Here is a 53,759-nt window from a genome sequence, read left to right as displayed (position 1 = left end):
TGTTTTGCTTTCCACCGGGGCAGATGCCCGTGGTTTGTTCGACCTTATCAAGCCACCCGCCCAGGCACACACTTCACGCGCAGGCTCGACCAGCCAGCGCGCGGCCCTCGACCTCTATTCCAGCAATCAACAGCAGCCCTCGTTCGCCAGCTGCGCCGATCTGTTCCCCGGTGCCACACCGATCAACACCGCCACCGTGCCCAGCACCATGAAACCCATGGCGTTGTGTTCCGATAGCTTTGCGGTGCTCTACTCGCAAACGAGCAAGACGCCGCTGGTGGTGGTCGAGCGCTTGAACGCCGCGCAGCTCAAGAACGCCAAAGGCGAGGAACGCACCAACCAGTTCTACGCAGACCCGCGCATCCCCAAAGGCGCTCGCGCCGAGTTGAGCGACTACCGCAGCCAGCACCCGGCCGTGGACCGTGGTCATCAGTCCCCGGCGGCCGACGCGCCGAGCGCGAATGCCATGGCGCAATCCTTCGCGCTGTCGAACATGGTGCCGCAAGACCCTACCAACAACCGCAAGATCTGGAGCAAGGTCGAGGCGGATGTGCGCAAGTTTGCCGTGCGTGCCGGCGGCGATGTGTTTGTGTTCACTGGCCCGTTGTTCGACGCGGGCTACAGCACCATCGGCGACAACAAGGTCTGGGTGCCGACGCGCCTGTTCAAGCTGGTGTACGACGCCTCGTCGAAACGTGCCTGGGCCTATGTGCTGCCCAACGCTGAAACGCGCATCCAGAAGCCGATGGACTACGAGACGTTTGTGAAGAGCACTGGCCTCAAGCTGCTGGGCAATCTGCCGGTCACAGGGTCGGTGGGTCGGACTTGATCACCTGCGGCCGATCCAGCTGGCGCTTGATTGTGTAGAGCGCCACGCCCACCGCCAGGATGCCTGACACCGCGCCGACCACCAGCGCCCAGCGCGGGCCCAAGTGGTCGGCGACCCAACCGACGATGGGCGCGCCAATTGGCGTGCCGCCCAAGGCGACGGCGACGCGTAGGGCGATTACCCGGCCACGCATTGCGGGCTCGGTGGTCAGTTGCATCAGGCTGTTGGTGGTGTTGCTGAAGGTCATGGCGCCCACGCCGATGACCACCAGCGCAATCGCGAACGTCCAGTAATTGGGCGCCAGGGCTGCCAGCATGCAGCCAAATCCAAACACTGCCGCACCGGTCAGCAGAGACTTGAACCGGGGTCGCTCGCTGCCCGCGGCAATCAGCGCACCGGCGATGGTGCCGATGGCCAGGGTCGAGGTCAGCAGCCCGTAGCCGCGCGCGTCGGCATGGAACACGGTGACGGCCATGGTCGAGATGAAAATCGGGAAGTTCATGCCGAAGGTGCCGATCAGAAACAGCATCAGCAGGATCGCCTTCAGGTCCGGCCGTGCCCACACGTAACGCATGCCTTCGGTGAGGCTGCCTTTGGTACGCAGCGCGCGCACCTTGGTGTGTTGAGTTGAGACGCGCAGGAAAAACAGCGATGCAAGCACCGCAAAAAAGCTCGAGCCATTGAGCAGGAACGCCCAGCCAGTGCCCACTGACGCGATGGTCACGCCGGCCACAGCCGGGCCGATCATGCGCGCCATGTTGAACGAGGTGGAGTTGAGTGCGATGGCGTTGGACAAGTCCTTCTCGCCCACCAGTTCCGCGACGAAAATCTGCCGCACCGGCGCATCGAATGCCGAGGCGCAGCCGGATAAAAACGCGAACACGTATACATGCCACAGCTGCACGAAGCCGGTGATGGTGAACACACCCAGCGTCAGCGCCAGCAGGCCCATCACCGCCTGAGTGAAGATCAACAGTTTGCGCTGGTCGTAGTGATCGGCAGCAAACCCGGTCCACGGCAGCAACAACAGTTGCGGCCCGAACTGCAGCGCCATCACGATACCCACCGCGGCGGCGTTGTGCGGCGTGAGCTGAGTCAGCACCAGCCAGTCCTGGGCGGTGCGTTGCATCCAGGTGCCGACGTTGGACACCAGCGCGCCGGCGGCCCAGATGCGGTAGTTGGGGCTGCGCAGGGAACGGAACGTGCCGAGGAAACTCATGACGGCTTCAGTTCCCCCGGTTGTCGAGCAACTCGATGATGGCTTGCGCCGTGCCCGATTCGCCCAGCTTGGGGAACACGTGCTGCAGGCTGTAGGCGTGGGCCTCGGGGCTGACGTCAGTCATGGCATCGATGGCCAGGGTCACGTTGAAGCCGAATTCATACGCCTGCCGCGCGGTGGCCTCGACGCCGGTGCCGGTGACAACGCCCGTGATCACCACTTGCGTGACATTGAGCGCCTTCAACTGCGCTTCGAGGTCCGTGTTGGCGAAGGCGCCCCAGCTGCGTTTGGTCACCAGAATGTCGCTGGGCTGCTGGCCGAGTTGCGCAATCAGATCAGCCCAATCGGCTGGCAGCCCAGTGCTGCGACGCGGCCGCTCGGTGCGTCCCGGCGCAAAGCCGCTGACATTCACCAGCACCACCGGCAGCCCGCGTTCGCGAAAGGCGTCGAGCAGTGCACGCGACCGCTCTATCACCTCGCCAATGGGATGAATAAAAGGGTAACCCACGATGCCGTGTTGCAGGTCCACGATGATCAAGGCGGTTGTTGCATCCAGCGAGGTGACAGCCATGCTATTTCCTCAATCGGGTGATTCAAAAGTCGGCGAGGCGCTCCAGCAGTTTCACCGCAGCGGCGAGTTCATGTTGTTCCTGGGGTGACAGCTGTTCCTGCAGCGCGTGCAGCAGCCAATCGTCTTTGGCGGCGCGGCTTTGGGTCAGGTGTTTGCGCAAGGTGGGCGTCAGTTCGATCAGCGTCTGCCGGCCATCGGATGGGTCCGGCTTGCCGCTCACGGCTTGCATTGCCTCAAGCCCGGCCACGGTGATGCGCATCGACTGCGGCCGCACACTTTCAGCGCGGGCGAGGGCGGACACGGTCTTCGGGCCATCGCGGTCCAGGCGCAGCAACACCGACTTTTGCGCGGTGGTGAAATCATCGGGGTGAGTCTGTTCGCGCAGGCGGCGGATCAGCTTGCCCAGTGAGATGCGCAGTTCGGCGGCCAGGGTGGAGCAGGAGTGGGTGCTGGAGATAGGAGAGTATTTGCTCATCTCAGAACGGTAGCATGCCCACAGCAAAGCTGTACAGTTTTGCTGTATTGATTTTAGGCGATGAATAACTACCTGTTCAGTGTTCCTTGAATGGTGGCAAAATGATATTTTTGCGTCTTGAAATATTTACCCAGCCAATAGGAAAAGGAGCCAGTGATGGCCTACAGAGACGATAGCGACCTTGAGTTTCTTTCAAAACTCGACTCGGAGTCGATGAACGATTTGGTCTATTGCCTCGTCCACGATAAAGACGGGAGTGTCAGGCTGACGGAAGAGCTGACGACCAATGACATGTACAAAGCCTGGTTCCCGGATCACCGACGTTATTGGGAATCGGTCGCTGCTGAAATACAGTGCTTTGGCGGTAATACATTCGCAACGATGCTAAGGGGTGGGAAAGGCGTCCTTTATAAAGAGGTGCTCCAAGACGTTTGCGACAAAATGAAGGTTAACTACAACAGTAGTTCTAGTGTCGAGAAAATCGAGCAAAACCTGCTGATGAAAATCCTCACGGATGCGGTTGAAAAAATGACGCCGGCTGAATTGAAAGAGTTGGCAGACGCAGTAGGCGTGAAGAACGTTGGATTACTCACTTCCGAAGCGATGCTTGGCGTATTCCAGGCTGTCTTCAAAGCAGGAGGATTTAAATCCTATCAATTAACGCTGATTATCGTTAACGCGATTCTCAAAGCGTTGATCGGGCGTGGGCTGAGTTTGGCGGGTAACGTTGCCTTGACCCGGACTATGGCCGTGTTGACAGGCCCTATTGGATGGGTTATCACCGGTGCATGGACGGCCATCGATATCGCCAGTCCCGCCTATAGAGTGACCATCCCCGCTGTTATTCAGGTCGCTGCGTTGCGTCAGAAATACCTTTATGAAACGCAAGCGTCACAGGTCGAATTTAGCTAAATGTTCAGGGAGGATTATTGATTACGGTGAGAGGCTAGGGGGCATTTGATTTTTTTCCTCTTTCCTCTTTCCTCTTGCCTGTGGCGCAAGGGTGAGTGATTTAAGTGCATCCTTTATCTCGGTGAGCGCGGGGTATCAGTCCCGTTGGTTATCTGGGTATATGGACAGTCCCGTTCGTATAAAGGACTCGTGTATTCTGGTATAGATTGAGCGAAAGGAAGCGTGAACGATGAGTTCAAAAAACATGATAACTTCGGCAGGCAGTGTGTCGCCCTTTGCAAGCTTTATTGTTGCGCGTTTGGCGGGGCGACTAACAAAAATAGCTGAAATCGAAAACGCGGTGTTGGAGGTTATTAAGCCCGTCAGAGGCTGGGTTGATTCAAAAAAACTGACAATAAAAGCCAATAGCAATTTGCTGAAGGCGAGTGCATTTCATTTGATTGAAAGGCGGCAGGTAAATTGGGCGGGTGGGAATAGGGTCGAAGACGAGCTTAATCATTTTTTTGCTGTTTTCCTTGTCGAGGATTATGTGGCACTTTATGTAAGTGATAGTGACCTTAAGTCCACAGTGCATGAGGCGCTCATGCTCGATGAAATTCCTCCACTCAAGCCCGTGGATGAGGCTGTATTGATTAACGCTTATATTGACGGGAAATCATTGCGTACCCTGTGGTTGGGAGGCATTCATCGGAATGTGTCAGTGAAACCAAACAGCAAGGTGCTCAGCGGAGAGTCCTTGGGGGATGCGATAGATACGTTCGGGGATAATACCTTTATCGCCGGGGCCGTTCGGTCCAATATCGCCGGTGTGAGTTTGAAAAGAAGTGGTGTTTGGTTCGGTCCGAAAAAAAACTGGTCAGACTTTTCAGATGCCGCCTATGGCCTGTTAACTACATTAAATGCCTCCGATCAGCGGAAACCAAAAAGTACTTCTGTTCATGCTGGGCTGGCGAGCAGTGCGCCTGATTTCAGCCAGGTCGGCCGAGCCTATTTGATTGAATGGGCCGATCCAGAAACTATAAAAGGACGAACGAAGGGAAAAAGAATAGTTGAGTTACGCGACACCTATGAAATGAACTTGACATCCACGCAGCCGTTGGCAAAGGATGTGCAAGTTGAAGTCACCGCAACGGCTACAGGTACGTCTCAGGTTTTTGACCTGGCACTCGGTATGAAAAATCGTAAAGTTACTTTCAACGCGTCACCGCGCCAGGTCTCTTCAGAGTTTATCGATTGGATAGCGGGAGTGGAGCACGATGCTGAAGTGATGCGACTGCTTTATGACTGCGGGCACTCAGTGGTGTGCGCCACGTTATGTCTGCCCGCCGTAGTTCATAGAAAGTTCGGGATAGAGTTTTTAGATTTTGCCCCTAATGGGTTTAATTATAATGTAAAAATGGAAAAGCCTCCGGGCGCGCCACCCCCACTCGACAATATTTACGATTTGAGCGATGTCAGCTTGTTCAAATGGGTGGCTAAAGAAGGACTGGGGCTGATGAAGTTGGAGCAGCCAACGCCCGGTTGTTGCTGGTTGTATTGCGATGACAGGTCTAAAGAAGTAGCAGACTTCATTCATGTGTATAAGCCGGCTTCCGGCACGCCTAAAGTATCGATTATCCATGTCAAGGGGGCGAATAATGACTCCCTTACTCGTTTGATCTCACCGGGTGCCTATGAACTTGTCACAGCGCAAGCGATTAAAAATCTGAAAAGGATCTCTGCGGGCTCTATCGTTGAAAGTATCAAGTCTGTTTTGATCGCCTCTACGAATCGCGTTTGGGACGAGGCTTGGCGCGTAGGTCTGAGGAGTAATGGTTCAGCAAAGACAGACTTTGATAACGCTCTTAGTAGTATTAAGCAGGATTGTGATTATCAAGTTGTTATTGTTCAGCCACATGCGCTGAAGAGTAAGTTCAATCCTACGGGCAAGCCCACCATAGGTGAGCTTCAATTGCATACGTTGTTGCTGGGGGCTGAAGCCCTGGCGCACTCGGTATCTGCAGAATTTCGCGTTATCTCTGATAATCGGTAATTTTGGGTTCGCATGCGTACGCTCCGCGGTCTTTGTTCTTTGCGTTTCAGGGCCGCGTAGGATCTGGACAGGTCCAGTGCTGAAGGAAACCCGACGGCACGCTTTGAGCTAATGGCTGGAGCGGGGTCAAATATTGGGTAGCGCTGGGCTTATACTCGTTCACTGGCAATTGCCCACTCTCAAACAACCCGAGATACCCCATGAGCACCTCTGTTTCCCTGACGCCCGCGCGCAAACCCATCGCGCCGCTGCTGGCTTTTATCATCCTGGTGGCGGGCGCCGTGTTCCTGCAAAGCAGTGTCGGCTCACGCCAGGTGCTGTTGCTGGTGGTCGGCGCGGCACTGGGTTTGACCCTGTATCACGCCGCCTTTGGCTTTACCTCGGCCTGGCGCGTGTTCATCAATGATCGGCGTGGCGCCGGCTTGCGAGCGCAGATGGTGATGCTGGCGGTGGCGGTCGTGCTGTTTTTCCCGGCGCTGGGGGCAGGCACGCTGTTTGGTCAGCCGGTGGTCGGGCTGGTGGCGCCGGCCGGCGTGTCGGTGGTGTTTGGCGCGTTTATCTTCGGCATCGGCATGCAGCTGGGCGGCGGTTGTGCCTCGGGCACGTTGTTCACGGTGGGCGGCGGCAATGCGCGCATGTTGGTGACGTTGTTCTTCTTCATTTGCGGGTCGTTGATCGCCACCCACCATGTTGATTGGTGGTTTGCACTGCCGGCGTTTCCGGCGGTGTCCATCGTCAAAAGCTTCGGCGTCGTACCAGCGCTGCTCTTGAGCCTGGCGGTGTTCGCGATCATTGCAGCCGTCACCGTGCGCCTGGAGAAGGGCCGTCATGGCCAACTGGAAGAGGGCGTGACCAGCCAGCACACCGGCCTGCGCCGTTTCCTGCGCGGGCCGTGGCCCTTGGTATGGGGCGCGATTGGTTTGGCGCTGCTCAACTACGCCACCCTGGCGCTGGCCGGGCGGCCGTGGGGCATTACCTCGGCGTTCGCGCTGTGGGGCGCCAAGGTCGCCAGCGGTTTGGGTGTGGACGTGGCCAGCTGGGTGTTCTGGCAGGTGCCGAGCAATGCCAAGGCCCTGGCCGCACCGGTGTGGGAAGACATCACCAGCGTGATGGACATCGGCATCGTCCTCGGTGCGCTGCTGGCGGCTGGCCTGGCCGGGCGTTTTACCCCCAGCTTGAAAATCCCCGCGCGCTCGCTGGTGGCGGCGGTGATCGGTGGCTTGTTGCTGGGTTACGGTTCGCGCCTGGCGTACGGTTGCAATATCGGCGCGTACTTCAGCGGCATCGCCTCAGGCAGCCTGCATGGCTGGGTATGGTTGGTGGCGGCGTTTATTGGTAACGGCGTGGGCGTGCGTTTGCGTCCCTTCTTCTTTGCGGGCGAGCGGCCGCAGGTGGCGTTGAGCGGCTGCTGAGCGAACCAGTGAGGTATGCGGCATGATTCGAGAACTGAGGACCTTCGTCAGCGCCGCGCGGCGCGGCACTTTTGCCGCTGCCGGCCAGCAGGTGGGGCTGACGCAATCGGCCGTGAGCGCGCAGATCAAGCACCTTGAAGACGCGCTGGGGGTGAAGCTGTTCGACCGCACCGGCCGCTCCGCCACGCTCAACTCGGCAGGGCAGCGTGCGGTGCCGCTGGCGGAGGAAATCCTCGATATTTTCTCGCGCATGGGCACGCCCGACAGGGCCAACAACTTCCACGGTTCGTTGCGCATCGGCGCCATTGGCAGTGTGCAGACCGGCATCCTGCCCAAGGCGCTGGTGGCCCTCAAACAGCGTGCGCCGTTTATTGAAGTCAACCTGGTGCCGGGGGTTTCGCTGAACCTGCTCAGCCAGGTCGATGCCGGTGAACTGGACCTGGCGATCATGATTCGCCCGCCGTTCAACCTGCCAAAGGAGCTGAATGTCGAGGTCATCGCCCGCGAGCCTTTTGTGCTGATCACCGCCAAGGACGTACCGGGCGATGGCCCGTTGCAGATCCTGCGCGAGCAGCCGTTTGTGCGATACGACCGGGGCTCGTTCGGTGGCCGCCAGGTCACGCAGTTTCTCAAGGAACAAAAGATCCAGACGCAGCAGGCGCTGGAGCTTGATGAGTTGGACGCCATCGTCAAGATGGTCCGCAGCGGCCTCGGCGTGTCCCTGGTGCCACTGGCCGGCTTGTGGCTGGAACACGGCAGCGACGTGCGGGTTTTGCGATTGGACGAGCTGACTTTCCATCGCGAAATCGTCTTGCTCACCAAGTACACCCAGCGCCAACTGCCGCTCTTCGCGTTATTCAGGGCGTGCATCATGGAAGTGCTCGGTGCGCCGAAGTAGGGCGCGAGCATCGAAAAAATTGAGGCTCAGGACGAAAGATATGCGCTTTATCGCACGGTCTTTCTGGTGAAGAATCGGGTTCTGAATAACAGAACCCGCAGGTAGCCACCGTGAGCCTTTCGCCCTTTCATTTAGCTATTCCCGTCTACGACCTCGCCGCCGCCCGCCACTTCTACGGCGACGTGTTTGGCCTTCGCGAAGGTCGCTCCAGCGCGCAGTGGGTCGATTTCGACTTTTACGGTCACCAGTTGGTCATCCACGAACACCCCAAGACTCAATCCCAGGCATCGGTGCACTCCAACCCTGTCGATGGTCACGACGTACCGGTCCCGCATTTCGGCATCATCCTGCACTGGGATCAATGGGAAGCCCTGGCCGATCGGCTCAGAGCGCGTGAAACCCGGTTTGTGATCGAACCCTACATCCGCTTTCAGGGCCAGGTCGGCGAGCAAGCCACCATGTTCCTGTTTGACCCGTGCGGCAACGCGCTGGAGTTCAAGGCGTTCAAGGACATGAGCCAGTTGTTCGCCAAGTAGTTGCCATCCGCGCGACCGTCGCCACCCGAGCGACGGCGTCAATAAGACGTGAAGCTGCATGCCTGCCGCATGAGAGAAGTGACGTGATGTCTGACGTTGACTGTGATTTTCGGCCTGTGCGTGCCGAACAGCACTGGCAGTTCGAGCCGTGTGGCGACAGCTGCATCGTGGTGGTGTTTGCAACGCTGTTCAGCGCGCAGGCCAACCGCCGTGCCATGGCGTTCAGTGCCACGCTGCATGACCTGTTGGCGCGTGGGCTGCTTGGCGGCGTGACCGATGTGATCCCGGCGATGGTGTCCGTGGGCGTGCATTATGCCCCGCCTATCATCGCCAGGCTGTACCCCGGTTTAGTGCCCTACGACGCAATTGCCCAGGTGTTGGAAAACGCCCTGACTCAACAGCACAACCTGGCGCGCATCACGCCAAAACGCCTGGAAATCCCGGTGTGCTACGAGGGCGACTACGCGCCGGATCTGCTGGACATCGCCAACGCCTGCGCCATCACACCCAGCGAAGTCATCGCCGCACACAGTGGGCAGTGGGTCGATGTATTGATGGTCGGTTTCGCACCGGGCCATCCCTATATCGGCATGCACGAGCCTGCGCTGAAACTGGCGCGCCGCGCCGTACCGCGCACGCAGGTCACGCGCGGCAGCGTGGGCCTGGCCAATTGTCAGAGCGTGATTTACCCCACTGATTTGCCGGGTGGCTGGAACATTGTGGGCCGCACACCGTTGCCGATGTTTTCGCCGGCCAATCAGCCGCCGTGCCTGTTGAGCGGTGGCGATCAGGTGCGCTTCGTGCCCATCACCGCCCGTGAATTTAAACAACTGGCCGGAGCGCAGCGATGACCATCAAAGTGCTCAGGCCCGGTCTGTTTTCCACCTTTCAAGACACCGGCCGCGTGGGCTTCCAGCATTGGGGCGTGCCGGTCAACGGCGCCATGGACCAGGACGCGCATGCGCTGGCCAACCTGTTGGTGGGCAACCCGACCACTGCTGCAACCCTGGAAATCACCCTTCAAGGCCCGGTCTTGTGCTTTCAGGCACAGGCGCTGATCGCCCTGGCCGGGGCTGACCTGGGCGCGCGCCTGGACGGTGTTGCGCTGCAACCGGGGCACGCCGTGCGCGTCAAACCGGGCGCGATGCTTGGCTTCGAGAAGCGTGAGTACGGCGCGCGGGCTTATCTGGCCGTGGCCGGCGGTTATCTGCTCACGCCAGTGATGAACAGCGCCAGCACGTATAGCCGGGGAGGGTTTGGCGGGCTGTCGGGGCGCGCACTGCAAGCCGGCGATGTGATCCCCATTTGCTCATCGTTCGCAAACCCCGTGCGGTTGAATGTTCCTGCGGGCTGGCGGCTTGGCGCGCCGACACGTCCAGCTTCCATTCGGGTGCTGCCGGGGCGCGAATGGGCCGACTTCACCGAAACGGCTCGCCATGACTTCCTGCATGAGCCCTATCAGCTGACCGCTGCCTCGGATCGCATGGGTTATCGATTGGACGGCGCCGCGCTGGACCTGACGCAGCCCCGCCAGCTGCTGTCCGAAAGCGTGGCATTTGGCACCGTGCAAGTGCCCGCCGGCGGTCAGCCGATTGTGCTGATGGCCGACCGGCAAACCACCGGTGGCTACCCGCGCATCGCCCAGGTGGCCAGTGTGGATTTACCCAAGCTGGCGCAACTGATGCCCGGCGATGACGTTCGATTCTCGCTGATTGATTTACCCACGGCTCAAGCGTTGTTCGTGGCGCGTGCACACGCGCTGCAACGACTGGAGGCCACCCACTGAGCAAAAGCCGTCGCTACCGATAATAAAAACAGGAGCGCTAGATGATTAAGCCCACGTTCACATTTCTTACTGTCGAGCATTAAAACCCCTCGCAATCTGACGGGTTTACTTCTGGGTGGAACTGTCCACCTCAATAACTCAAATGACCAACGGTCAGAGTGGAAGGTGTTTATGTCTCGCGTGATCGCTACTCCCATCCCATCGCCGCGTTTGGGCGAGTTCGACAAGACCGCTGACAGCAGCGCCACCAGGATCGCCAAGCGGGCAGCCATCGCTGCCGCGACGGGCACTGCGGTGGAGTATTACGAGTTCGGTGTGTACGGCTTTATGGCGACGATTATCGCGCCGTTGTTTTTTCCCAGTGATAACGCCGCCGCCGCGCTGCTGGCCACGTTGGCGGTGTTTGGCAGTGCGTTCTTGATCCGGCCGTTGGGCGGCATTCTGCTCGGGCGGCTGGCGGACCGCATCGGTCGGCGCAAAGTATTGCTGAGCACCGTCATCGGAATGGGCACCGCGACCGCGATGATCGGGCTGTTGCCGACGGCGGCCCATGTGGGGATTGCTGCGCCGATTCTGCTGGTGCTGATCCGGCTGGCGCAGGGCTTTTTCGCCGGCGGTGAGGTGATCGGCGCTGCGGCCTTTCTGGCCGAGTCTTCACCCAAGGGCCGCCGTGGCTTCTACGGTGCCTTCACGCCGGTGGGTGTTGCGATTGGCGGGTCGATGGCAGCGATCATCTGCGGCATCACCACCGGCCTGGTCGATGCACAGCAGCTGCAGGCCTGGGCCTGGCGTATCCCGTTTTTCCTGGCGATTCCGTTGGTGATCTTCTCGTGCATCATGCGCCACAACGTCGAGGAGACGCCTGAGTTCAAAGCCTTTCTCGCGGTGGAAAAGCCGCCCACTGCGCCGGTCAAGGAGGTGCTTACGCAGAACCTGCCGGCGGTGCTGCGCGTGGTGGTGTTCGCCTTTGCACAGAACGCCGGCTACTACATCGGCCTGGTGTTCATGAACATCTACCTGACCACCTACCTGCATTTCGAGAAGTCCAAGATCTATTGGGTCATCGCCGGCGTCAGCCTGTGCATGGCCGCGCTGATGCCGTTCTGGGGCGGGCTGTCGGATCGCATTGGGCGCAAGAAAGCCCTGGCCATCGGCTTTGTCGGTTATGCGGTGCTGGTGATTCCGATGATGGTGTTGATGAACAACAGCAGCCTGTTCATCGCGGTCCTGGCGTTTTTTGTGGCGACGCTGCCGATGCCGGTGATCCAGTCGGTGGGCTACCCGACCTATGCCGAGCAGTTTCCCACTCGGGTTCGTTACACCGGCATGGCCATCAGCATCAATCTGGGCGCCATCCTGGGCGGCGGGATCACGCCTTACATCGTCACAGCACTGATCGGCTCGACCGGCAATTTGCTGATCCCGGGGTTTTTCATGGCCGGCGCGGCGGTCTGTGCGTTGATTGCCTTGACCACCCTGCGTGAAACCTCGCAAGGTGCTTTGCGTCGCTGACAGTGGATGTCCGAATACGTCCTCAAGTGGTCCGGCACGTGCCTGTTGCTCACCTGCCGCACTGCCTAGTATGGCTTGCATCATTCACTGAACTGCACGCCAACAGGACACCTCATGAGCCGCAAAGCCCTTATTGTTATCGATGCCCAGCATTCGTTCCGCCATTCAAGCTACTGGTCCGAAAATGACCTGCCGGGTTACCTGGAAAAGCAACAGGCCCTCATTGATGGGTGTGTTCAACAGGGCATCCCGGTGATACAAGTCTTCCATGTGGAAGACCAGGGGCATTTTTCGCTGGCCTCGGGCAATGTTCGGGCATTGAGCGAATTGTCGATCAACCCTGACCGGGTCATTCACAAGCGCTTTCACAGCGCGTTCGCCGGCACGCCCTTGGCGGCGTGGCTCACGGAAATGGGAGTGACCACAGTGATCATCAGCGGCATCCGCACCGAACAGTGCTGTGAAACCACCACGCGGCAGGCGTCGGACAGTGGCCTGAGTGTGGATTTTGTCAGCGAAGCGACGTTGACCTTCCCGATGACCCACGCGCGCAGCGGCCGGGTCTATACCGCAGCCGAAATACGCGAGCGTACGGAGCTGGTGCTGGAAGGCCGCTTTGCGCGCATCGTCACGGTCGCCCAGGCATTGGAGGATTGACCCCGTGAGCGTGCCGGTGCTGTTTGTGCTGCTGCCCAACGTGCTGATGCTGGACCTGGCCGGTCCCGCCGAAGTGCTGCGCCTGGCCGCTCAGGTCGAGGACTCGACGGCCGTTGAGTTCGACTTGCAGTACGTCAGCCCGGTTGAAACGCTGCAAACGTCCATCGGCTTGCCCCTGACCGGGTTGGCGCCGCTTCCGCCAACCCTGGCGCCGGGCACGCTGGTGGTATTGGTGGGCTCCACGTCGAAGGTCAGCAAGGCGGGCCAGCAGGCATTTGACTCGGCCAGCCGCGTGCTGACCCAGTGGCTGCAAGCGGTGTTCGCGCCGTCCGGCGAGAAACTGGTCTGCGTCTGCGCGGGCGCCTTGAGCGCCGCCCGCGCCGGGCTGCTGGACGGACGCCAATGCACCACGCACCACGCGCTGTGCGCCGCTTTGCAATCTATGGCGCCCAAGGCTCGAGTACTGGAAAACCGCTTGTACGTCACCGATGGCAACATCAGTTGCAGCGCTGGCGTCACTGCCGGCATCGACCTGATGCTGCATTGGGTTGCCGAGCTGGCCGGGCCGCGACTGGCCTGCGCGGTTGCGCGGGACATGGTGGTGTACATGCGCCGCAGCGGTGCCGATCCACAGCTGTCTGCCTGGATCGCCGGGCGCAATCACCTGCATCCCGCCGTGCATCGGGTGCAGGACGCCGTCGCCGCAGCCCCGTGCGAGCCGTGGACCGTCACGCGTATGGCCAGCCTGGCCTGCACCAGCAGCCGGCACCTGGCGCGACTGTTTCACGAACACGTCGGCATCAGTCCGCTGGATTATCTGCACACCCTGCGTTTAACCGTGGCGCGTGAATTACTGGTTGAGTCGACCCTGGACATCGAAACCGTCGCCGAGCGCGCGGGCTTTGGTTCGGCGCGGCATCTGCGGCGTATCTGGGGCAAATATGAAGCGGGGACGCCTTCAGCTGGGCGTGTCGGTGGCAGTGGTTGACGCTTGATCGGCCTGCGCTTCGAGTTTGGCGCGGTCGGCTTTGCTGATGTATTTATCTTTGCTCTTGGGGGCCAATTTGGCGCTGGCCTTTTTCGCTTTGGCCTTGAAGAGCTGCTGCAGTTTTTTCTGGCGGTTCATGGTGTGCTACTCAGCGGGTAATTGATCGCATGATATCAGCTTGAGGCAGTGCGTCAGGCCCCGGCCTTGTGGAGTCAACATATGCTCAGGTTCATCGTTGGTGTTGCCAGTCTGGTGTTGTTATCGGTGCTACCGGCCGCCCACGCCGGCGACGCCTTCTACATCAATCCCGAATCGAACGCTGCCCAGTGGGTAAAACACAACCCGCAGGCGCCCGACGCGGCAACCATCCGTGTGGCCATTGCTCAGGTGCCGAGTGCCCTGTGGCTGACCGGCAGCAGCCAGGGCAGCGATCAACTCGAGCCGCGTGTGCACCGCTACGTATCCGCCGCCGCCACGGCCCGCGCCACACCGATTCTGGTCGCCTACAACCTGCCGCACCGTGACTGCAGCGGCGGCGCCTCTGCAGGCGGCGCGGCCGATGCGGCAGCGTATCGCGCCTGGATCGATCACCTGATCAACGGCGTTGGCCGCAAACCGGCGATCATCATCCTGGAGCCCGACGCCTTGCCGGACATGCAGTGCCTCAGCCAATCTCAGCGGGACGAGCGCCTGGCGCTGTTCAACTACGCAGTCTCAGGTTTCAAGCAACGCGCGCCCCAGGCGGATGTGTACCTGGACGCCGGTAACGCGCACTGGAAGCCCGCCGCGCAGATGGCCGATGCCCTGCATGCGGCCGGGATAAAAAACGCGCGCGGTTTTGCGCTGAACGTCTCCAATTTCTACACGTTCGATCAATCCCGTGACTACGCCGACCGGATCAACGCCAGGCTCTTTGCCAATCACGCCTACACAAAGGCCGTGGTCGTCGACACCAGCCGCAACGGCAACGGCGCCGTCCGTGGCGACTGGTGCAACCCGCCCGCACGCAAGCTGGGCATGCTGCCGCACGCCGTCACGCCCAACCTGCTGGCGCTGTGGATCAAGCTGCCGGGCAACTCGGACGGCGCCTCTTCGCCCATCGCCGACTGCCATGGTGGCCCGGCGGCCGGCACGTTCAGCGCGCCGTTGGCGCTGCGGTTGATCGAGGGCAAATAAACCCCTCTGCGTGAACCCGGTGCTGTTGGCGAACGCGCAACGGCCCTCGCCACAACGGAACGTCTTGGCATCTGGGTCGCTTTTCAGCGCCGATCTGTGCATTGAATCACCGGGTGTTTTGCCAATAATCAGGCCGGGTATTCAGCGCAAACGGAAGGCATTTGATGAGCACGCATACCCGCACCCAACGCACCACCGTCCCGCAACTGGTCGCGATGAAAGGCCAGCAGAAAATCGTCTCCCTGACGGCGTATTCCAGCGCCATCGCCAAGCTGATCGACCCGTTGATCGACTTCATTCTGGTCGGTGATTCCACGGCCATGGTCGGCTATGGCCGGCCTTCAACCTTGAGCATGCAGCTCGAAGAAATCATCGGCCACACTCGCGCGGTGGTCGATAGCACGCGCCTGGCCTGTGTCATCGCCGACATGCCGTTTGGCAGCTACCAGGAATCCCACGCGCAGGCGTTTCGCAACTGCGCCCAGGTGTTGGCGCGCACCGGTTGCGATGCGGTCAAGCTGGAAGCCAACCAGGCCCTGGCCAGCACGGTTGAGTTTCTGGTGGCGCGCGGCATTCCGGTGATGGCCCATGTGGGGCTGATGCCGCAGTTTGTGAATGTGATGGGCGGCTTCAAGGCGCAAGGGCTCACGATTCAAACCGCTGCGGTGATCGCTGAAGATGCGCGTGCCAACCTGGAGGCGGGCGCTTTCAGCCTGCTGCTGGAAGGCGTGGCCGAAGGTGTGGCCCGGCAGATCACCCAGGACGCGAAAATGCCGACGATCGGCATCGGCGCCTCGCCCGCCTGCGACGGCCAGGTGTTGGTCACCGAAGACGTGCTGGGCCTGGGCGGTGAGCACCTGCCACGTTTCGTCAAACAGTACGCGGATGTCGGCGCGGTGATTCGCGATGCCTGCGAGCGCTTTGCCGATGACGTACGCCACGGGCGATTCCCCGAGGCGCGGCATTGCTACGGGCTTTGACGCATCGCCTGGGCCAGCAGGTTTACGGCCTGGGCGATATCCTTGCCCCAGTCGAGGGTGTAGCTCAGGCGTAGGTGATGCCGCCAGGCGCCTTGCTGACTGAACAGCTCGCCGGGCGCAATGACGATGCGCTCGGCGCGCAGACGCTCGAATACCTTGCGCATGTCGACGGCGGGCGAAGCCTCAAGCCAGAAACTCGCGCCGCCGTGGGGGCGGTGTACCTGCCACTGATCGTGTTCGCTCAGCAGCGCGCCGAGTTGGGTCATGCGCTTGAGCAGCAGCGCCCGCAGCGCTTTCAAATGTGGGTCGATGCGCTTGGACGTGAACAGTTTGGCGATCGCCTTCTGACGGATAGGCGACAGGCGGAACCCGCGCTTGAGAAACTCTCGCTGCAACTGCGGGCCTTGCCCGCGACTCAGTACGTACCCATAGGGCGCTTCCGAGCCGATGATTTTGTCGAAGGTCGAAAACACCAACAGCTTCTGCGGGTCGGCAAAGTCGCGATAGCGCGCCGGTTGCGGCTCGAAATACAACTCGCCGTTGGTGTCGTTTTCGAACAGCCAGATATCCCGCTCTGCCAGCCAGCGGCAAATTTGCTGTTTGTCCAGCGCAGGCATCACGCCCCCCTGGGGAATATTCACCGTCGACGACAGCACTGCCAATCGAATCGGCGCGCGCTGCAATAATCCTTCCAGCGCGGCCAGGTCGAACCGCCCGTGCGCATCCAGGTGCAACTCGATCACCCGGATATTCGCCGCCTGCAGCTGACGCAGGATCGCCCACGAACACGGCGACTCCACCAACGCCACCGTGCCGGCGAGGTCCAGCGCGTTGAGCGCTGCGTCCAATACCGCGTGCAAGTCCGAGCCGATAAACACATGGTCGAGCAGGCTTGGGTGGTCGACACCGACACACCCAGGCGCTCGGCCAGTTGGCGCAGAGACGGCAGTTTGCGTTCGCCGTCTGGCGGGCCGGCGTCGATCAACTCGACCAAGTAGCGGTACACCGCCTGATAGGCGAAAGCGCTGTGTTTAGTTCTATCCATGACCACTCGCGCTACTCGACCAGGTTATACGGGGAATACATCGGGGTTGGGGCCGGTCCAGTATTACTCTAGGCGATGTGATACGGAACTCAACGGCAGCCCCCGATGATCAAGCCGTGCACCCTTAACATTCCTGACGAGCGCTGTGCTTATCGGATTGGCAGAATTGAGCCGAAGCAGGAAATCATGGATGCTGCTGTCGGTTCGTGCACGGGCCGTACGATGCGTTCGGGCCTGATACTTTCATGTCGACCAGGAAAACCACACCATGCAAACCACGCCGCCCGATGGATTACCTGTTTACCGGCTACTGACGGGCAAGGATGACGCTGCGTTTTGTCACCGCGTCTCGGAAGCCCTTGCGCTGGGTTATCAGTTATATGGCTCGCCAGCGGCCACCTTCAACGGCGAGTACGTCGTGGTGGCTCAGGCCATTGTTTGGGGGCCTGGTAAGTAGGCACGTTTGCCCTGTCAGGTCAGCCCCTCGGCGACGTCCTTGGCCAACGCCAAAAACGCCCGCGCCGCCGCCGGCTGATAACCCCCTTTGCGCTGCATCAACACGGCGGTGCGCTGCAACCGCTGCGGCCCCAGCTCAATCGCCACCAACTGCGGGTGCGCCCGTGCAATCGCCGCCGGTAACAGCGTCGACAGTGTGGTCCGGCGCACCACCTCAATCAGCGCGCCAATCACATTGGCTTCCATCACCACGCGTGGGCGAATGCCGTGCGTGCTGCAATAGCGGTCAATCTGCTCGCGGGTGGCGAATTCCTTGCCCAGCAAAATCAGTGATTCGCCATTCAACGCCTCCAGCCCAATAACCCGCTCCTCAGCCCGCGGGTGCTGCTTGCCGACGACCAGCGCAAGGGTTTCGACCAGCAGGGGCGTGGCGTCGATGTCGGGCGCGTGCACCTCATCAAACGCAATCCCTACGTCCAGTTCGTCCGCCAGCAGGAGGTTTTCCATGTGTTCCTGGGCGACCTCACGCACGTTCAGCGTGATGTTTGGATAGCGGCCGTGAAAGGCCTCCACCAGCGGCCCCACCAGGTAGGTGGTGAACGTCGGCGTGACGGCAATCCGCAACGTCCCGCGGCTCAGATCGGCCACGTCATGGATCGCGCGCTTGCCTTGCTGCAGTTCCTGCGCCGCCCGCAGCGCATAGCGCAGGTACACCTCACCGGCGTCGGTCAGGCGCGTCTGGCGGCCGGATCGATCAAACAACTGCGCACCGAGGCTCTCCTCCAACTGCCGCACTTGCTGGGACAGCGCCGGTTGCGAGACATGCAGGGCAGCCGCCGCTTTGGTAAAGCCTTGGTGTTCTGCAACGGCCAAGAAGTATTGGATATGGCGTGCCAGCATGTTTGTACTCATAAGATTATCTAATGTGCTGGATCATATATGAGACTTTTACCTTATTGCACGGGCTCCGTAACCTTTGCTCCATCGCATCGCGATTCAAAGGAGTTACCCATGCAAGACATCATCGACGGTTTCCTGAAATTCCAGCGCAGTGCCTTCCCCGAGCGCGCCGGCCTGTTCAAAGACCTGGCCAACCAGCAGAGCCCACGGGCGCTGTTCATCTCCTGCTCCGACAGCCGCCTGGTGCCCGAGCTGGTCACGCAGCGTGAACCGGGCGAGCTGTTTGTCATCCGCAACGCCGGCAATATCGTGCCGTCTTACGGCCCGGAGCCGGGCGGTGTGTCGGCGTCAGTGGAGTACGCCGTGGCGGCCTTGCAGGTCCGCGACATCGTGATCTGCGGGCATTCCGATTGCGGCGCCATGACCGCCATCGCCACCTGCAAATGCCTGGACCACATGCCCGCCGTGGCCAGCTGGCTGCGCTACGCCGACTCCGGCCGGGTAGTCAACGAGGCTCGCCAGCATGTCGATCAGCCCGCCAAAGTCGCCTCCATGGTCCGCGAAAATGTGATCGCGCAATTGGCCAATATCCAGACGCATCCCTCGGTGCGCCTGGCCCTCGAAGAGAGGCGCGTGACCCTGCATGGCTGGGTCTACGATATCGAAAGCGGCTGCATCCAGGCCTTCGATAGCCGCACCGGCACCTTTGTGCCGCTGGCCGATTACCCTGCCTGATACACCGAGGTGTCTGCATCGCAGCGGTGCGGCGATCCGATATGCCAGCTCGCACAGTTGAGCGTTGGCGCTTTCCCCATCAGCCGTTTTACCCACAGTTTTAACCACGGAGATAACCCCATGATCCAGTCACAAATCAGCCAGAACACTCGCCTTGCCCTGACCGACGTCATCCTGCTGGCCAAGGCCCGCAAAGACCTGTCGTTCGCCCAGATCGCCGAAGGCACTGGCCTGCACGAAGCCTTCGTCACCGCCGCCTTGCTCGGCCAGCATCCGCTGCCGGCCGACGCCGCCAGAACCGTTGCCGACACCCTGGGCCTCGACGCGGACGCCGTGCTGCTGCTGCAAACCATCCCCGTGCGCGGCAGCATCGGCAACGGCGTCCCGACCGACCCGACCATCTACCGCTTCTACGAAATGATTCAGGTCTACGGCACCACGCTCAAGGCACTGGTTCACGAGAAGTTTGGCGACGGCATCATCAGCGCGATCAACTTCAAGCTGGACGTCAAGAAGGTCGAAGACCCGGACGGCGGCTCGCGTGCGGTGATTACCCTGGATGGCAAATACCTGCCGACCAAACCGTTCTGATCAAGCATCACACGGCCCGGCGCTGCGAGGTGACCGGGCCACGGCTGTTGCATAGGTTGGGCCAGTGCACCACGCCTAGGTGTTGAGATAAGGCGCGACGGTGTCTTCAAGCAGCTCCATCAGTTCAGGGTCCATGTAGCGAAAGTCATCCGGAATATCCAGGCAGTAAAGCGGCTTGTGTTCAAGCAACCGCGCGTAGTCTGCCTGCAGGCGATGCAGGTGTTTACGCTCCATGACGAAGATCACATCTGCCCATCGAATATCCGCGGCGCCGATGGTTTTGCGCGCATTCGGGCTGGTGCCCGCCGAGCGCGCATTGAAGCCGGGGCGACGGCGCCAGATGGCCTCTGCGGTAGGGCTACGCCACTGGTTGCGGCTGCACACGAAGAGCAGATTGATTGGGCTATTCATTGCCTGTCCACACGTCTTGGTTAAGGGTGAATGGGCCGTGCCAGAAACCCAGTAATCAGCGCCACCAACTGCTGCTGAATCACCGCCCGTGGCCGCGCGCCTTCGCCATCCCGGCAAATCATGCCATCGCCCGGCGAGCTTTCTTCTATCAATGCCATGCCACCCGGCTTGCAGATCGGCATAAAGCTGAAGTGCGTGGCGTCGCTGATCTCCACGTACTGCGTGGAGGGTGTTGGCATGCGCTTGACCATGTCGGCGGATTCCAATTCGGGCGACATGTCCTCGGTTGGCACGCCCCCGGCGATCACCAGCGCTGGCACCGGCAGTGCGGCCAGGCTGGCGCGGGTGAAGCCTCGCGACAAGCCCAGGTCCAGTGACACAACTGCGGTGATGCGTTTGTCGCTCAAGTCAGCGGCCAACTGGGCCTTGCCGGCGGGCGTGGCGGCGGGGTTAATTTGCTGGTAGCCGATGCAGCCGCCCAACTTCGAGTGTTCGGCGCAGTCGCGGCTGAACAGGTCGGGGTCGAAGCGTGCCCCGGCGATTTCCATCACGGTCCAGCCGCCGAGGGAGTGGCCCACCGCAGCAATCCGGGTAGGCGCGACCGCGCCAAATTGCTGCGGCTGAGCCAAGACCGCGTCGATAGCGCGGCTCAGGTCGGCCGGGCGCTGCCACAGTTGCGCGGCGGCTTGCGGGCTGCGGTCTTTGGTGGTGGTGCCGGGGTGATTGACCGCAGCCACGATATAACCCTGGTGCGCCAAGGCACTGGCCAGCCACACCTGTTTACCCCAATTGCCGCCGTAGCCGTGGGACAGCACCACCAACGGATGCTTGCCGGCAGCCGGTGGCGCGTCGGGCACGGCGAGGGCGCCGATGAACACCGCGTTGTCGGCGATCAGCTCGGGTTGGGCTGTGGTGGCGGCGGGGTACCAGACCACCAGTTCCAGCGGGCGCTGGTGTGTGGCATCGGGCAGCGTGGCGGTCTTGAAACCCACCGGGCTTTCGGCCGCGAAGGCGGGCGTGGATAGGCACAGCAGGAACAGGGCGCGCAGCGCGGTTTTCATTGTTTTTATCGTCCTTGATTTGGGTGGCGCATCATTACCTGAAATGCCCTCGCAATGCATCCCCTGCCGGGTCACCTGCAACGCTTGAAACGCGCTTCTACGGCGCTTCGAAACCCTCGTAATCCAGGGAGATCTCATCGTCTTTCGGGTAGCTGACGTACACCACCACCGCGTCGCTGCTGTCGACCAACGCGTAAGGCCATTTACCGTTGGCCTTGCGCATGTGCTCATACAACGGCAGGAAAAAATCCTTGGTCTGACCGCGTGGGTCGTAGGGCGCTTGTACCTGGAAAATCGGGTAACGACCGCCGTTGCATAGCTGGATGCGTTCGAGCTGAAAGTTGTTCTTCTCCAGTAACGTGCGGGTGGGGTGCTGCCAGGTGGCCAGGTTAACGTCCTCGCAGTCGTGGACGGTGGTGGTGTAGAGCGTGGTGTCTTTCAGGGCGGGGAGGGCGTGGGCCAGGCTGGGTAGAAGCAAGAGCAGAAGGGGGAGGAGGCGCGGCATGGCGAGGTTCCGAGAAAGATGGGGTTTGGTTGGAGTGCTTTTACCAGAGTTATAGGTGTGAAGCGTTTGCTATCTGGTCGAGGTGTTTTGGCTTCACGGGGGCTGTTGGCTTATGGTGGTATGCGCTGCGAGATAGGCTGCTCTCGACCCAAAGCTGCCCTTTACGGAGGGGCAGCAATCGGTCAATAGCGTAAAAATAAGCTGCCCGTTATTCCTATGCATAGGACAGAATGTGACCTTCCCTTATACGCTTAGGCCTTGCACACCATGGACGACTCTCGTTTCACACCGGGGCAGGTGGCGTCGCGTTCTAGTAATGCTCAGGTGGATAAGGATGTGAAGCAGTGGTTAGTGGGCCTTCCAAACGCTCAGAGACTCGATTTTCTAAAGCAATTATGGCCACTGAACTTTCGGTACTCACTCAGACTAATCCAAGCAGCACAGCTATCGCGGCAGGAAAACGAATACATGTTCAGGCACTGGCTGCGTGTTGGCCATCACAATACAGCGCAGGAACTCATCAAGCGGTTTGAGCCGGTTCTTGGGGAAAGAAAATTCTGGCAGATTGCTTCACAAGAGACGCTTTCACCGACTATGCGCGAATTCATGAACTACTACGGTCTTGGACGCCTGAACTCACAACACGAAGGTAATCAACCTTGAGCCTTCTATAAAGTCTGTTTTCGGCGCACCCGGATATTGCCGCCATTGGCGGCCACTGTTCTGCGCTGGGTTGATTCCTCCTCTTGTGCTACGGCAAAAAGCGACCATTAGCAATCGGGGGAAAAGATGAACGAAGAATTTAGCTATGTCTGGCTATTACCGCTGCTTGAGAAACCTTTCGAAATGGCGGTACTCGATTTGCCAGATGCGGTAAGCGCTCTTAGCAAAAAATATACGCTACCTACTGACATTGCGTTGCAGCCGCTGGTGATCACAGCCTTGACGTCACATTCCGAATATTGGTCGGGACTGGCGCTTAAATGGCTGGAGGATGGCTTTCCTGTAGACATTGCGATGACCGCGCTCCTGGCTCACTGCGCCGAGGACAAAACGCTGTCTCAGTCTCACCGTCAGAGAGCACGCAGGCTTGTTGGCCGGTAAAATCATGGGGCTGAATCCTATGTCTGGCCGCAATCGGCCAAAAGCGGACGTCAGAGTCGTGCAAACAAATGTGCTCCCTTTATCGTTCCTGGCAAGTTTTCAGCCGCGAAGAAAAACTATCGAAAGACAGTTTGCTGCCCGTACTTGACTTACGTTTCGTAAGCAATGGCGTAGGTGCTCCCTGAGCGCTTGATATGAGCAAAGCCGAGCGCTCCTAAGTGCATGCCAGCGACCATCAAGTTATCTGAACTGGCCAAATCCAGCAGTCTCGTTCGCGTGGCCGCCGATAGCAGGGGATCTTGGTCGAAGGCAATCGTGACATCGGGGCGCGCAATCTGAATCTGAGGAAAATGAACAATATCGCCCCATATCAGCAAGCTGCGTGCACCGGACTCAAATCGGTAGCCGCAATGCCCGACGGTATGCCCAGGCAATGGCATCGCGCTGATGCCCGGCAAGACATCATCGGTGGCGAACGGGCGCAGATTTTTCCGGTACCGTTCGAACACCCTTCGTGCAAACAGAAAGTTTCCACGCGCACGTTCACTGGCCTTGCCAAGGTGACCATCGTCCTCCCAGAACGCTAGCTCTCGCTGATGCACAACCAACTCAGCATTACCAAAGGCCATGTCTCCCTCTGCGTTTAACAAGCCACCTACGTGGTCGGGGTGCGCGTGAGTCAACAGAACCGTATCTATGTCGGCAGGCTGCACTCCGGCCAGTGCAAGATGCGTCAGCAACTCGCCGCCCCAGTGATTGAATCCACCGGCGCCGGCGTCGATCAGAATCGTTCGGCCACGCCCACGTACCAGATAGCAATTGATATGGATCGACGCAGGCTCCCTGATTCCGGCGGCTAACTGCAGTCGGGCCGCCTCCGAGGGAGCGATGTTGGCGAGAAAATCCAGGTTCGCTCCCAAGTAGCCGTCGCTGATGGCTGTGATCGAAAACTCACCGACTTGCTGGCTGGGGAGCCTCCAGTTAGGTATTTCTGCCTTATTCATGACTGTAGCTGCTCCGTCATGGCGCGATAGACATTAAGCCCCTGCAGATCGTTGGCTTTGGCCTGAGTGCAATCCAGTTTGGCCAGCCAACGGTGTGCAGGAGACTTGTCCAACGCAAAGGCGTGCAGTGCTACAGGTGTAAGGCCTAGTTCAATCAGTACGTGAGGGCCTTGTTCACTGATCAACAGGAACTCGTCCGCGCCCACGGCAACTGCACGGCCTTCTGCGGCATAGAGGTTGCGTTTCCAATCAGTGATGTGAGAATGCCAGCGAGAAAAATTGCCACCTCCCTTTACGCGGTATTCGTCGCTCTGCAATACAGCGAGCGTCTCAACGGAATGCAAGGCCAAGTAGGCCGGGCAATTGCCGCTCAAGGCTTTGAAACGCTGTGAAGAGCTGAAACCGCTCACCGAAATCAGCGCGGGCAGTTTTTCCAGGGTGTAAAACTCATTCCACTCGGCTTCGCTGTCAGGTTCAGCGTAGTTGCATTCGACTGTGTAAATCATAAAGTCACCACATAGATTGATGTTTCATCATGCTAGTGGTGTGGTAATACCTGATAAAACGAATTTTCGGCACCCATCAGTGACTTAACATCAAGTTGGTTATCTTGACTCAAGGAAAGGACCATGCGTCGAAAGCTACCCAGTAACGCTGCGCTGATTGCCTTTGAGACAGCAGCCCGTCATGGCAGCTTTGCCCGCGCCGCCAATGAGTTGGCGTTAACCGAGGGCGCAATCAGTCGGCAAATAGGTCGCTTGGAAGTCTTTCTGGGAGTCACCCTTTTCGAGCGCGTGGGCAACCGCGTGCGACTCTTGCCTAACGGTGAGCGATACGCGGTGCAAGTTCGCGAACTGCTCGATCGTCTAGACAGGGACAGCCAGTATTTGATGGGCCAGCCCGAGAACGGTGCAAGTCTGGATATCGCCGTCAGCCCGACCTTTGCCTTGCGCTGGCTCATCCCTCGTTTATCTGGCTTTAGCCAGCAACACCCGAATATCTGCGTACACCTCTCGGAACGCATGGAGCCGTTCGTACTTGCTGGTAGTGGTGTTGATGCAGCCATCCATTTTGAGCACCCGGCCTGGACAGGCATGCATACGCATCGCTTGTTGAACGAAGTGTTAATTCCGGTTTGTCATCCTGTCCTACTGAAGCAGGGAAAGCAGGCAACGGCGCTGGATTCACTGCCGCGATTACACCGACGACAGAACCCGGATGCGTGGCAGCGCTATGCCCAGGAAACCGGAATTGTCCTAAGTAACCCAGCGATGGGCGCACGCTACGACTTGCATGCGATGTTGATTGAGGCAGCACTGGCTGGCCTGGGTGTGGCACTCGTACCGCGGATGTACGTGGAGGCGGAGTTGGCGCAGGGCCGGCTGGTTGCCCCATGGCCGCAGAAGGAGAATGTCGCCAAGACGTTTTGCCTCGTGTTACCTGAACCCCTTGAGCTGAGTCGCCCGCCCATCCAGGCATTTGCGCATTGGCTGTTGGAGGAGGCGCAGTGAACCGCCCCTGATTTTGTAGATTGAGTGACGGCTTCTGGCCGATTGCTGTCTATCGCGAACGGCTGAAAACGACTCAGAGAAGAATAGGAGAAGAATAGGGTCAGACCACTATTATAAAAGGTGGTCTGACCCCGTTTTTATGACCCCGTTTTTACAAGAAATACTCTGTTGTTTTGGTCGATTCAGATGGAAGGCACATGCTCTACCCGATGAAGAGAACAATAGGGTCAGACCACTATTATAAAACGTGGTCTGACCCCGTTTTTACTCTGTTTTAAACCGCAGGTTTTGAGCTGCTCGGCGGGTGTTTTCACACAGCCTGGTTCATTGGCGGTCAGCCAACGTGTCTCAAAAGGGATCGAGCCGTGCGTCGATGCCAGCCTGCTTGGCCAGCGCGATCAGGTTTTCGACGCAGTCTTGCTCAATGATGCAACCCACATAATCGGCGCCGCCTGTATCCACATGCAGAAAGCGCTTCCCGAACCCGGTCAGCCATTGATCGAAATCGATCAGCACTTGCATCAGTGATGGCGTCTCTTCCAGCTTGTAGGCATAAACCTGGTCAATACCGCTGGCTTCAACCAGTTTCGGTGCCAGGTACTTGAAATCATCGACGCCGTGCACGTCCACGGCCATGAGAACCAGATTATTGAGTAACTGGCCTTTCTCAGCGTCCAAAAGACCACTGACCAACGCGGTGGCCGGGTCTTCACCCAGGTTGTAATAGCGCGACACCCTTCTCACGAGACGCGCACGTTCCTTGTCAGGCAGCCGCGCCAACAGGGCCTGGGTGAACGTTTTCAGTTGCGCACCGAATGGATAAAGCTCACGCATAATCGCGGCATCGCTCAACCGTGGTTCATCGGGTGGGGGTTGTGTGAAGCGATCGCCGAACAATCGACTGAACAAGCCCATCGCCGTCTATTCTCCTTGCTGGGGGAAGCCTCTGGCGCGAAGCTTACCCCAGCGGTTCGATGACGGCGAATAGGGTCAGGGCTGATATCTACCAGTCTATAAAAATCGGGGTCAACCCCATCAAGACGTGCGCCGGCCTTCCAGACTGGAAAACACATACATACCCACCAGCATCGCCACTACGAAGATGAGAATTTGCCAGTGCCCGGTAAACAGAATGGCGACCGCTGGCCCAGGGCAGATACCCGCCATTCCCCAGCCAATACCGAACACCACGCTGCCCCCTATCAAGCGCACGTCCAACTCCCGGTTAACAGGTAACTGCATGGGCGCCGCGAGTAAGGACAGCTTGTTCTTGCGTGCCCAACTCATAGGGATAACCGCCACGGCGATGGCCCCGACCATCACCAAGGCGAGTGACGGGTCCCAGGCCCCGGCCACATCGAGAAACGCCAACACCTTGGCGGGGTTGGCCATGCCACCCAAGAGCAGGCCCAGGCCGAAGATCAGCCCGGCGAGAAATGCGGTCAACTTGAGCATCAGCTTCAAACCCCCAGCACATGGCGGATGAGGTACACCGTTGCAAAGCCGGCGGTCATAAAGCACACGGTCGCCACCAGGGAGCGAGGTGACAATCGAGAGATCCCACACACGCCGTGACCACTGGTACAGCCGGAGCCGTACCGGGTTCCCAAGCCGACGAGCAGGCCTGCCATCACCAAGGCCGGCCACTGTGCCGTGATCTCGATCTGTGGCAACACGCTAAACAGCCCCCACAGTAATGGCGCAATCACCAGGCCAAGAAGAAACAACGCTTTCTCGCTCCAGCCCTCACTGCCAAACCGCATCACGCTTCCCAGCAAGCCGCTGATACCTGCGACTCGGCCATTGGCGAGAACAAACACGCTGACGGACAGCCCGATCAAGGCGCCTGCGCCTAGTGAAGTCCAAGGCGTGAAGTTGATCCAATCAATGCTCATTTTGCATTTCCTGCACAGGAGGGTGGGTGAGGGCTGTTGATCAGCGAAGCATCATAACCATCCGTGCGGGTCTGGGTCTGCGCAAATCAGGTTTTGCTGCCGCCCCCATGAAATGGGTGAAGCGCTGCTCCCAGTCCCTCCGTGAACATAATGGGCATTGCCCTGTGCGCCGCCACCGGCATGGACGCACTGACCCACGCCGTCGAAGCCTAAGTGTCGACCGCGGCCACGCCGATGCTGGAGAGAACGCCCCGCCTTTGGTTGAAGTGCGGGGTATGTTGGTTTTGCTCACAGATAGGGTTGAAGTGGTTCACTGGCTTGGCCGGAAGTGGTGTGTCATAGCGGCTACTGTCGCCCAAAAGCAGCCCTTCGACGCAACTACAAAACCAGCTGCGGTTTACTCACAACGCAGAGGCGGCCAACCCCAGCTTCAACAGTTCCTTGCGTAGCAGCGCGGGCTCAAGCACCGCCATTGCGGCCTGCCATTCAATCGACAGCAAATGGCTCAACTTCTGTTGGCTGACCAAGGGCTCAGCCAGAAAGTAGCTTTTGCACTCGCGGATGCTGATGACGTTCAACAGCCAGTCTTCACCCTGCGCCGCCAGCCAGTCACCGATCGTTGCACGATGCGTTCGGATGAGCGCACTGGCATCCCATACCGCCAGCTGCGCGAAAACCTGCGGCAGGTTGCTCTCGGCTTTCAGCCGCTTCACATCAACCGCCAACGCGCCAATCAGGTCTGATTCGACAGTAGCCTGACACTCGGAGAAATACCGCTCGGGCCAGTCGGCCTCCAGCTTTGCCCGCCCTGCGAGGACTTCATACGCCCGGATATCCGCTTGGGTGGTCAACTGCCCGGTGAAATTCAGGGTATTGTCCAAAATGGCCGTGGCCAGCAGCGCAGCACTTTTTTCGCTGATCAGCGGCAACAGCTCTGCCGCTTCCCAGCGCTGAAAAATCAGCGTTGCCGCTGCGCCGATCGGCAGGATGTCTGCCGCCGGTCCGAGCTTCTGCGCCCAATAGTTTTCAAAGCCTGGGTGATGGTCAATGACCTCCACCACCTGTTCAAGCACCACCAGCGGGTCGAAATGGTGGTAGTCGGAGACATCCACCAACACGTACTCATCACCCGCTCCCGGCCGATAATCGTCCAGAGATGATTGCCATCCGAGCACGGTCCTGCAGATGCTGACATTGAGCGGGGCGCTACTGACGGCCCGAGCATCAACGCCCTGGTGATTCAACAGCTCGGCGTACGCAATGCAGCAGGCATACGCGTCGATGTCCAGGTACGCCGAGCCTGAGGTCACCACCCTCATAACACGTGGGTCACAGTGTGAGCTGCCGGGACAGTCGAAGACAGCTTCAGCGCTTGGGCGATACCCTCCAGAATCCGCTCATAGGCGAATTGACACTGTGCTTCGTCGATGGAAATGCGCACCGTGGCCCCGGCGATCCGGTCGGGATATCCCAGTTGTGTAACCGTGTTGGACAGGCTCAGTTTCTTGTCCGAGCATGCCGACCCACCGGTGATGTAGATCGACTGCGTGTTCAAGGCCCACTGCAGTTTTTTTGTATTGACTCCTGGCAATGCTACAAAACTCACACAAGGCACACGCGGTGCTTGCTGACCGATCACGACCACTTCGCCCAGCATCGCTTGCAGCGTACGCTCAAACGTTTCCCGGCTCTGTTGTACCGCGACTTTGCAGGTGCCGTAGGTGTGCTGTTTCTCCTGCAACGCGGTTTCAATCGAAAGAATGCCCGGATAGTTCTGAGTACCCCCGCGCAACCCACCTTCCTGGCCGCCGCCAACAATCAATGGCGACAACCCGTAGCGACTTCTGGCGTACAGAAAACCGGCACCGGGCAACGCCCCGAACTTGTGTCCTGACGCAATGGCGAAATCAACGCCGGATGCGTGCAGGTCCACAGGGATTTTGCCGATGGCCTGGGTCATGTCCGAAAACAGCCAACCACCTCCAGCCTTCACTCGTCGGGCGATGTCTTCGATCGGTTGAATCACGCCGGTTTCGTTATGCACGGCCATAACGCAAACCAATGTCGGGCGACCTGCATGGGCACGCAGCAGCTGCTCCAATTGGTCGGTGTCGAGCAGTCCGTTCATTTGATGCCCGATCGCTATGGCTTGCAGGCCTTCCAGACCGTAGCGGTTTATGTTCTGCAGGGTGCAGGCGTGTTCGATCGCTGAGTACAACACCAAGGGTTGCTCATGCTTGTAGCGTTCGAAAAAACCATGAAACACCTGGGCACAGCCCTCACTGGAGCCGCTGTTGAAAATCAGGCAGTCGGCGTCCACGTTCAAAAGGCTGGCGATGCTGCCACGCGCCCGTTCGACGCGTTCGAGCAACGCAACGCCCAAGGCATGATTGGCATTGGGGTTGGCGCATTGGCGGGTCGAAAACAACGCCTGAAGCATGTTGCTCACACCCATTGAAACCGGAGCCGACCCACAGACGTCGGCATAAACTGCATCCACAGCAATATCCATATCAAACACTTCCAGGTTTTCTTTTTTATGTCATTCAGGATGCTGCTCGCAGGTGCGAACAGAGACTCACAGGTCAAATAAGCACGCGCAGCATGAGTTGGAGCGAGCACAGCAATACGAAGGCATTCAGCGCCTGTTTCAGATGCCGCGAGTCCAGCCGATGAGAAAGCATGGCGCCGAGCAAACCCCCCACCAATATCCCCAGTACCAACTCACCGGTGTAGCCGAGAAAATCCATGGTTGAACCCACTCTGCCGAACAACGCCCCACTTGCGCCGATGATACCGATCAGCGCCGAGGTCGAAATGGCCTGCTTTATCTGCAGACCAAACAAGCTGATCAGCACAGGCAGGTAGATGAACCCGCCACCCTGTCCAACCAGGCCGCACAATACGCCCAGCACCAGCCCTATCAGTGGCAGCGACAGCGATTGATGGTTGCACAACAGGGCCACCGGTTCACGGAACAGGTACGTGACCAACAACGACATCAACCCCAGCAGGCCGAAGACGAACAGGATGAAGTTTTCGCTGAAGGCATCAGCATTCAGCGAGGCAAAAAAGTTGGCGACAGCCATCGGTACGGCAAAGCTTCTGATCACTCGCCAATCGGGCTGAAGCTTGATGCGGTGCAGCGCGAACGACACGAGGGACGAAAAGAAGCCCTGTGCGGAAGACAGCCCCGTCACGACTTCAATCGGCAGTTTCTGACCGGACAACATCGGGTAAATCAGCACCAACAGGGGCGTCACGATGATGCCCCCGCCGATACCGAACAAACCTGACATGAAACCCGCCATCACGCCCACACCGACCATCATCGGGTAGATTGTCATGGCTACCATCTCAGCAGACCTTGATCTTGCCGGTCCCTTCCTTCGTTCGACCGATAACAATCAGATCAGGGCAAAGCGCTTGCCACGCTCGACGGTTCGTTTCAAACCCTTCGACACTCACCGTGAACAGCAAACCGCCATTCGTTTGCGGGTCATGCAACAGAAACTTTCTAGCCAAGGGAAGATCAGCCAGGTACTCCACGTTCTGCGCGTACTTTTTAAGGTTAGAAAAAATACCGCTGTCAGCCGACGTCACCGCTACCGCCAATGACTCTGTACCGTCATAAAAAGCCAGACCGCTGGTATCCAGGTCAACATCCAGTTGCCCGAGCCCGACCATCTCACTGATATGGCCGATCAGGCCGAACCCGGTGATATCAGTCAAACTGCTGACTTCAGGACTTTCGCTCAGCGTGCGGCCAAACGCGTTGTCGCCGGTGATCTGGGCAAGCGTCGACGCGGCAATATCCGCTTGCTCAATCACGCCGGTCTTCAGGGCATTGGCGAGGATGCCGACACCAATCGGACGCGTCATGACCAGCAAATCACCGGCCTTGGCCGTGTTGTTTTTCTTCAAACGGTGCTTTTCCACCTCACCAATGATCGAGAAGCCGTACAAGGGCTGGCTGTTCTTGATCGTGTGGCCACCGACGATGCTGACGTTGAACTTGTTCATCACCGACTGGGCGCCAAGGATCATCTGCGTTACTTGCTCGGCCGACACCAGTTCCGGGTCGAACGCCATGATCGAGTTGGCAATCAGTGGACTTCCGCCTGAAGCAAAGATATCGCTCACAGCATTGCTGGCTGCCAATTGGCCGAAGACATAAGGGTCGTTGACTATCGGGGAGAAAAAGTCGGTGGTGAATAAAAGGTATTTTTCACCTGCGTCATAGACGGCGCAATCGTCAGAAGACTCAAAGCCCAATACCACGTTGTCATCCGACACCGTATTGGCTGCTGCAGTTTGCGACAGAATTTTCGTTAACACGCTGGATGGGATCTTGCACCCGCACCCACCACTCTCAGATTTATCCATAATCTGACAAAACATCGACATCGGCTTTCCTTAAAATCCATTTTCCATAATTAAAACAGCGGTTTAGCGTTCTAGAACTGGCTGTTGTGTCCTATTTCCGCCGACAAAAATCGCATGGTTTCATTGCAGAAATATGACGCAATGGCGGCATTTTGAAGTCATGCGGATGTCAGCGCGCAGTGGCGTATGAACCATTGCCTCACGGCTGCGCAGCGCCGTGCGGCCATTTTGCTGGCCGGGAATTTTATGAGTGAGGCGAGCGCGACCCGACGTTCACCCTTGCTATTGCCCAGCGCAGCCCCATAACTATCCCGGTACTCATTCAGCACAAGGGCAGACCATGACCAACCAAACCGAAACCGCGATCCTTGCCGGCGGCTGCTTCTGGGGCATGCAGGACCTGTTGCGGCGCTACCCCGGCGTCCTCAGCACGCGAGTCGGCTACACCGGCGGCGATGTGCCGAACGCCACTTATCGCAACCACGGCAATCATGCTGAAGCGATTGAGATCGTGTTTGACCCTGCGGTGATCACGTACCGGCAGATTCTCGAGTTCTTTTTCCAGATCCACGACCCCAGCACGCCTAACCGCCAGGGCAATGACCTTGGTCCCAGCTATCGTTCAGCGATTTATTACCTGAGCGAACAGCAACGCGACATCGCCGAAGACACCGCTGCCGACGTGGATGCCTCCAAGTTGTGGCCAGGCCGTGTGGTAACTGAGATAGAACCCGCAGGGCCGTTTTGGGAAGCGGAGCCAGAGCATCAGGATTATCTGGAGCGCATACCCAATGGCTATACCTGCCACTTCATCCGGCCGAACTGGAAGTTGCCCAAGCGCGCCTGAGCTTGAGGTGCGCTTAAAAAAACAAGGTAGACCACGCTTCGGGAAACCGTATAAACGTGGTCTTACTCCTGCGCCTATATAGAGTGCAACGTCATGCCCATCACACGCGGTCAAAACGCCCCCGTCAGGTTAGTCCTCGCTCAACCCAGCGACGTGGACGATTTGGTTGCCATTCGAATCGAGGCGATGCGCGACAGCCTGGAGCGTGTCGGGCGGTTTGATCCGGTGCGGGCGCGTGAGCGCTTTGTCAGCGGCTTCGAAGCCCACAACACCCGTTACATCGAGGTCGCTGGAGATCGGGTCGGCTTTGTCGTGGTCAAGCACGACCCCGATCAACTCGTGCTCGACCACCTATACGTGAGGCCGAGTGCGCAAGGGGCAGGGGTAGGTGCTGCGGTGCTTACTCTGATTTTCAAAGAAGCGGATGCGGCTGCACTGCCGATCAAAGTGGGTGCTCTCAAAGAAAGCGCCTCGAACCGGTTTTATACCCGCCATGGTTTCCAATTCGTCGAAAGCAGTGAATTCGACAATTATTACGTCCGTCAGCACCTTACGGCGCGCGGCGTAACTGGCCCGTAGTGTGTATGGATGGCACGAGGGGCTGTGCATCGCAAAATCGTCATCGAGGCCGGCTTACGCTAACCCCTTGATATCCGAACAAGGAACGCTTCGATGATTCGTCACGCCTCACCCGCAGACGCCAGGGCGATTGCCCAGGTGCACATCAGCAGTTGGCAGGACGCCTATCGCGAGCTGATGCCCGCCGACTACTTGGGTGCGTTGAGCTCGACGTTGGCCCGGCGCGAGTCATTTTGGATGGCCTCGATTGAGTCGGGCGAATCAAAAGTCTGGGTGGCGCAGGTGAACAAGCAGGTAGTCGGCTGGGTGTCCGTCGGCGCCAGCCGTGATGAGGATGCTGCTACGCAGAACGTAGGTGAAGTGATGGCCATCTACGTTGTCGCTGAGCACTGGCACACGGGCGTCGGGCTGGCGTTGTGGAACGCGGGCTTACAGTATTTGGCTGAGCAAGGGTTTGAACAGGTAACGCTGTGGGTGTTGGCCCGTAATGAAAGGGCTGTCCGGTTTTATCGCCGGGTAGGCTGTGTTGAGGAGGCGGGCAGTGAGCGCACGCTTGAAAGGGGCGGTGTGCAGCTGGTCGAGGTGAGGTATCGGTTGCCGTGTATTCGGTTGTGTTAGACAGAACAGGCGGCAGGCCACGCCTTTAACGGTGGCCTGTTCCCCACTACCCATCAGTCAAGCGCAGAACCCCTGTGGGAGCGGGCTTGCCCGCGAAAGCGGCGGGTCAGTCGACATCAATATTTGCCGGCCCGACATGTTCGCGAGTAAGCCCGGTTGTTTATTCGGGTCATGCAGTTGAAAGCTCAGCTACCCGCTACAGCAGCCTCACGCTCCATCAGCCTGTCCATCAACAAAACCCCCAACTCACTCAACTGGTGAATCGCCAGCGCCACGTCGCGCTGTTTCCCGGTCAGGTCCTCCGACAGGTCAAGCAGCAAGGCGGTTACTGAGGAGAAGGTTTCATAGCTGTTGGTGATCAGGGTTTCGTTGCTGGCGTCGGCGGCAACGCTGAACAGGCCTGTCGGTGGTAAAGGTGGGTCAGTTTCTGGATTGAGATAGCGATTAATCGCGCGATGCGCCGCCTGGTTCAGCTTCTGGTCCGGCTCGCTCGGAGGGTTGGGTGTGACTTTGAACATATCTTGGAATTTCCCACTTTAGGGCCGTCACCTCTGAGCTACTAAACAAAGGGGTGGCAGCTGTGCGCAGGTTAGTAGACCGGGGAATTCCAAGAAAGCCGGCGCGCCCGAGGACGCCCTGCACACAGCCACCATCGAGCACGGACTAGACCGTCCGACAGATGAAGCTTGTGCGCTGACTGGAATAACCCCGAGCTACTAAACCCGATCACTGAGTATTCAGCGACCGAGCAACCTTAGAGACGCCCACCCAAGCGCACAAGCCGGCGGATTCTGACGCAAGCGTAGGCAACGGAGCAAGGCGCTGTCGCCTCGGACTTTGCTGTTTCAGGGCTTGGTGTAGGACATGTACTCATTCTGCAAAACAATATGGTCGGCCACGTACTTCGCGTCGTGCCAAACCCCGTAGATAAACGACGACGCGCGGTTCACCAGATTGGGCAGGCCGAGGAAGTAAATCCCGCTCTGCGCCGAGATCCCGCGCTTGTGAAACGGCTCGCCTTTTTCGTCAAACGCATCGACCTTCAACCAGCTGAAATCAAACTTGAAGCCCGTCGCCCAGAGGATGGTGGTTACGCCGGCCTCGGCCAGGTCCAGGCTGAGGGTCGGGTTAACCAGGCATTCCGGGTCGGGCAGCAATTTCCAGGCGTCGGGCTCCAATGGGAACGGCAACCCGTTGGCCTCGATGTAGGCGTCAGCGTCGCGCAGTACATCAAAGTAGGCGCGGTCACCTTCGGCCACGTTGTCGGCCAGGCCCGGTTCGAAAGTCATGACGCCCTCGTTCCACGCGCGCGTGACGCCGACCAGGTGGATGCCCTGGTGCGCGAGGCGGCGGAAGTCTACGGTCTTACCGCCTTCATAGCCGCTGACGGCAAAGGCCACGTGCTTTTTCTTCGGCTGAATTTTGACTTCGTCCCACAGGCCCAGCGCGCCGAGCCACCAGCAGTAGTCGCGGCCGCGGTAGGCGCGGGGCGGGCGGTAGTGTTCGCCCACCGAGAGGTACACGGTTTTGCCGGCCTTTTGCAGCTCTTCGGCGATTTGTGAGCCGGAGGCGCCGGCGCCGACCACCAGCACGGCGCCTTCGGGCAATTGCGCAGGGTTTTTGTAGGTGGAGGAGTGCAGTTGGTGCACGGGCGCGGTGGCCGGGACGATGGTGGGGATCGATGGGCGCTGGAACGGGCCGGTGGCGGCCACCACATTGGCGGCTTCGATGATGCCCGCGGAGGTGGTGACTTTGAAGCCGGGGCGGCCCACGTGGCGTTCCACGCGCTGGACTTCCACGCCGGTGCGCACGGGGGCCTGTAACTTCTCGACGTAGGCTTCGAAGTAGTCGGCCATGCGCTCTTTCGGCGGGAAGGCTTCGGGGGAAATGCCCTCGAATTTCAGCCCGGGAAAGCGGTCGTGCCAGGCCGGGCCGTTGGCGACCAGCGAGTCCCAGCGCTCCGAGCGCCAGCGTTCGGCGATGCGGCTACGCTCCAGCACGAGGTGCGGCACACCCATCAGGGAAAGGTGCTCGCTCATGGCGACGCCGGCCTGGCCTGCGCCCACTACCAGGGTGTTGATTGTTTCCACTGACATGTGCGTTTCCTAAAAGTGAACGACCTCGGTCGGTTTGGGCGACGCGCAAGCATCGACAGCCTCAGTGTGATCACGCAGTGGAAGGAGCGAAATTATGCTTTTTGAAGGCAGAGGTTAGGAAAATCCAAACCCCATGGGGCAATCGCCAGCAGCGTCATTCTCGATGCATCACTGATGCACCCTGAATACACGCTTTTTCAGCCTGATTTTTTTGACGAGTGGCTGCGTCAGCCAGTTTGCGATGCAGGTGCACGGGTAATCAGGTGCACTGCGGTGATCCCTTCGCCGCCTCGCTAAAGCTCGACAGCGCCCACAGTTGATCTGCGGTGAGGCGGCTCATTGGGTTATCAACAACGTGGCCACCGCCGTAAGCGCCAGCTCATAACCCAACGCCCCAAGCCCTGCGATGACGCCGGTAGCCGCCTTGGACACGTAGGAGTGATGCCGAAAGCTCTCGCGCTTCCAGATGTTGCTCATGTGCGCTTCGATGATCGGGCCGTCGAAGGCCAGCAGCGCGTCGAGGATCGGTACCGAACTGTAGGTGAGCCCGGCGGCGTTGATCACGATGGCGTCGGCGTTCAGTCGCGCTTCCTGTATCCAGTCCACCAGCACGCCTTCGTGGTTGCTCTGGCGAAAGTCCAGGGTCAGGCCCAGCTCAGCGGCGTGGCGTTGGCAGCGCGCTTGGATGCTGGCGAAACTTTCGCTGCCGTAGGTGCCGTTTTTATCCAGCCCGTACAGGTTGGCGTTAGGGCCATTGAGGAAAAACACGCGGTGGTGCATGGCTTGCGCTCCAGGTTATTGCGCGACGGTCAGCACGACTTTGCCGACATTGGCGTTGGCCTCCAGCAGGCGATGGGCCTCGGCGGCGTGCAGCAGTGGCAGCTGCGTGTGGATCTGCGGGCGCACCAGGCCGGAGGCGAGCCAGGGTAAAAAACGCGAGCGGATGCACACCGCCAAACGGGCTTTTTCGGCGTGGCTTTTGGGGCGCAGAGTGGAAGAGGTGAGGCTGAGGTTTTTGCGCATCAAGACCTGTAAATCCAACTCGATCTTCGCGCCTTGCAGAAATGACAGACTCACATGCCGCCCGCCCATCGCCATGGCGGCGAGGTTGCGCGCGACATAAGGGCCGCCGACGTTATCCAGCACCACGTCCACGCCGCGCCCTTCGGTGCAGTCGTTCACTACCTCGACGAAATCTTCAACGTGGCGATCCACCGCGCGCCACACGCCAAGCGCTTGCAGCATCGCGACTTTCTGCGCGCCGCCGGCGGTGGCAATCACCCGCGCTCCGGCGGCGTGCGCGCACTGCACGGCAAAGCTGCCGACGCCACTGGCGGCGCCGTGGATCAGCACGCTGTCGCCGCTGCGCAGGCGGCCCAGTTCAAACAGGTTGTGCCACACGGTGAACGCCGCTTCCGGCACGCCAGCGGCATCCTGAAGTGATAACCCCACCGGCACCGGCAGGCAGTGCGCCGCCTGTGCCACGCAGTACTCGGCGTAGCCGCCGCCGTTGAGCAGCGCCATCACGCGGTCGCCAGGGGCAAACTCGTCTACGCCAGGGCCTGTCGCGACCACAATGCCCGCCGCTTCCAGGCCGAGCACGTCGGTGACGCCAGGTGGAATCGGTGCGCCGCTGCGTTGCATCAGGTCCGGGCGATTGACGCCTGCGGCGGCCGCGCGAATCAACACTTCGCCGGCTTCGGGTGTCGGCATCGGGCGTTCTACGCAGTGCAGCACCTCAGGCCCGCCCGGCTCACGGGCAATCACCGCCTTCATACGGTCCAGTCATCCGGCACAACGGCGATCACGTCGATTTCCATCAGCCATTCCGGCTGGCCCAGGCCGGAAATCACCAGCCCGGTGGAGATCGGGAACACGCCTTTGAGCCACTTGCCCACCTCTTGATACACCGGCTCGCGGTAACGCGGGTCGATCAGGTACGTGGTGGTTTTCACGATGTGCGACAGGTCGGAGCCGGCCTCCTCAAGCAGTTGCTTGACGTTTTTCATCGCCTGCTCGGCTTGCGCGCGCGGGTCGCCAAGGCCGACCAGGTTGCCGTCGAAATCGGTGCCGATCTGGCCGCGCACATAGATGGTGTTGCCGGCGCGCACAGCCTGGCACAAGTCGTTGTCCAGCGCCTGGTTGGGGTAGGTCTGTTTGGTGTTGAACATGCGGATGCGGGTGTGGGTCGGCATGGCGGGCAACTCATCGGAAGCGGGATACAACAAGCTTCACATCGCCCCCGAACTCGCGAAACCAGCATTTGTGCGCGGTAGTGCTTAGGAAAAACCGAAGCCCGTGCAGGTCATCGGTTCGCGCCTGACCCGGCACGAACCCTGCAACACCCCGCGTACAGTCATTGTTGAGGGGCAGGCGTAATGCTCAGTCGTATTACTCAGCGTCAACTGGAGTATTTCGTGGCGTCAGGAGAGGCGGGCAGCATCAGTGCTGCGGCTGAGCGCATTCATGTGTCGTCGCCGTCGATCTCGGCCGCCATCACCCATATGGAAGCGGAGCTGGGCATCCAGCTGTTTATCCGCCATCACGCCCAGGGCATTTCGCTCACGGCGGTGGGGCGCCAGGTGATGCAGGAAGCCAAGCTGATTCTGGAGCAGATGACCAACCTCTACACCATCGCCTCGGAGTCGTTGAACACTGTGCGCGGGCCTTTGCGGGTGGGTTGCCTGGAGTCGCTGGCGCCGATGATCACCCCCGAACTGGTGTTTGGTTTTGGCCGCGCCTTCCCTGGCGTGCGGCTGACCCAGGCCGAAGGCAACCACGAGGAATTGCTGGAAAAACTGCGCAGCGGCGAGCTGGATATCGCCCTGACCTACGACCTGGTGACCAGCCCCGACATCGACTTCCAAGCCCTGGCGCACCTGCCGCCGTATGTGATGGTCGGCGAGTATCACCCGCTGGCGAGCTTGCCGGCGGTGAGCATGCAAGACCTTGAAGCGTATCCGGTGGTGCTGCTCGACACGCCCTGGAGCCGCGACTATTTCCTCAGCCTGTTCATGCAGGCGGGCACCACGCCCAACATCATCATGCGCTCCACCAACCTCGAAACGGTGCGCGCGATGGTCGGCAATGGCATTGGCTATTCCTTCGCGAATGCGCGGCCCAAATCCAATGTGTCCCAGGATGGCAAACGCGTGATTCGCCTGCGCCTGGCCGGCTCGCACCGGCCGATGCGGCTGGGCTACGCCACGGCGAGCAACACCCAGCTGTCGCGTGTGGTGTCGGCGTTTGCCGAGCGCTGCCGGATGTTTGTGTCCGACCAGTACATCCCCGGTATGGCGCCGCCGAGCTTTTTTGACCCGCATGCGGTGCGGGTCTTGAGTGGTGTGAGCTGAGATTGCACCAAAAGGTGGCGCGGGCTGCGCCACTTGCTCGGCGGTGCACCCTTTTGGCCTGACCCTGCGACCTCAAGGACAAAATCAATCAAATGTGGGAGCTGGCTTGCCTGCGAAAGCGGTCTGTCTGTGCCTGATGTGCCAGCTGATGCACCGCAATCGCAGGCAAGCCAGCTCCCACAGTGGAGTTTTGGTGTTTTTGGGTTGCATAGGTTCTGCCTACCCAGTGGGCCGGGTTTTACGAATTGACCCTGCACCCCCGTCCCCACGACTCTCATCCCATCGATGCAGATCAATTTCTTTTCAGCAAGGCACCGCGACGATGACATTCGACTGGCACTACATGTTTGGTTTGCTCGCCGATCCCGAGTTCTGGCGGGCGACGTGGACGGTAATCAAGCTCAGCACCCTGACCTGGGTCCTGAGTATTGCCCTGGGCTTTCTGCTGGCGCTGGCCAAACAATCCAAACATGGGCTGCTCAGCGTCCCGGCCCGAGGCTATATCTGGTTGTTCCGCAGCCTGCCGCTGCTGGTGCTGCTGATCTTTATCTACAACCTGCCCCAGGCGCTGCCCGGCACCTCGGCCGTGCTGGCCGACCCGTTCTGGTCCGGCCTGCTGGCGTTGGTGATCTGCGAGACGGCGTACGTGGCCGAAATCCACCGTGGTGGTTTGCTCTCGATTCCCAAAGGGCAGGGCGAAGCGGCGCGGGCGTTGGGCTTGAAGTTCTTTGGCACCCAGTGGCGCGTGGTGATCCCCCAGGCGTTGCGCGTGGCGTTGCCGTCGCTGGCCAACGAGTACATCTCCATCGTCAAGCTCACCTCGCTGGTGTCGGTGATCTCGCTGACCGAGATTTTGATGGTCGGCCAGCGCCTGTATTCGCAGAACTTCCTGGTGATCGAAACCATGGCGGCGGTGGCGTTTTTCTACGTGTTTATCGTCACCGTGTTCGACTTCCTGCTCAAACGCCTGGAGCGCTTTCTCGACGTCAACCAGCGCAACGTGTCTCGCGTGCCGGATGCGGCGGTGCTGGCATTGGCCACCCAACAACGCACGGCGCCGGAGCGCCCGGCCAACACCGGCGTCGCCGCGCTGCAAGCCGCCCGCTTGCATAAGGCTTACAACGACATTGAAGTGCTGGGCTCGGTCAACCTGCAGGTGCAGCCGGGTGAGGTGGTGTCGGTGATCGGGCCGTCCGGGTCGGGTAAAACCACGCTGATCCGCCTGCTCAACGGCCTGGAGCAACTGGACAACGGCGAGATTCATATCAACGGCCTGCCGTTCATTCACTTGCACAAAGTCGGCGCGTATAAACCTCAATTTATTGAGCACGCCGAGCACCGCCTGAACATCGGCATGGTGTTCCAGAGCTTCAACCTGTTCCCGCACTTGAGCGTGCTCGACAACCTGCTGATGGCGCCGAAGTACCATCGCCTGGGGCGCACCGATGAACTCAAGCAACAGGCCTACGCGCTGCTGCACAAGGTCGGCATGCTCGACCACGCCTGGAAGTACCCGCACCAGCTGTCCGGCGGCCAGCAGCAACGTGTGGCCATCGCCCGCGCCTTGATGATGCGCCCACAGATCATGCTGTTCGACGAGCCCACCTCGGCGCTCGACCCCGAGAAAGTCAACGAAGTGCTGCAGGTCATCGAAGCCCTGGCCGGGGAGGGCATCACCATGGTGATCGTCACCCACGAGATGAACTTCGCCTTCAAGGTTTCCGACCGCATCGTGTTCATGGAAAAGGGCCGCGTGGTCTGCGACGACACGCCCCAGGCCCTGCGCAGCGGCCACAACCCACGCGTGGAGGCGTTCCTCATGGACGTCTCGCTGGCGTGATCTCTTTAATGTTCAGGACTCACTAAAAATGATCGAGCAAGCTCAAATCGAACAATTCCAGCGCGACGGCTTCCTGGTGGTGGAGGGCGTGTTGTCGCTGGACGAAGTGGCCGCGTTGCAACACGACTTCGACCAGTGGGTGGAGGAGAGCCGCAGCCACGACCAGGGCTGGGGTGCCACCGTGGATGGCCGCGCGCGCTTCGACCTGGAAGGCGATCATCGCGCCGATCACCCGTCGTTGCGCCGGGTGAGTTCGCCCACCGAGATTTCCCCGGCGTATGAGCGCGTGGCATTGCACTCGCGGATGGCGGCGATTTCCGCGCAGTTGGTGGGCGCTGGCGGCGCGCGTTTTCACCACAGCAAGATCAACTCCAAACTGCCGCACACCGCGACGCAGGTGAAGTGGCACCAGGACTTTCTGTTCACGCCGCACAGCAACGACGACATCGTCACTGCCTTGCTGATGGTCAGCGAAGTGACCCCGCAAAACGGTCCACTGAATGTGATCCCCGGCAGCCACAAAGGCCCGTTGTGGTCGCACTGGCAGAACCAGCGTTTTACTGGCTCGGTGGACGATGCCGTGGTTCAAGAACATTGCCAGCAACCGGTCGCCTGCTACGGCCCGGCCGGTTCCGTGTGCTTTATGCACACGCGCCTTCTACATGCTTCCAGCCCTAACGAGACCGAACTGCCGCGCACCCTGTTCATCAGCGTCTACGCCGCTGAAGACGCGCTGCCATTCGGCGAAAACCCGCTGCCCAGTGCACACGCCGGCCTGCTGGTGGCCGGTGAAGAAAGTGGCTTGGTGCGTTCCACCGACAACCACCTGCGCTTGCCGCAGAAACCCCGTGGCGCATCGTTCTTTGTGCAACAGGCCGGCCAAGACTTCGCGACTGCCTAACCCCCTAAAACCCTTGCAGGTAATGACCATGACAGCGTCTCAAAAAAGTCTTCGCCCTCTTGCCGTGTGCCTGTTGGGCGCCGCGGTTGCACTGACCTCGTTGGCGGCTTCGGCGTTCCAGCAGGAAGGCAAGATCATCGCCGGTTCCGACGTGACCTTCTTCCCGTACGAGTACATGGATAACAACACGCCGGCAGGCTTTGATATCGAGTTCATGGACGGCCTGGGCAAGGTCATGGGGCGCAAGGTCGAAACCCTCGACACGCGCTTCCCCAACCTGATCACCGGCCTGCAGGCCGGGCGGTTCGATGTGACCAACTCGTCGATGTACATCACGGCGGAGCGGGTCAAAGTCATCGACATGATCCCTTACCTGAAAAGCGGCGAGTCGATCCTGACCCTCAAGGACAGTGCGTTTCAACCCAAGAAGCCGGAAGAGTTCTGCGGCCACAAGATCGGCTCCATGGGCGCCACGTCTTGGCTGGCGCAGATGCACAAACTGTCGGACGAGTACTGCGTGGCCAAGGGCTTGAAACCGATTGCGATCAGTGAATACAGCACCGACCCGCAAACCACCCAGGCGTTGCTGGCCCACGCCGTTGAAGCGCAGATCACCGATGCCGCCGTGGCGCGGGGTGTGGTCGACAAGCTCGGCAGCCGCGTGGTGATTTCGTCCGACACGCTGATCTACCCGGTCCTCAACGGCTTCGGCGTGAAAAAGGGCAACGACGAGGTGAAAAAAGCCCTGCTCGACGGGCTGCAAAAGTACCGCGCGACTCCGGAATACGCGGCCTTGCTCAAGAAGTACAACTTTGAAGCGCCGACCGATGCCGACATCGCAGCGTTGATGCCCAAGTAAGCCTATTGCGCGGCCGCAGCCTTGCGGTCGCGCCTTGCGGAGACAGATTCATGGCGTTATCCCTTGAAGAACAGGCGCGCATCGACCTGGCGGCAACCTTCCGCATCATTGCCCACTTGGGCATGCACGAGGCGGTGGCCAACCATTTCAGCGCGGCGGTATCGGCCGACGGCAAACAGTTTTTGCTTAACCCGAAGTGGAAGCATTTTTCGCGCATTCGCGCCAGCGACCTGTTGCTGTTGAACGCCGACGACCCGGCCTGCGCCGACCACCCGCATGTGGACGCCACCGCCTGGTCGATCCACGGGCAGATCCACCGACTGCTGCCGCAAACCCGCGCCGTGCTGCACTTGCACCCGGTCTACACCACGGCGGTGGCGTGCCTGGCCAAACCGCACATTCCGGCGATTGACCAGAACACCGCGCGCTATTTCAACCGCGTGGCTGTGGACGAGCTGTACGGCGGCATGGCTGACACCGAAGCCGAAGGCGCGCGCCTGGCCGCGCTGCTCGACGGCAAGAGCCGCCTGCTGATGGGCAACCATGGCGTGATGGTCACGGCCGCGTCCATTGGTGAGGCCTTTGACGATATCTGGACCCTGGAGCGTGCCTGCCAGATCCTGGTGACGGCGTGGTCCACCGGGCAGCCGTTGCGGGTGTTGTCGGATGACGTGGCGGAGAAAACCGCACGCGGCTGGGAAGGTATCGCGGACTTTTCGCGTCAGCACTTTGAAGAAATGAAGCAGTTGATGATCGACGCCGACCCTTCGGTGCTCGACTGAGGGCTTTTTATGACGTTTTCCGTTGTCGCTCGCTGTGCCGAAACCGGCCAGTTGGGCATTGCGATCAGCTCTTCAAGCATTGCCGTTGGCGCCCGTTGCCCATGGCTGCGACCCGGCGTGGGCGCGGTGGCGTCGCAGAACATCACCTTGCCGAGCTTGGGGCCGCATATCCTGGATAGGCTAGGGCAGGGTCTGGCGCCGAGTGAGGCGCTGGAAACGGTGCTGGCCGGCCAGGATCACAGCCAGTATCGCCAGGTAACGGTGATCGATAACCAAGGCCGCACGGCGCATTTCAGTGGCGCGCAGACCCTTGGCATTCATGCGGCGTTGAGTGGTGAGCAATGCGTGGCGGCGGGGAATATGCTCGCCCATCCCGGCGTGATCGAGGCCATGGTGCGGGCGTTCGAAAACGCCTCCGGGCACCTGGCCGACCGATTGCTTGCCGCGATGCAGGCGGGCCAGGCCAAAGGCGGTGAAGCCGGCCCGGTGCATTCAGCCGCCCTCGTGGTGGTCGATGACCTGCTGTGGCCCATCGTCAATTTGCGCGTGGACTGGGCCGATGACGACCCGATCGGCGCCCTCGACCAATTGTGGCAGGCCTATCGCAGCCAACTGCAGGACTACATTGATCGCGCCATCAACCCACACCAGGCACCGGGCTATGCGGTACCGGGAGATGACCGATGAGCAACAGCCGCGACCTGCTGGCGCAACTGGTGCGTTTCGACACCACCAGCCGTGAATCCAACCTGGCCTTGATCGACTTTGTGCGCACGTATTTACAAGGCCACGGCGTGGCCTGCGAGTTGGTGTTCAACGCGCAAAAGAGCAAGGCCAACCTGCTGGCAACCCTTGGCCCGGCCGGCGTGCCGGGGATTGTGTTGTCCGGGCACACCGATGTGGTGCCGGTGGACGGTCAGCGCTGGACGGTGGCGCCGTTCGACCTGACGGAAAAAGACGGCAAGTTGTACGGGCGTGGCACGTCGGACATGAAGGGCTACATCGCCTGTGTGTTGGCCTGCGTGCCGGCACTGGTGCAGGCGCCGCTGCGCATGCCGGTGCATATCGCGCTGTCCTATGACGAAGAGGTCGGCTGCCTGGGTGTGCGCTCGCTGATCGAAAGGTTTCACGCGCAACCGGTCAAGCCGCTGCTGTGCGTGATTGGCGAGCCCACCGAGCTCAAGCCGGTGCTGGGCCACAAGGGCAAGCTGGGCATGCGCTGCCAAATCCATGGCGCGGCGTGCCATTCGGCCTATGCGCCGTCCGGCGTAAACGCCATCGAATACGCTGCGCGGTTGATCAGTGAGCTGGTGCGACTCGGTGAAACGCTCAAGGCTGAGCAGCACCTTGATGCGCGATTTGACCCGCCATTTTCCACCGTGCAAACCGGCGTGATAAGCGGCGGGAAGGCGTTGAACATCGTGCCGCAGGATTGCAGTTTTGACTTTGAAGTGCGCTCGTTGCCGACCCAGAACCCCTGGCAGGTTGCGGACCAGTTACGCGGCTACGCCGAACACACGCTGCTGCCGGCAATGCAGGCAGTGAGCGCGCAGTGTGCGATCAGCTTCAGCGAGTTATCCAGCTACCCGGGCCTGGCGACGTCGCTGCAGAGCCAGGCGGCTGAGTGGGTTGCGCAATTCTGCGGCTCGCGCGACTACGGCACTGTGGCTTTCGGGACTGAGGGCGGGCTGTTTGACCAGGCAGGCATCCCGACCGTGGTGTGCGGGCCGGGCAGTATGGAGCAGGGCCACAAGCCGGATGAGTTCATCAGCCTGGAACAACTGGCGGCGTGTGACCGGATGCTGGCGCGGGTGGTGGCGTTTGTGAGCCGGTAAGCCCACCCCTATCCAATGGGGGAGCGGGCTTGCCCGCGATGCAGGCGCCCCCGTTCTTGCCGTTAAACCGAGGTGATGCCATCGCAGGCAAGCCAGCTCCCACACAAGCCAGCTCCCACATTTGCTCTGTGTTGTTTGATCAGGCTTTGGCCACCCCCACGCGCCACTGCGCCGGCGGCAGCAAGCCATTCACCAGGTAATTGCCCACAATCCGCGACTTGTACACGCGCGGGTTATGGTTCGCCAGCGTGCGCGCATTGCGCCACAGCCGGTCCAGCGCTTTGTTGCTGGCCGTGGCGCTGGCGCCCAGCGCGTCAAACAGTGCGGTGGTCGCCGCAAGTGTTGCGTCCACTACCGGGTTGACTGCCAGGCACACTTCCAGCTCCGCCAATGCCACGTGTGGGTCATCGTCGTGCAGCACTTGCTTGTGGGCGATCACAGACTGCGCTGTCTGCTCCAGGCGCTGCGCCGCTTGCTGGGTGATGGCGTGCGCGGCGTAGGCCTGGCTGGCGACTTCGCCGATGACTTGCAGCAACTGCACGTCTTGCGCTGCGGTGTCGGCGTTGCCAGTGGTGAAGGTCCTGGCGCGCTGGCTGAGTTCTTGTGCACCGCTCAGCGCCGCACGGCGAGCAATGCCGGCGAGGGTGCTGAGGTGGTAGATCTGGTAGAACGACTGGCCGTAGCCGAAGCGTTGGTGGGTAGGGCGCAGGTCGTCCTCCACCGGGGCATTCTCGAAAATACAGGTGCCGCTGGCGGTGAGGCGTTGGCCGAAACCATTCCAGTCATCGACGATGTGCACGCCGGGGGCCTTGAGGTCGACGACGACGGAATACACCGTGCCGTCCTCACCCGTGGCGACGGTGTTGATCAGGTCGCTGTAGAGCGCGCCGGTGGTGTAGAACTTTCTGCCGCTGATGCGCAGGGTGCCGTCGGCATCGCGGTGCAGACGGGTTTCGAAGTCGCCGCGGGTCTGGTTGCCGACTTCGGTGCTGCCGGGAGAGAGCAGCGCGCCCTGGCCGAGCCGGTCCAGCCATTTGGCGCGCCAGTCGAGGTCTTTGGCACAGAGGACGTCTTCGCAGAAACCAAAATGCCCGCGCAGGGCCTGGGTGATGTTGGAGTCGGCGGCGGACAGTTCGGTGAGCAACGCAAGCAGTTCGGCAAAGGTCGCGCCCTGGCCACCGTGGCTCACGGGCAAGCGCCAGCGGGGCAGCCCCAGTTCGTTGAGTTGGCGGATAACAATCGCCAGGCTGGCGCGTATCTGATCGGCCTCTGCGGCTTGCGCAAGGATCTGCGCAAAAAGTGGGCGAAACGGTGCAGCCAGTTGTTCGTAACGGGAGGAGGGCGCAGCGCCCCAGATATTCAACGCAGAAATCGACATGCAATGGACCTTGCAGAAAGTGGCTCAGGTGCTGGGGTCCAGTGGTCTGGTGCCGTCACCCTAACCCACGGTTCGCAAAGTTTTTAATACGAAAAATAGCTATCAAGCTGTGCGGCGGTTCTATCGATAGTGCGCAACAGTATTAAACCCCGTGCTTTTATTGCGTTAGCTTCTACTGGCGCCGTACTTGGCGACCTTCCAATCCCTTTTCTCATCACCAGACTGCACGCCCACAGATGGTTGAGTCAGCCCTCACGTGTGTGGAGTGCGTTCATGATCAATCGTCGACACTTGCTTGCCCTGCTCGGCCTGGCCGTTCTTACGCTGCACGGTCCCTCCGTCGAGGCGGCAGAGCCCCTGACGCTCACCGTGGGCGATCAGTTTTTCTCCAACCGCATTGTTCTGGAGCTGTCAGGCGAGTTGAAGGACTTGCCCTACAAGATCGACTTCAAGCGCTTCAATACCGGCTCCCCTGTGGCCTCGGCGGTTGCCAGCGGCGCGCTGGACGTGGGGATTGTCGGTGACACGCCGGTGATCAGCCTGGCGGCCAATGGCGCGCCGGTGAAAGTGGTCGCCAGCACCCAGACCAGTCTTGACGGCGTCGGCATCGTGGCGCGCAAAGGCATCCAGTCGGTGGCCGATCTGAAAGGCAAAACCATCGCAATCTGGAACGGTTCGTGGAGCCAGCAACTGGCCTACAAAGCCCTCGACGAAGCCGGCGTGCCGCGCAACAGCGTGAACTTCAAATACCTGCTGCCGGCCGAGGCCAGTCTGGCGTTGACCCAGGGCGACATCGATGCGTTCGGCACTTGGGAGCCCTACGTGTCGCTGCAGGAGAAAGAGGGCAGCAGCCTGATCCGCAACGCCAAGGGCTTGATGAGCGCGCCGACCTACATCGTTGCGTATGAGCCGGCGCTGGCGCAGAAAGGCGCGATCATCAAAGACTTTGTCGCACGCCTTACCCGCGCTCGTGTGTGGAGCAACAGCCATGTCGACGAGTACGCCGAGGCCTGGTCGAAAGCCAACCAGTCTGCGCCGCAGATCGCCAAGGTGTGGTTCAAGCGTGACGCAATCAAGGTGCTGCCGATTTCGCCGACGATAGTCAGCGAGGCGCAGGCCACGGCGGATTTCCTGGTGGATGCGCAGATGCTGAAGCAGCGGTATGACGTGACGCCGCTGTTCGATCGGGCGCTTTAAACGTAAAGGACATAAGCGCTAACAGTATCGACAGTCTGATTATGCGTGGGCTGAGCTAGGTTTTTTGTTCCGGATCGCGCCGGAACAAAAAATTAACTAGCATCGGCAAGGAGTAGCCAGTAGGCTACATGTGAATCTGTGACTAACTTGATCGGCAGGACGCCGGAGTTCGATACATGGCTCGACGGTATGAAGGATATCTGGGGGAAAACGGCTGTTCTGACGCGCTTGGACCGCGCCGAAGACAACAATTTTGGCGACTGCGAGCCAGTCGGCGAAGGCCTGAGTGAAATGCGTGTTTTCGTCGGGCCTGGTTACAGGATTTATTTTGTAAGGACGGGGATCACCGCTTACCTGATGTTATGGGGCAGCGATAAAACCGATCAGAAGCGGGGAATCAAACGGGCAAAAGAGATACTCGATGCCCTGAGAGGTCAATGAAATGAGTGAATCGAAATTCAAACCCGAGGACATGCCGATCCTCGATCTTGATACCTCCGGCACCCAGGTTTATGAGGCGTCGCGCTTTCTCGACAGCCCGCAAGTTATCAGTGCTTATCTGGCGCAAAGCATGAAGTCGCAAGACCCGCAGGTGTTTATGAAGGCGCTTGCCGAGGTTGCCAAAGCCCAGGGCGTGAACAAGGTGGCTGAGGCGGCCGGGGTCAACCGCGAGAGTTTGTATAAAACCCTGAAGGGCGGCTCGAAGACCCGCTATGAGACGATCCACAAGCTGATGCTGGCGTTAGGCGTTGAGCTGACTGTGCAGCCGATTGCGCTCAATCAGGCGACAGGCGCTAAGCCAGTGGTCGCCGGTAAGCCCTGACGGCTTAAAGGCGCCCACATTGACCGACTTTGCGCTGAGGCTCAGCGCACCAGGCACGGCTGCTTGTTGTTGAAGCGCCAGCCCGGAATCAAGAACTGCATCGCCACGCTGTCATCTCGCGCCCCAAGGCCCATGCCTTTGTACAGCTCGTGGGCCTTGGCCACTGCATCCATGTCGATCTCCACGCCCAAGCCAGGCTGGGTGGGCACTTTGACGTAGCCGCCTTCGATTTTCAGTGGCGCCTTGGTCAGGTGCTGGCCGTCCTGCCAGATCCAGTGGGTGTCGATGGCGGTGATGTCTCCCGGTGCGGCGGCGGCCACTTGGGTAAACATCGCCAGGGAAATATCGAAGTGGTTGTTGGAATGCGAACCCCAGGTCAGGCCCCATTCATTGCACATCTGCGCCACACGCACCGAGCCTTGCATCGTCCAGAAGTGCGGGTCGGCCAGCGGGATGTCGACTGATTGCAGCTGGATCGCGTGGCCCATTTCGCGCCAGTCGGTGGCGATCATGTTGGTCGCGGTTTTAAGCCCGGTGGCACGGCGGAATTCAGCCATGACTTCGCGACCCGAGTAGCCGTTTTCTGCGCCGCAGGGGTCCTCGGCGTAGGCGAGCACGTGGTGTTGGTCGCGGCACAGGCGGATGGCTTCTTTGAGTGACCACGCGCCGTTGGGGTCAAGGGTGATGCGCGCATCGGGAAAGCGTTCGGCCAGGGCGGTGACGGCTTCGATTTCTTCATCGCCACTCAGGACGCCGCCTTTGAGCTTGAAGTCGTTGAAGCCGTATTTGGCCTTGGCGGCTTCGGCCAGGCGCACCACGGACTCGGCGGTCATGGCTTGCTCATGACGCAGGCGGAACCAATCATCCTCGGCGTCCGCCTCGTTGCGGTAGGCCAGAGAGGTGGTCGTGCGGTCGCCGACATAAAACAGGTAGCCGAGCATTTTTACCGCATCACGTTGCTGTCCTTCACCCAGCAGCGCCGCCACCGGCACTTCCAGGAACTGGCCCAACAGGTCGAGCAGCGCTGCTTCCATGGCGGTGACGGCGTGAATGGTGATGCGCAGGTCAAAGGTCTGCAGGCCGCGGCCGGCGGCGTCGCGAGCGGCAAAGGTGCTGCGCATCTGGTTGAGGATGCGTTGGTATTGGCCAATTGGCTGGCCGACCACCAGGCTACGCGCATCTTCAAGGGTTTCACGGATGCGCTCGCCACCGGGCACCTCGCCGACGCCCGTGTTGCCGGCGCTGTCCTTGAGAATCACGATATTGCGGGTAAAGAATGGCCCGTGAGCGCCGCTCAGATTGAGCAGCATGCTGTCGTGGCCTGCCACCGGGATGACTTGCAAATGGGTGACTACGGGAGTGTTCATGGCAATGTCCTAAGTAAGCTCAAAGAGGTTTGCTGATGGCGGCGCCGGTTGGCGCAGCGCTGGCAGAGGTCAGTACGGGCGAGGGCGACGTCTTGGCGAAAAACACCAGGATCGCGGCAAGCACTGAGGTGCCGGCCAGGCCGTAGAGGCCGCCCTGGATCGAGCCGGTGGTTTGTTCCAGAAAACCAAACGTGGTCGGGGCCACGAAGCCGCCCAGGTTGCCGATGGAGTTGATCAACGCGATCACGGCCGCGGCGATGCGCACATCCAGATAGCCTTGGGGAATCGGCCAGAACAGCGACGAGGCGGACTTGAACCCGATCGCCGCGAAGCAGATCGCCACAAAGGCAAAGATTGGCCCGCCAGTGGTGGACATGAACATGCCCGCAGCGGCAATCAACAGCGCGGCGGCCACCCAGGCTTGCTGGAACTTGAACTTGCCCGACAGCGAGGCGAAGGCGTACATGGCGATGATCGAGATCAGCCACGGGATCGAGTTGAAGAACCCGACCTGTATGTCGCTCAGGTCACCCATTTTCTTGATGATGCTCGGCAGCCAGAAGGTCGCCGCGTAGATCGTCAGCTGGATACAGAAGTACAGGGCGCAGAACAGCAGAATCTGGCGGTCCTTAAGCAGTTTGCCAATGGTCGGTTTGACCGTGGTCAGCGCTTCCCGCTCACGTTGTTCCTGGTCGATGGCGCCGACCAGCGTGTCCTGCTCTTCGCGGGTCAGCCATTTGGCGTCGTGGGGTTTGGAGTCCAGCCAGAACCACACGAAGAACCCCAGCGCCACGGACGCCAGGCCTTCGATGGCGAACATCCATTGCCAGCCGTGAAAGCCGAAGCCTTCGATTTGCAACAGTGCGCCCGACAAGGGGCCGGAAATCAGCGAGGCGACCGCCGAACCGCTGAGGAAGATTGCGATGGCTTTGCCGCGCTCCACGCCCGGCAACCAACGAGTGAAGTAGTAGATCACCCCAGGGAAAAACCCGGCTTCGGCCACGCCCAGCAGAAAGCGCAGGATGTAGAACTGTGTTTCGTTCTGGATGAACGCCATCAGCGTGGCAACGATGCCCCAGGTGAACATGATGCGCGTCAGCCAGATCCGCGCACCGACCTTTTGCAGCAGCATGTTGGAGGGCACTTCAAACAGCGCGTAGCCAATAAAGAACAACCCGGCGCCCAGGCCATAGGCAGCCGCGCCGATGCCCAGGTCATGCTCCATGTGCGTGCGCACGAAGCCGATATTGACCCGGTCGATGTAGTTGAGGATGAACATGATCACGAACAGTGGGAGCACATGGCCCTTCACTTTGCTCACGGCGCGCGTGAGTACTGAGTCGCTGGGTGAAGCGGCAGATACATGGTTTGAATTGGTCACAATTCAAAACTCCCCTGATTTATTTTTATGCGGGTTTGTGTGTCTTGTTGATAGACATCATACAAGTGCATTTCTTTTTTTCGCAATGCGGCGTGGGGTGTATTTGTTCTTATAAGCGCGGCGATGTAATAGGTGTTTTGGTTATTTGCCCAGCTTTTGTTGGGGTTTTATGCCGTTTCGCGTGTGTCGGGAAGGCGTGAGCGTGCCCCGCTAAGCGACCCTGACGCCTGTTGGGCTATGCACTAAAAAGTTTGGTTGTCATACAAGCTTGGCATTTTTTGAATCAACTCAGCGTCGCCGCCAGGCGGGGTGTTAAGCTCCGTCCAGCCCAACCCCGTGGACCCTAGCGATGCCCATTGAAAACGGAACACTGGTCCGTAGACGTTCCAATAACCTGGCCCAAGGCGTGGTTGATGCGCTGACCCAGCGCATCCTGCTCGGCCAGCTCAAGCCCGGTGAAAAACTGCCGTCCGAATCCACCATCGTGCTTGAGCATGGGGTGAGTCGCACGGTGGTGCGCGAAGCCATTTCCAAGTTGCAGGCCTCAGGCCTGGTAGAGACCCGCCACGGCATCGGCACCTTCGTACTGGAGCAACAGGCGCAACAGGGCTTGCGCCTGCATGTGGACACCGTCGCCAGCGTGCGCAATATGCTTGAGCTGCGCCTGGGCCTGGAGGTGCAAGCGGTGGCGCTGGCCGCTGTGCGCAGAAGTGACGAGCAACTCGTGCGCATGCGCGAAGCGCTGGATGACTACCAGGCTTCGCTGGCGAACAACGACAGCTGTGTGGAGGAGGACAAGCGCTTTCACCAACTGATCGCCGAGGCCACCGGCAATACCTTCTTCACTGAAATCATGCTGCACCTGGGCAATGCGATGATCCCGCGCACCCAGGTCAAGGGCGCCGAGCGCGGCGGCGCCGATTTTGCCAAGCTCGGTCAGTTGGCAAACCTGGAGCACGAAGCGATCTTCAATGCGATCAAGCGCCAGGACCCGGACGCCGCGCGCGCGGCCATGGTGCTGCACCTGACCAACAGCCGGGATCGGTTTTCGGGTGTGTAATGTCGTGCTGATAAGGAACAACCGTTGAACGAACACACATTGTCCATGCGCCTGGAGCGCGTGGCGGCAAACGTGCCGGCGGGTGCGCGCCTGGCCGATATCGGCTCGGACCACGGCTACCTGCCGGTAGCCTTGATGCGTCGCGGCGTGATCGCGGCGGCGGTGGCGGGGGAAGTGGCGGCCACGCCCTTTCACGCGGCCGAACGTACGGTACGCGACAACGCTCTGCAGCAGCACATCAGCGTGCGGCTGGCTGATGGCTTGGCGGCCATTGAACCGGCGGACGCAATCACCGCGATCACCCTGTGCGGCATGGGTGGCGAAACCATCCGCGACATCCTCGACAGCGGCAGGGCGCACCTGAGCGGTCAGGAACGCCTGATCCTGCAACCCAATGGCGGCGAACAACCCCTGCGCCAATGGCTGATGGACAACGGCTACCAGATCCTGCGCGAGGAGCTGCTGCGCGAGAACCGGTTTTACTACGAAATCATCGTCGCCGAACGCGCTGAGCCGCTGATCTACACGGCGCAACAGCTGTACTTCGGCCCGCTGCAAATGCAAGCGCGCAGCCCGGAGTTCCTGGGCAAGTGGCAGCGCATGTTGCGTCAGAAGCACAAGACCCTGGCCAGCTTCGAGCAGGCCCGGCAGACGGTGCCCCAGCACAAGGTGCAGGAGATTGAACAGCAGGCGCGCTGGATCACCCAGCTGCTGGCTTGAACTGGCAACAGTGAACAGGGTCACACATCCCAGACCGGCGCTTTACCCAGTCTCTTGCGCCGCCCATGATGGACGGCTCGCACCCATGGAGGACGCTGCGCATGTTCGGCTCTCTGCTCGACAAACTGTTCAATCGCCCGCTGACCCAAGATGCATTCGCCGAGAAAGTCATCAAGGCGGCTCGCGAAGCGGGTTTCAGCGAGCCTCTGGAGTACGTGCCCAAAGAGTTCCGCCTCAAACATGGCGACGGTAGCTACTTCAACCTGCATAACGCGTTCAATGACTATCAGAACGCCGAAAAAGCGCACAAATCTGACGTATTGAAAGGGTATGTATCGACATTGCTCGGCTACAAAAAGCCAGCCCCGCCCACCTTTGAAGGCGTCAGGCTGCTGTTGCGGCCGGTGATTCGTAACCTGGCGATGCTCGAAGAAGTGCGCCTTTATCACGTACGCAACAAGGGCTGGGATGCGCCTTACACCGCCGTTCACAAAGCGCTGGGCACCGACTGCGTGACCCTGCTGGCGGTGGACTAC

The 53,759-nt window shown here is 60.0% G+C and carries 60 protein-coding genes and 1 pseudogene (2 of these 61 only partly in view); 35 read left to right on the top strand and 26 right to left on the bottom strand.

The window, feature by feature from the left end; genetic code table 11:
* Nucleotides 1-829, top strand: the 3' portion of a protein-coding gene (locus tag ABWL43_RS20080) for a DNA/RNA non-specific endonuclease (RefSeq protein ID WP_404483900.1). It extends 38 nt beyond the left edge of the window; 829 of the gene's 867 nt are visible here — the last part of the coding sequence; its start codon lies off the left edge, out of view; its stop codon occupies nucleotides 827-829.
* Here ABWL43_RS20080 and ABWL43_RS20075 read toward each other — a convergent pair.
* From ABWL43_RS20075 to ABWL43_RS20065, 3 genes are read right to left on the bottom strand one after another with little or no spacing between them, the layout of a single operon-like run.
* Nucleotides 804-2,048: an MFS transporter gene (locus ABWL43_RS20075; protein WP_145158715.1), complete on the bottom strand. Its 1,245-nt coding sequence runs from the start codon at nucleotides 2,046-2,048 to the stop codon at nucleotides 804-806. The genes ABWL43_RS20080 and ABWL43_RS20075 overlap by 26 nt on opposite strands.
* 7 nt (nucleotides 2,049-2,055) lie before the next feature.
* Nucleotides 2,056-2,619: an isochorismatase family protein gene (locus ABWL43_RS20070; protein ID WP_404483897.1), complete on the bottom strand. Its 564-nt coding sequence runs from the start codon at nucleotides 2,617-2,619 to the stop codon at nucleotides 2,056-2,058.
* A gap of 22 nt (nucleotides 2,620-2,641) precedes the next feature.
* Complete coding sequence (locus tag ABWL43_RS20065; protein ID WP_404483894.1) at nucleotides 2,642-3,094, bottom strand: MarR family winged helix-turn-helix transcriptional regulator; 453 nt, start codon at nucleotides 3,092-3,094, stop codon at nucleotides 2,642-2,644.
* Nucleotides 3,095-3,250: 156 nt separating this feature from the next.
* Between ABWL43_RS20065 and ABWL43_RS20060 the strand changes: the two genes are divergently transcribed.
* The 10 genes from ABWL43_RS20060 (at nucleotide 3,251) to ABWL43_RS20015 (ending at nucleotide 13,827) form a co-directional block, all read left to right on the top strand.
* Nucleotides 3,251-4,006 carry a DUF3944 domain-containing protein gene (locus tag ABWL43_RS20060; protein WP_404483891.1) on the top strand — a complete coding sequence of 252 codons (756 nt, stop codon included), beginning with the start codon at nucleotides 3,251-3,253 and terminating at the stop codon, nucleotides 4,004-4,006.
* 229 nt (nucleotides 4,007-4,235) lie between these two features.
* Complete coding sequence (locus ABWL43_RS20055; RefSeq protein WP_404483889.1) at nucleotides 4,236-6,038, top strand: hypothetical protein; 1,803 nt, start codon at nucleotides 4,236-4,238, stop codon at nucleotides 6,036-6,038.
* Nucleotides 6,039-6,238: 200 nt separating this feature from the next.
* Nucleotides 6,239-7,450 (top strand): YeeE/YedE family protein, encoded by a 1,212-nt coding sequence (locus ABWL43_RS20050; RefSeq protein WP_404483886.1) that lies wholly within the window; start codon nucleotides 6,239-6,241, stop codon nucleotides 7,448-7,450.
* Nucleotides 7,451-7,472: 22 nt separating this feature from the next.
* Nucleotides 7,473-8,348: a LysR family transcriptional regulator gene (locus tag ABWL43_RS20045; RefSeq protein WP_404483883.1), complete on the top strand. Its 876-nt coding sequence runs from the start codon at nucleotides 7,473-7,475 to the stop codon at nucleotides 8,346-8,348.
* Between the two features lie 110 nt (nucleotides 8,349-8,458).
* Complete coding sequence (locus tag ABWL43_RS20040; protein WP_262207892.1) at nucleotides 8,459-8,884, top strand: VOC family protein; 426 nt, start codon at nucleotides 8,459-8,461, stop codon at nucleotides 8,882-8,884.
* A gap of 86 nt (nucleotides 8,885-8,970) precedes the next feature.
* Nucleotides 8,971-9,735, top strand: coding sequence for an allophanate hydrolase subunit 1 (locus ABWL43_RS20035; RefSeq protein ID WP_404483880.1), 765 nt, complete (start codon nucleotides 8,971-8,973; stop codon nucleotides 9,733-9,735).
* A complete protein-coding gene (locus ABWL43_RS20030) occupies nucleotides 9,732-10,670 on the top strand; it encodes a biotin-dependent carboxyltransferase family protein (protein WP_404483877.1) in 939 nt (312 codons plus the stop codon). Before ABWL43_RS20035 ends, ABWL43_RS20030 begins: the two co-directional genes overlap by 4 nt.
* Nucleotides 10,671-10,841: 171 nt before the next feature.
* Nucleotides 10,842-12,182 carry an MFS transporter gene (locus ABWL43_RS20025; RefSeq protein WP_404483874.1) on the top strand — a complete coding sequence of 447 codons (1,341 nt, stop codon included), beginning with the start codon at nucleotides 10,842-10,844 and terminating at the stop codon, nucleotides 12,180-12,182.
* A gap of 114 nt (nucleotides 12,183-12,296) precedes the next feature.
* Nucleotides 12,297-12,839 (top strand): cysteine hydrolase family protein, encoded by a 543-nt coding sequence (locus ABWL43_RS20020; protein WP_262207886.1) that lies wholly within the window; start codon nucleotides 12,297-12,299, stop codon nucleotides 12,837-12,839.
* A gap of 4 nt (nucleotides 12,840-12,843) precedes the next feature.
* Nucleotides 12,844-13,827, top strand: coding sequence for a GlxA family transcriptional regulator (locus ABWL43_RS20015; protein WP_404483871.1), 984 nt, complete (start codon nucleotides 12,844-12,846; stop codon nucleotides 13,825-13,827).
* Here the strand turns inward: ABWL43_RS20015 and ABWL43_RS20010 are convergent.
* The gene (locus ABWL43_RS20010) at nucleotides 13,798-13,965 is read right to left on the bottom strand and encodes a DUF2986 domain-containing protein (RefSeq protein ID WP_145158695.1); all 168 of its coding nucleotides are present in this window, start codon (nucleotides 13,963-13,965) and stop codon (nucleotides 13,798-13,800) included. The two genes, ABWL43_RS20015 and ABWL43_RS20010, sit on opposite strands and share 30 nt — an antisense overlap.
* An 81-nt stretch (nucleotides 13,966-14,046) precedes the next feature.
* Between ABWL43_RS20010 and ABWL43_RS20005 the strand changes: the two genes are divergently transcribed.
* Complete coding sequence (locus ABWL43_RS20005; RefSeq protein WP_404483868.1) at nucleotides 14,047-15,003, top strand: glycoside hydrolase family 6 protein; 957 nt, start codon at nucleotides 14,047-14,049, stop codon at nucleotides 15,001-15,003.
* Nucleotides 15,004-15,167: 164 nt separating this feature from the next.
* Nucleotides 15,168-15,983, top strand: a complete 816-nt coding sequence (gene panB / locus ABWL43_RS20000) for a 3-methyl-2-oxobutanoate hydroxymethyltransferase (protein WP_404483865.1) — start codon at nucleotides 15,168-15,170, stop codon at nucleotides 15,981-15,983.
* On the opposite strand, the pseudogene ABWL43_RS19995 reads toward panB, so the two are convergent.
* A pseudogene (locus ABWL43_RS19995) lies at nucleotides 15,971-17,028 on the bottom strand (PLP-dependent aminotransferase family protein). The gene panB and the pseudogene ABWL43_RS19995 overlap by 13 nt on opposite strands.
* A 268-nt stretch (nucleotides 17,029-17,296) precedes the next feature.
* Between ABWL43_RS19995 and ABWL43_RS19990 the strand changes: the two are divergent.
* The gene (locus tag ABWL43_RS19990) at nucleotides 17,297-17,485 is read left to right on the top strand and encodes a DUF1737 domain-containing protein (protein WP_242195389.1); all 189 of its coding nucleotides are present in this window, start codon (nucleotides 17,297-17,299) and stop codon (nucleotides 17,483-17,485) included.
* Nucleotides 17,486-17,499: 14 nt separating this feature from the next.
* On the opposite strand, the gene cynR is transcribed toward ABWL43_RS19990, so the two are convergent.
* Entirely contained in the window at nucleotides 17,500-18,384 is an 885-nt protein-coding gene (gene cynR, locus ABWL43_RS19985; RefSeq protein WP_145158685.1) for a transcriptional regulator CynR, read from the bottom strand.
* A 111-nt stretch (nucleotides 18,385-18,495) separates the two neighbouring features.
* Here cynR and ABWL43_RS19980 point away from each other — a divergent pair, with 111 nt between their 5' ends.
* Complete coding sequence (locus tag ABWL43_RS19980; RefSeq protein WP_404483861.1) at nucleotides 18,496-19,119, top strand: carbonic anhydrase; 624 nt, start codon at nucleotides 18,496-18,498, stop codon at nucleotides 19,117-19,119.
* Nucleotides 19,120-19,239: 120 nt separating this feature from the next.
* Nucleotides 19,240-19,710 (top strand): cyanase, encoded by a 471-nt coding sequence (cynS, locus tag ABWL43_RS19975; protein WP_404483859.1) that lies wholly within the window; start codon nucleotides 19,240-19,242, stop codon nucleotides 19,708-19,710.
* A 75-nt stretch (nucleotides 19,711-19,785) separates the two neighbouring features.
* Here the strand turns inward: cynS and ABWL43_RS19970 are convergent, their stop codons facing one another.
* From ABWL43_RS19970 to ABWL43_RS19960, 3 genes are all read right to left on the bottom strand, one after another.
* Nucleotides 19,786-20,121, bottom strand: a complete 336-nt coding sequence (locus tag ABWL43_RS19970; RefSeq protein ID WP_145158679.1) for a low molecular weight protein tyrosine phosphatase family protein — start codon at nucleotides 20,119-20,121, stop codon at nucleotides 19,786-19,788.
* Nucleotides 20,122-20,141: 20 nt separating this feature from the next.
* Nucleotides 20,142-21,182 carry an alpha/beta hydrolase family protein gene (locus ABWL43_RS19965; RefSeq protein ID WP_404483856.1) on the bottom strand — a complete coding sequence of 347 codons (1,041 nt, stop codon included), beginning with the start codon at nucleotides 21,180-21,182 and terminating at the stop codon, nucleotides 20,142-20,144.
* 97 nt (nucleotides 21,183-21,279) lie between these two features.
* The gene (locus ABWL43_RS19960) at nucleotides 21,280-21,687 is read right to left on the bottom strand and encodes a hypothetical protein (protein ID WP_404483853.1); all 408 of its coding nucleotides are present in this window, start codon (nucleotides 21,685-21,687) and stop codon (nucleotides 21,280-21,282) included.
* Between the two features lie 267 nt (nucleotides 21,688-21,954).
* Between ABWL43_RS19960 and ABWL43_RS19955 the strand changes: the two genes are divergently transcribed.
* Together ABWL43_RS19955 and ABWL43_RS19950 are read left to right on the top strand one after the other, a co-directional pair.
* Nucleotides 21,955-22,350, top strand: a complete 396-nt coding sequence (locus ABWL43_RS19955) for a hypothetical protein (protein ID WP_145158673.1) — start codon at nucleotides 21,955-21,957, stop codon at nucleotides 22,348-22,350.
* A gap of 126 nt (nucleotides 22,351-22,476) precedes the next feature.
* A complete protein-coding gene (locus tag ABWL43_RS19950) occupies nucleotides 22,477-22,791 on the top strand; it encodes a hypothetical protein (protein WP_145158671.1) in 315 nt (104 codons plus the stop codon).
* 149 nt (nucleotides 22,792-22,940) lie between these two features.
* Here the strand turns inward: ABWL43_RS19950 and ABWL43_RS19945 are convergent, their stop codons facing one another.
* The gene (locus ABWL43_RS19945) at nucleotides 22,941-23,795 is read right to left on the bottom strand and encodes an MBL fold metallo-hydrolase (RefSeq protein ID WP_016704671.1); all 855 of its coding nucleotides are present in this window, start codon (nucleotides 23,793-23,795) and stop codon (nucleotides 22,941-22,943) included.
* A complete protein-coding gene (locus ABWL43_RS19940) occupies nucleotides 23,792-24,301 on the bottom strand; it encodes a sugar ABC transporter (RefSeq protein ID WP_145158667.1) in 510 nt (169 codons plus the stop codon). The genes ABWL43_RS19945 and ABWL43_RS19940 overlap by 4 nt, the downstream gene beginning before the upstream one ends.
* 123 nt (nucleotides 24,302-24,424) lie before the next feature.
* On the opposite strand from ABWL43_RS19940, the gene ABWL43_RS19935 reads away from it, so the two are divergent.
* Complete coding sequence (locus tag ABWL43_RS19935) at nucleotides 24,425-25,306, top strand: LysR substrate-binding domain-containing protein (protein WP_145158665.1); 882 nt, start codon at nucleotides 24,425-24,427, stop codon at nucleotides 25,304-25,306.
* Between the two features lie 348 nt (nucleotides 25,307-25,654).
* On the opposite strand, the gene ABWL43_RS19930 is transcribed toward ABWL43_RS19935, so the two are convergent.
* The 7 genes from ABWL43_RS19930 to selD all read right to left on the bottom strand — a co-directional run bounded on the left by ABWL43_RS19930 (nucleotide 25,655) and on the right by selD (nucleotide 31,608).
* Nucleotides 25,655-26,221: a hypothetical protein gene (locus tag ABWL43_RS19930; RefSeq protein ID WP_404483849.1), complete on the bottom strand. Its 567-nt coding sequence runs from the start codon at nucleotides 26,219-26,221 to the stop codon at nucleotides 25,655-25,657.
* Nucleotides 26,222-26,341: 120 nt separating this feature from the next.
* Nucleotides 26,342-26,761, bottom strand: a complete 420-nt coding sequence (locus ABWL43_RS19925; protein WP_369301162.1) for a DUF6691 family protein — start codon at nucleotides 26,759-26,761, stop codon at nucleotides 26,342-26,344.
* A 5-nt stretch (nucleotides 26,762-26,766) separates the two neighbouring features.
* Nucleotides 26,767-27,201 (bottom strand): YeeE/YedE family protein, encoded by a 435-nt coding sequence (locus tag ABWL43_RS19920; protein ID WP_404483846.1) that lies wholly within the window; start codon nucleotides 27,199-27,201, stop codon nucleotides 26,767-26,769.
* Nucleotides 27,202-27,602: 401 nt separating this feature from the next.
* On the bottom strand, nucleotides 27,603-28,520 hold the full coding sequence (locus ABWL43_RS19915) for a bifunctional oligoribonuclease/PAP phosphatase NrnA (protein WP_404483843.1): 918 nt from the start codon (nucleotides 28,518-28,520) through the stop codon (nucleotides 27,603-27,605).
* Entirely contained in the window at nucleotides 28,517-29,713 is a 1,197-nt protein-coding gene (locus tag ABWL43_RS19910; protein WP_404483841.1) for a cysteine desulfurase family protein, read from the bottom strand. The genes ABWL43_RS19915 and ABWL43_RS19910 overlap by 4 nt, the downstream gene beginning before the upstream one ends.
* A 73-nt stretch (nucleotides 29,714-29,786) precedes the next feature.
* Nucleotides 29,787-30,530, bottom strand: a complete 744-nt coding sequence (locus ABWL43_RS19905; protein WP_404488469.1) for a sulfite exporter TauE/SafE family protein — start codon at nucleotides 30,528-30,530, stop codon at nucleotides 29,787-29,789.
* Nucleotides 30,531-30,558: 28 nt separating this feature from the next.
* Nucleotides 30,559-31,608, bottom strand: a complete 1,050-nt coding sequence (selD, locus tag ABWL43_RS19900) for a selenide, water dikinase SelD (protein ID WP_404483838.1) — start codon at nucleotides 31,606-31,608, stop codon at nucleotides 30,559-30,561.
* Nucleotides 31,609-31,927: 319 nt separating this feature from the next.
* On the opposite strand from selD, the gene msrA reads away from it, so the two are divergent.
* The 3 genes from msrA to ABWL43_RS19885 all read left to right on the top strand — a co-directional run bounded on the left by msrA (nucleotide 31,928) and on the right by ABWL43_RS19885 (nucleotide 33,631).
* Entirely contained in the window at nucleotides 31,928-32,434 is a 507-nt protein-coding gene (gene msrA, locus ABWL43_RS19895) for a peptide-methionine (S)-S-oxide reductase MsrA (RefSeq protein WP_145158649.1), read from the top strand.
* 93 nt (nucleotides 32,435-32,527) lie between these two features.
* On the top strand, nucleotides 32,528-33,013 hold the full coding sequence (locus ABWL43_RS19890; RefSeq protein WP_404483835.1) for a GNAT family N-acetyltransferase: 486 nt from the start codon (nucleotides 32,528-32,530) through the stop codon (nucleotides 33,011-33,013).
* A gap of 93 nt (nucleotides 33,014-33,106) precedes the next feature.
* Nucleotides 33,107-33,631, top strand: a complete 525-nt coding sequence (locus ABWL43_RS19885) for a GNAT family N-acetyltransferase (protein WP_404483833.1) — start codon at nucleotides 33,107-33,109, stop codon at nucleotides 33,629-33,631.
* 185 nt (nucleotides 33,632-33,816) lie between these two features.
* Here the strand turns inward: ABWL43_RS19885 and ABWL43_RS19880 are convergent, their stop codons facing one another.
* From ABWL43_RS19880 to ABWL43_RS19860, 5 genes are all read right to left on the bottom strand, one after another.
* Nucleotides 33,817-34,149 carry a DUF6124 family protein gene (locus ABWL43_RS19880; protein WP_404483830.1) on the bottom strand — a complete coding sequence of 111 codons (333 nt, stop codon included), beginning with the start codon at nucleotides 34,147-34,149 and terminating at the stop codon, nucleotides 33,817-33,819.
* Nucleotides 34,150-34,476: 327 nt separating this feature from the next.
* The gene (locus ABWL43_RS19875) at nucleotides 34,477-35,727 is read right to left on the bottom strand and encodes an NAD(P)/FAD-dependent oxidoreductase (protein ID WP_145158635.1); all 1,251 of its coding nucleotides are present in this window, start codon (nucleotides 35,725-35,727) and stop codon (nucleotides 34,477-34,479) included.
* Nucleotides 35,728-36,063: 336 nt separating this feature from the next.
* Nucleotides 36,064-36,507 carry a type II 3-dehydroquinate dehydratase gene (locus ABWL43_RS19870; RefSeq protein ID WP_145158633.1) on the bottom strand — a complete coding sequence of 148 codons (444 nt, stop codon included), beginning with the start codon at nucleotides 36,505-36,507 and terminating at the stop codon, nucleotides 36,064-36,066.
* A 15-nt stretch (nucleotides 36,508-36,522) separates the two neighbouring features.
* Nucleotides 36,523-37,503 carry an NAD(P)H-quinone oxidoreductase gene (locus ABWL43_RS19865; RefSeq protein ID WP_404483827.1) on the bottom strand — a complete coding sequence of 327 codons (981 nt, stop codon included), beginning with the start codon at nucleotides 37,501-37,503 and terminating at the stop codon, nucleotides 36,523-36,525.
* Complete coding sequence (locus ABWL43_RS19860) at nucleotides 37,500-37,922, bottom strand: RidA family protein (protein WP_010567220.1); 423 nt, start codon at nucleotides 37,920-37,922, stop codon at nucleotides 37,500-37,502. Before ABWL43_RS19860 ends, ABWL43_RS19865 begins: the two co-directional genes overlap by 4 nt.
* Nucleotides 37,923-38,105: 183 nt before the next feature.
* On the opposite strand from ABWL43_RS19860, the gene ABWL43_RS19855 reads away from it, so the two are divergent.
* The 7 genes from ABWL43_RS19855 to argE all read left to right on the top strand — a co-directional run bounded on the left by ABWL43_RS19855 (nucleotide 38,106) and on the right by argE (nucleotide 45,297).
* Entirely contained in the window at nucleotides 38,106-39,080 is a 975-nt protein-coding gene (locus ABWL43_RS19855; RefSeq protein WP_145158627.1) for a LysR family transcriptional regulator, read from the top strand.
* Nucleotides 39,081-39,402: 322 nt separating this feature from the next.
* Nucleotides 39,403-40,920: an amino acid ABC transporter permease/ATP-binding protein gene (locus ABWL43_RS19850; RefSeq protein ID WP_404483825.1), complete on the top strand. Its 1,518-nt coding sequence runs from the start codon at nucleotides 39,403-39,405 to the stop codon at nucleotides 40,918-40,920.
* Between the two features lie 28 nt (nucleotides 40,921-40,948).
* Nucleotides 40,949-41,821 (top strand): phytanoyl-CoA dioxygenase family protein, encoded by an 873-nt coding sequence (locus ABWL43_RS19845; protein WP_404483824.1) that lies wholly within the window; start codon nucleotides 40,949-40,951, stop codon nucleotides 41,819-41,821.
* A gap of 28 nt (nucleotides 41,822-41,849) precedes the next feature.
* On the top strand, nucleotides 41,850-42,680 hold the full coding sequence (locus ABWL43_RS19840) for an ABC transporter substrate-binding protein (RefSeq protein WP_145158621.1): 831 nt from the start codon (nucleotides 41,850-41,852) through the stop codon (nucleotides 42,678-42,680).
* Nucleotides 42,681-42,730: 50 nt separating this feature from the next.
* A complete protein-coding gene (locus ABWL43_RS19835) occupies nucleotides 42,731-43,462 on the top strand; it encodes a class II aldolase and adducin N-terminal domain-containing protein (protein WP_145158619.1) in 732 nt (243 codons plus the stop codon).
* Between the two features lie 9 nt (nucleotides 43,463-43,471).
* Nucleotides 43,472-44,149 carry a DUF1028 domain-containing protein gene (locus ABWL43_RS19830; RefSeq protein ID WP_404483821.1) on the top strand — a complete coding sequence of 226 codons (678 nt, stop codon included), beginning with the start codon at nucleotides 43,472-43,474 and terminating at the stop codon, nucleotides 44,147-44,149.
* Entirely contained in the window at nucleotides 44,146-45,297 is a 1,152-nt protein-coding gene (gene argE / locus ABWL43_RS19825; protein WP_404483819.1) for an acetylornithine deacetylase, read from the top strand. Before ABWL43_RS19830 ends, argE begins: the two co-directional genes overlap by 4 nt.
* A 139-nt stretch (nucleotides 45,298-45,436) precedes the next feature.
* Here the strand turns inward: argE and ABWL43_RS19820 are convergent, their stop codons facing one another.
* Nucleotides 45,437-46,675: an acyl-CoA dehydrogenase family protein gene (locus tag ABWL43_RS19820; RefSeq protein WP_404483817.1), complete on the bottom strand. Its 1,239-nt coding sequence runs from the start codon at nucleotides 46,673-46,675 to the stop codon at nucleotides 45,437-45,439.
* 273 nt (nucleotides 46,676-46,948) lie between these two features.
* Here ABWL43_RS19820 and ABWL43_RS19815 point away from each other — a divergent pair, with 273 nt between their 5' ends.
* From ABWL43_RS19815 to ABWL43_RS19805, 3 genes are all read left to right on the top strand, one after another.
* The gene (locus tag ABWL43_RS19815; protein WP_262207828.1) at nucleotides 46,949-47,872 is read left to right on the top strand and encodes an ABC transporter substrate-binding protein; all 924 of its coding nucleotides are present in this window, start codon (nucleotides 46,949-46,951) and stop codon (nucleotides 47,870-47,872) included.
* A gap of 138 nt (nucleotides 47,873-48,010) precedes the next feature.
* Complete coding sequence (locus ABWL43_RS19810) at nucleotides 48,011-48,313, top strand: type II toxin-antitoxin system RelE/ParE family toxin (RefSeq protein ID WP_242195319.1); 303 nt, start codon at nucleotides 48,011-48,013, stop codon at nucleotides 48,311-48,313.
* Between the two features lies 1 nt (nucleotide 48,314).
* A complete protein-coding gene (locus tag ABWL43_RS19805; protein ID WP_404483816.1) occupies nucleotides 48,315-48,695 on the top strand; it encodes an addiction module antidote protein in 381 nt (126 codons plus the stop codon).
* 41 nt (nucleotides 48,696-48,736) lie between these two features.
* Here the strand turns inward: ABWL43_RS19805 and gudD are convergent, their stop codons facing one another.
* Both gudD and ABWL43_RS19795 read right to left on the bottom strand, forming a co-directional pair.
* Nucleotides 48,737-50,062 (bottom strand): glucarate dehydratase, encoded by a 1,326-nt coding sequence (gudD, locus tag ABWL43_RS19800; protein WP_404483813.1) that lies wholly within the window; start codon nucleotides 50,060-50,062, stop codon nucleotides 48,737-48,739.
* A 19-nt stretch (nucleotides 50,063-50,081) separates the two neighbouring features.
* Nucleotides 50,082-51,443 carry an MFS transporter gene (locus ABWL43_RS19795; protein WP_242195309.1) on the bottom strand — a complete coding sequence of 454 codons (1,362 nt, stop codon included), beginning with the start codon at nucleotides 51,441-51,443 and terminating at the stop codon, nucleotides 50,082-50,084.
* 349 nt (nucleotides 51,444-51,792) lie between these two features.
* Here ABWL43_RS19795 and ABWL43_RS19790 point away from each other — a divergent pair, with 349 nt between their 5' ends.
* From ABWL43_RS19790 to ABWL43_RS19780, 3 genes are all read left to right on the top strand, one after another.
* Entirely contained in the window at nucleotides 51,793-52,503 is a 711-nt protein-coding gene (locus ABWL43_RS19790) for a FadR/GntR family transcriptional regulator (RefSeq protein WP_242195306.1), read from the top strand.
* Nucleotides 52,504-52,527: 24 nt separating this feature from the next.
* Nucleotides 52,528-53,223: a tRNA (adenine(22)-N(1))-methyltransferase gene (locus ABWL43_RS19785; protein ID WP_404483810.1), complete on the top strand. Its 696-nt coding sequence runs from the start codon at nucleotides 52,528-52,530 to the stop codon at nucleotides 53,221-53,223.
* A gap of 101 nt (nucleotides 53,224-53,324) precedes the next feature.
* Nucleotides 53,325-53,759: the beginning of a DUF1444 family protein gene (locus ABWL43_RS19780; protein ID WP_404483808.1), read on the top strand. It continues 789 nt past the right edge of the window; 435 of the gene's 1,224 nt are visible here — the first part of the coding sequence; it begins with the start codon at nucleotides 53,325-53,327; its stop codon lies beyond the right edge, outside the window.

The organism is Pseudomonas sp. HT11 (assembly GCF_044875395.1).
Taxonomy (GTDB): Bacteria; Pseudomonadota; Gammaproteobacteria; order Pseudomonadales; family Pseudomonadaceae; genus Aquipseudomonas.
The sequence above is the reverse complement of the archived record's forward strand: the minus strand, read 5'-3'. Positions and strand labels throughout refer to the sequence as shown.

Excerpts from the sequence above, each read along its gene's own strand:
- ABWL43_RS19875 (WP_145158635.1), bottom strand. The coding sequence starts at position 35,727 with ATGTCAGTGGAAACAATCAACACCCTGGTAGTGGGCGCAGGCCAGGCC.
- ABWL43_RS19850 (WP_404483825.1), top strand. The coding sequence starts at position 39,403 with ATGACATTCGACTGGCACTACATGTTTGGTTTGCTCGCCGATCCCGAG.
- panB (WP_404483865.1), top strand. The coding sequence starts at position 15,168 with ATGAGCACGCATACCCGCACCCAACGCACCACCGTCCCGCAACTGGTC.
- ABWL43_RS20030 (WP_404483877.1), top strand. The coding sequence starts at position 9,732 with ATGACCATCAAAGTGCTCAGGCCCGGTCTGTTTTCCACCTTTCAAGAC.
- msrA (WP_145158649.1), top strand. The coding sequence starts at position 31,928 with ATGACCAACCAAACCGAAACCGCGATCCTTGCCGGCGGCTGCTTCTGG.
- cynS (WP_404483859.1), top strand. The coding sequence starts at position 19,240 with ATGATCCAGTCACAAATCAGCCAGAACACTCGCCTTGCCCTGACCGAC.
- ABWL43_RS20065 (WP_404483894.1), bottom strand. The coding sequence starts at position 3,094 with ATGAGCAAATACTCTCCTATCTCCAGCACCCACTCCTGCTCCACCCTG.
- selD (WP_404483838.1), bottom strand. The coding sequence starts at position 31,608 with ATGTCGATGTTTTGTCAGATTATGGATAAATCTGAGAGTGGTGGGTGC.
- ABWL43_RS20055 (WP_404483889.1), top strand. The coding sequence starts at position 4,236 with ATGAGTTCAAAAAACATGATAACTTCGGCAGGCAGTGTGTCGCCCTTT.
- ABWL43_RS19890 (WP_404483835.1), top strand. The coding sequence starts at position 32,528 with ATGCCCATCACACGCGGTCAAAACGCCCCCGTCAGGTTAGTCCTCGCT.
- ABWL43_RS19915 (WP_404483843.1), bottom strand. The coding sequence starts at position 28,520 with ATGAGGGTGGTGACCTCAGGCTCGGCGTACCTGGACATCGACGCGTAT.
- ABWL43_RS20025 (WP_404483874.1), top strand. The coding sequence starts at position 10,842 with ATGTCTCGCGTGATCGCTACTCCCATCCCATCGCCGCGTTTGGGCGAG.
- ABWL43_RS19840 (WP_145158621.1), top strand. The coding sequence starts at position 41,850 with ATGACAGCGTCTCAAAAAAGTCTTCGCCCTCTTGCCGTGTGCCTGTTG.
- ABWL43_RS19835 (WP_145158619.1), top strand. The coding sequence starts at position 42,731 with ATGGCGTTATCCCTTGAAGAACAGGCGCGCATCGACCTGGCGGCAACC.
- ABWL43_RS19860 (WP_010567220.1), bottom strand. The coding sequence starts at position 37,922 with ATGCCGACCCACACCCGCATCCGCATGTTCAACACCAAACAGACCTAC.
- ABWL43_RS20050 (WP_404483886.1), top strand. The coding sequence starts at position 6,239 with ATGAGCACCTCTGTTTCCCTGACGCCCGCGCGCAAACCCATCGCGCCG.
- ABWL43_RS19965 (WP_404483856.1), bottom strand. The coding sequence starts at position 21,182 with ATGAAAACCGCGCTGCGCGCCCTGTTCCTGCTGTGCCTATCCACGCCC.
- ABWL43_RS20075 (WP_145158715.1), bottom strand. The coding sequence starts at position 2,048 with ATGAGTTTCCTCGGCACGTTCCGTTCCCTGCGCAGCCCCAACTACCGC.
- ABWL43_RS19865 (WP_404483827.1), bottom strand. The coding sequence starts at position 37,503 with ATGAAGGCGGTGATTGCCCGTGAGCCGGGCGGGCCTGAGGTGCTGCAC.
- argE (WP_404483819.1), top strand. The coding sequence starts at position 44,146 with ATGAGCAACAGCCGCGACCTGCTGGCGCAACTGGTGCGTTTCGACACC.
- ABWL43_RS19885 (WP_404483833.1), top strand. The coding sequence starts at position 33,107 with ATGATTCGTCACGCCTCACCCGCAGACGCCAGGGCGATTGCCCAGGTG.
- ABWL43_RS19805 (WP_404483816.1), top strand. The coding sequence starts at position 48,315 with ATGAGTGAATCGAAATTCAAACCCGAGGACATGCCGATCCTCGATCTT.
- ABWL43_RS19925 (WP_369301162.1), bottom strand. The coding sequence starts at position 26,761 with ATGCTCAAGTTGACCGCATTTCTCGCCGGGCTGATCTTCGGCCTGGGC.
- ABWL43_RS19935 (WP_145158665.1), top strand. The coding sequence starts at position 24,425 with ATGCGTCGAAAGCTACCCAGTAACGCTGCGCTGATTGCCTTTGAGACA.
- ABWL43_RS19790 (WP_242195306.1), top strand. The coding sequence starts at position 51,793 with ATGCCCATTGAAAACGGAACACTGGTCCGTAGACGTTCCAATAACCTG.
- ABWL43_RS19910 (WP_404483841.1), bottom strand. The coding sequence starts at position 29,713 with ATGGATATTGCTGTGGATGCAGTTTATGCCGACGTCTGTGGGTCGGCT.
- ABWL43_RS19855 (WP_145158627.1), top strand. The coding sequence starts at position 38,106 with ATGCTCAGTCGTATTACTCAGCGTCAACTGGAGTATTTCGTGGCGTCA.
- ABWL43_RS19980 (WP_404483861.1), top strand. The coding sequence starts at position 18,496 with ATGCAAGACATCATCGACGGTTTCCTGAAATTCCAGCGCAGTGCCTTC.
- ABWL43_RS19870 (WP_145158633.1), bottom strand. The coding sequence starts at position 36,507 with ATGCACCACCGCGTGTTTTTCCTCAATGGCCCTAACGCCAACCTGTAC.
- ABWL43_RS19830 (WP_404483821.1), top strand. The coding sequence starts at position 43,472 with ATGACGTTTTCCGTTGTCGCTCGCTGTGCCGAAACCGGCCAGTTGGGC.
- ABWL43_RS20070 (WP_404483897.1), bottom strand. The coding sequence starts at position 2,619 with ATGGCTGTCACCTCGCTGGATGCAACAACCGCCTTGATCATCGTGGAC.
- ABWL43_RS20060 (WP_404483891.1), top strand. The coding sequence starts at position 3,251 with ATGGCCTACAGAGACGATAGCGACCTTGAGTTTCTTTCAAAACTCGAC.
- ABWL43_RS19880 (WP_404483830.1), bottom strand. The coding sequence starts at position 34,149 with ATGTTCAAAGTCACACCCAACCCTCCGAGCGAGCCGGACCAGAAGCTG.
- ABWL43_RS19970 (WP_145158679.1), bottom strand. The coding sequence starts at position 20,121 with ATGAATAGCCCAATCAATCTGCTCTTCGTGTGCAGCCGCAACCAGTGG.
- ABWL43_RS20020 (WP_262207886.1), top strand. The coding sequence starts at position 12,297 with ATGAGCCGCAAAGCCCTTATTGTTATCGATGCCCAGCATTCGTTCCGC.
- ABWL43_RS19990 (WP_242195389.1), top strand. The coding sequence starts at position 17,297 with ATGCAAACCACGCCGCCCGATGGATTACCTGTTTACCGGCTACTGACG.
- ABWL43_RS20045 (WP_404483883.1), top strand. The coding sequence starts at position 7,473 with ATGATTCGAGAACTGAGGACCTTCGTCAGCGCCGCGCGGCGCGGCACT.
- ABWL43_RS19930 (WP_404483849.1), bottom strand. The coding sequence starts at position 26,221 with ATGGGCTTGTTCAGTCGATTGTTCGGCGATCGCTTCACACAACCCCCA.
- cynR (WP_145158685.1), bottom strand. The coding sequence starts at position 18,384 with ATGCTGGCACGCCATATCCAATACTTCTTGGCCGTTGCAGAACACCAA.
- ABWL43_RS19905 (WP_404488469.1), bottom strand. The coding sequence starts at position 30,530 with ATGGTCGGTGTGGGCGTGATGGCGGGTTTCATGTCAGGTTTGTTCGGT.
- ABWL43_RS20010 (WP_145158695.1), bottom strand. The coding sequence starts at position 13,965 with ATGAACCGCCAGAAAAAACTGCAGCAGCTCTTCAAGGCCAAAGCGAAA.
- ABWL43_RS19815 (WP_262207828.1), top strand. The coding sequence starts at position 46,949 with ATGATCAATCGTCGACACTTGCTTGCCCTGCTCGGCCTGGCCGTTCTT.
- gudD (WP_404483813.1), bottom strand. The coding sequence starts at position 50,062 with ATGAACACTCCCGTAGTCACCCATTTGCAAGTCATCCCGGTGGCAGGC.
- ABWL43_RS19945 (WP_016704671.1), bottom strand. The coding sequence starts at position 23,795 with ATGAATAAGGCAGAAATACCTAACTGGAGGCTCCCCAGCCAGCAAGTC.
- ABWL43_RS19920 (WP_404483846.1), bottom strand. The coding sequence starts at position 27,201 with ATGAGCATTGATTGGATCAACTTCACGCCTTGGACTTCACTAGGCGCA.
- ABWL43_RS19940 (WP_145158667.1), bottom strand. The coding sequence starts at position 24,301 with ATGATTTACACAGTCGAATGCAACTACGCTGAACCTGACAGCGAAGCC.
- ABWL43_RS19820 (WP_404483817.1), bottom strand. The coding sequence starts at position 46,675 with ATGTCGATTTCTGCGTTGAATATCTGGGGCGCTGCGCCCTCCTCCCGT.
- ABWL43_RS19950 (WP_145158671.1), top strand. The coding sequence starts at position 22,477 with ATGAACGAAGAATTTAGCTATGTCTGGCTATTACCGCTGCTTGAGAAA.
- ABWL43_RS19960 (WP_404483853.1), bottom strand. The coding sequence starts at position 21,687 with ATGCCGCGCCTCCTCCCCCTTCTGCTCTTGCTTCTACCCAGCCTGGCC.
- ABWL43_RS20035 (WP_404483880.1), top strand. The coding sequence starts at position 8,971 with ATGTCTGACGTTGACTGTGATTTTCGGCCTGTGCGTGCCGAACAGCAC.
- ABWL43_RS19845 (WP_404483824.1), top strand. The coding sequence starts at position 40,949 with ATGATCGAGCAAGCTCAAATCGAACAATTCCAGCGCGACGGCTTCCTG.
- ABWL43_RS19955 (WP_145158673.1), top strand. The coding sequence starts at position 21,955 with ATGGACGACTCTCGTTTCACACCGGGGCAGGTGGCGTCGCGTTCTAGT.
- ABWL43_RS20005 (WP_404483868.1), top strand. The coding sequence starts at position 14,047 with ATGCTCAGGTTCATCGTTGGTGTTGCCAGTCTGGTGTTGTTATCGGTG.